Source organism: Micromonospora sp. DT48 (assembly GCF_049844495.1).
GTDB lineage: Bacteria > Actinomycetota > Actinomycetes > Mycobacteriales > Micromonosporaceae > Micromonospora.
This window is the reverse complement of sequence record NZ_JBNCLE010000018.1, coordinates 1-57,671: the sequence shown is the minus strand read 5'-3', so window position 1 is coordinate 57,671 and position 57,671 is coordinate 1. Positions and strand designations below refer to the sequence as shown.

Genomic DNA, 57,671 nt, shown 5'->3' with positions numbered 1-57,671 from the left:
TCCGTACCGGGCTGTCGGCGGTGGTGACCAGGTGCAACAGGTCGTCGTAGACCCGGGCCACCGCGACCACCGGCGGGTCCGGGCCCGGGTCGGCGCGCAGCACGTCGGCCTGGGTGAAGCCGAGTTCGGCCTGCCCGGTGTGGAGCAGTTGCACGTTCTCCGCGGAGGCCGCGGTGACCAGCACCTCTGCCCGCACGTCGGGTAACTCCCGGTTGAGGATGGCCGCCAGTGACACGCCGAAGGCGTGGTAGACGGCGGTGGGGCTGCCGGTGGCGATGCGGATGACGACCGGTTCACCCGGATCGTCGCGGCAGCCGCCGAGGCCGGGCAGGGCCAGCAGCAGGGTCAGCGCCAGCGTCACGCGGGCACCGCGCCACCGCGCTCGGGCGGGAAACCGGGTACGGCTCACGGGCAGCACTGTGCGCCGCCGGACCCCTGTGGCGCAACCCCAGGCGACGGCGGAGCGTGGCACGGCCGTGGTCGGCCGCCGGTCAGGCCACCGGGTACGGCATCGCCTCCTCCGCCGCATACCGCAGGATCCGGTCCCGGTCGGGGCCGTAGGCCACACTGACCAGGAAGCAGCCGGCGTTGGGGCGCAGCAGCGCCGGAACGTCGAGCAGGGCGGCCCCGCGCACCAGCACCGCGCCGAGTTCCCGGTCGGTGATCCGCACCCCGAGGATGTGCCGCCGGACATGCCGACCACCGGCCAGCAGCGCGGCCCGCCAGGCGGCGGCGGCCAGTCGGGTGCGCCACAGTCGCCGTGCCGTCGAGGCACCCGGCACCGGTCCGCCGAGCAGTTCCCGTCGGCCGCGCCGCCAGCCGTTCTCCACCATCGCCGCGTACGTCGGCCGGTGCTCCCGCCCGACGTGCAGCCGGTGCAGTTCGTACCGACGGCGTAGTCCGCCGACGACCACCTCGTGCCGGACCGGGATGTCGAGGCGGTCGAGCAGCCGTCGGGTCCGCCGCGCCGCCTCCTCCCGGTTGAACTCGATCGTCGTAGGCCGGACCGGCTGCTGGCCCGCCTGTCGGTTCCCGGGACTCGCCGGGGGCGGCATGCAGCGCAGCAGGCAGGCCGTCTCGAACGCGTCGGCCAGGGTCGTCCAGTCCAACGGTGGCGGTGCCGACGGGGGCCGCAGCGACGACGTGGCGCCGGCTGACGACGGACGTGACCGGTCGAGCAGGATCGGTTCGGCAGTCACCGGAGGGCCTCCTCGTCGCGTCGGGTCCTATTACGGTGACCCGCGACACCGACCGGTGGTACCGATCCGGCCCAGCCTTGAGGAAATCTTGCGTCTGCTTACAGCGCCGTAACGATCACGTCGACCTGACGCGGTCGGCCGGGCTCGGTGTTCTGCACGCAGACGGTGTACTTCAGGTCCCGCAACGTCGTCACCAACGCGTCGACGGTGCGCGGTCGGGCACCGGAGAGCAGCAGGTCCCGGACCAGCCGCCCCTTCGTGGCCTTGTTGAAGTGGCTGACCACCGAGCGCACCGGCACCCCGTCGACCTCACGCTCGTGCAGCACCCGCACCGTCACGGTGCGCTCGGCCAACTCGCCGCGCGGCGTCCAGACGGCGGCGTACGCCCCGGAACGTAGGTCCAGCACCGGGCCCCGACCGGCCGCCTCGGTCAGCGCGGCGCCGAGTTCCCGACGCCACAGCGCCGGCAGGGGACCGATGCCGGGCAGCCGGGCCCCGATCGGACACCGGTACGGCGGGATCCGGTCGGTCAGCCGTACCGCGCCCCACAGACCGGAGCTGACCAACACCTGCCGTCCGGCCGTCCGTTGGGCCGCCGCCGGAAGGCTGGCCAGGTCGAGGGCCTCGTAGAGCACCCCGGTGTAGATCCGGCCGGCGGGCGCGGTGGCGGCCTGCCGCAGCCGGGCGTTGCGCCGCACCTCGCCGACCTGTCCGGGGCCGAGACCGAGCGCGGCCAGCGCCGCCTCCGGCGGCCCGGCGCTGAGCGCGAGCAGGGCGGACAGCACCTCCTCCCGCACCGGGTTCAGGCCCGGCAGGGAGAGTCGGTCCAGATCCAGTCGACGGCCCGAGCCGGCTTCGGCCTTGCCCTCCGAGGGCGGCAGCAGGATGAGCATGGGTGACTCTAACGCCACGGTCGCAGCGGCTCCGGCGGGTGGTACACCCGGAATCCGCCGATCTCGGTGAGCAGCGCGGCACCGGACCGGTCGCCGAGCAACTCCCGCAGCCGCCGGTCCGCCGGAGCGTCGGCCGCCAGCACGTACCCGGGCCGCTGGGCCCGCTCCAACCGCCACCAGTACGCCGGATAGCGGTTCTGGCCGGGGCGCAGATCGTCGTCGAGCACCCCGCAGACCACCTGTTCGGCGGTGTTGAACACCAGTCGGTTACACGTCCAGTATTCCGCGTACACCTCGTGCAGCCCGGCCGCGCGTACCGTGTCGGCCAGCTGCCGGGCGTGTCGTTCCTCGGCGCGTCCGGCGGTGGTGCCGGAGGTGGCGAAGAGCACCGTCACCACCAGCGCGCTGGCCGCCAGCGCACCGAGCACGGCGGTGGACGCGGCACCGGCCACCCGGCCCGCCACGCCGACCGTGCCCCTCCGGGCGGCCACCGCCGCCACCCAGAGCGGCCACAGCACCGCCGGCAGCGACAGTTGCAGCACCGACAGGTAGCGGGCGTTGCCCAGCGGGTCCGTCGCGGCCAGCGGGCTGCGCACGTACGCCAGCAGGGTCAGCGCCGCGCCGCCGAGCAGGGCGAGGTGCACGACCGGCCCGACCCGCTCGGGCCGCCCGCGCGCCCGCCGGTACGCGAACCCGGCGAGCGTCGCCGCCACCACCAGCAGCACCGGATAGAGCAGGCCGAACCACGCCTGCCAGCGGGCGCAGCCGGTGACCGGGCAGAGCCCGGCGGCCAGCGGTACGCCGTCCAACAACCCGCCACCGAGCCGCTGCGGCCAGGACGGGACCGGCCCGTCCTCGCCGCTGATGCCCCGCAGCACCGACAGGGAGTCCTGCCCCGGCGGGGCCACCAGGTTGTCCCGGATCATCGGGGCGAGCCCGATGACGAAGCCGACGAGCAGCAGCAGACCCGCCCGGCCGAGCAGTTCCCGGCGCAGGGTCCACAGCAGCGCCAGCCCGGCCATCGTCAGGTAGGGCACGATCAGCCAGTCCGACCAGAGCGCCACCCCGGCGAGCAGCCCGAAACCGCCCACGGCCAGCCCTCGCCGACCCACCGTGTGCCGGGCCAGCGCCACCACGAGCAGCAGCATCGCCAGCACCGCCACCTTGACCTCCGGCCGCCCGCCGACGGTGGTCACCTGGTCCCGGACGACCCGTTCGGAGCCGAGTGCGAGCAGTCCGACGATCAGGGTGGCGAACCACGGCGAGCCGATCCGCCGGGTCAACCGGTGGATCAGCCAGAGGAACAGCGCGTAGAGCCCGAGCACCGGCAACCGCAGCGCCGGCCAGCTCGGCCCGGTCACCGCGAGCAGCGGCGCGGCCAGGTACGACTCCAGGGTGCCCATGTACCGCTGGCCGTAGAGGAAGATCGGCTGCTCGCGCCCGTCGGCGATGTGCAGTGCGGCCAACCCGAAGGTCGCCTCGTCGCTGTTGGAGACGGGCACGGTGGTCAGCACCAGCACCAGCCGGTAACCGACCCCGGCGATCCCGAACAGCAGGGCGACCAGCGCCGGCCGGTCGAGCCGTGGCCGCCACCGCTCGCGCCGCCGCCCTGGTCCCGCTGCCGCTCGTGGCACGACCTCGCCCCCGTCGCCGTTCCGACCGGAGTCTGTCACGGCGGTGACGTCGGGCGTGGTGGTTCGGCTCAGCTCGCGTGGTCGAGGTGGCAGCTCTGTGGCAGGGTTGCATCGTGTCACCCACTCCCGCCGGCCAGCTGGCCGTACCGAATCTGCACCGGGCCGCGCGGATCGAGGACGCCGTGCACGCCCTGGTCGAACGCCGGCTGCGGCGGACCGGTTGGCGGACCAACATCATCGCGTACACCGGCTACGGGGCGCCCGGTTGGGTGCGGGTGATGTGCCGGGTGCTGTTGGGGCGACCGGACACCCGGCAGCGGGGCCGGCTGGAGAAGGTCCGGGGCTGGCGCAGCTTCGCCACCCTGCCGGCCAAGCACGTCACCGTGACCATCGAGACCGGTGGGGTGGTCCACGAGGCGCAGGCCGACCGCAGCGGTTTCATCGACACGGTGGTCGAGGCGGGCCTGCCGCCCGGCTGGGGTTCGGTGCGGCTGAGCATGCCCGACGTCGAGCCGGTCGAGGCGCCGGTACGCATCCTCGACCCGGAGGTGCGCTTCGGGGTCCTCTCCGACATCGACGACACGGTCATGGTGACCGCGCTGCCCCGGCCACTGCTCGCCGCGTGGAACACCTTCGTCCTCGACGAACACGCCCGTGCGGCGGTGCCCGGCATGGCGGTGCTCTACGAACGGCTGGTCACCGCCCACCCCGGTGCCCCGGTGTTCTACCTGTCCACCGGCGCGTGGAACGTCGCCCCGACGTTGACCCGGTTCCTGTCCCGGCACCTCTACCCGGCCGGTCCGCTGCTGCTGACCGACTGGGGGCCGACGCACGACCGCTGGTTCCGCAGCGGCCGGGAGCACAAGCGGGCCACCCTGGCCCGGCTGGCCAAGGAGTTCCCCGACGTGCGCTGGCTGCTCGTCGGCGACGACGGTCAGCACGACCAGGAGATCTACCGCGAGTTCGCGGTCGCCCACCCGGACAACGTCGCCGGGGTGGCGATCCGCCGGTTGTCGCCCACCCAGTCGGTGCTCGCCGGTAGCCTGCCCGTGCCGCAGGACCACTCGAACGAGGGGCCGGTGGGGCAGAAGTGGCTCTCCGCCCCCGACGGCGCCGGTCTGTGGACCCTGCTGCGCGCCGCGAACCTGGTCTGAGCCGCGGACCCGGGCGCCTCGACGGCCGCCAGCGGGGGCCGGAGCGTACGAGATCAGGCGGGGCGGAGCCAGAGGGCGCCGAGCGGCGGCACCCGCAGCGCCACCGAGGCGGGTTGGCCGTGCCAGGGGACGTGTTCGGCGTGCACCGAGCCCAGGTTGCCGACCCCGGAGCCGCCGTAGTGGTGAGCGTCGGTGTTGAGCACCTCGGCCCAGGCACCGGCGGCCGGTAGGCCGACCCGGTAGTCCTCCAGCGGCAGCGCGGAGAAGTTGGCCACGCAGACCAGGGTCGCCCCGTCGGGTGCGATCCGGACGAACGAGATGGCGTTGTTGGTGACGTCGTCACCGGCGAGCCAACGGAAACCGGTGGGGGAGGTGTCCTGCGCCCACAGGGCCGGCGTGTCCCGGTAGACCCGGTTCAGGTCGCCCACCAGGCGTTGCACACCGGCCCGCGCCGGATCGTGCAGCAGATACCAGTCGAGGCCGCGCTGCTCGCTCCACTCCCGGTCGTCGGCCAGCTCGCAGCCCATGAACAACAACTGCTTGCCCGGGTGCGCCCACATGTACGCCAGCAGCACGCGTACGTTGGCCAGCCGTTGCCACGTGTCGCCGGGCATCTTGCCGACCAGGGAGCCCTTGCCGTGCACCACCTCGTCGTGGCTGATCGGCAGCACGTAGTTCTCGCTCCAGGCGTACGACAGGGAGAAGGTGAGCTGATGGTGGTGGTGCTGCCGGTAGATCGGGTCCTTCGAGGTGTAGAGCAGGGTGTCGTGCATCCAGCCCATGTTCCACTTGAAACCGAAACCGAGCCCGCCGTCACTGGTCGCCCGGGTCACCCCCGGCCAGGCGGTGGACTCCTCGGCGATCATCACCACCCCGGCGTGGTGTTTGTACACCGTCGCGTTGACCTCCTGCATGAACGCGATGGCCTCCAGGTTCTCCCGGCCACCGTGCACGTTCGGGGTCCACTGCCCGTCCTGCCGTGAGTAGTCCAGGTAGAGCATCGAGGCGACCGCGTCCACCCGCAGCCCGTCGACGTGGAACTCGTCGAGCCAGTAGAGCGCGTTGGCGACCAGGAAGTTGCGGACCTCCGGGCGGCCGAAGTCGAACACGTAGGTGCCCCAGTCGGGGTGCTCGCCCCGCTGCGGGTCGGGATGCTCGTAGAGCGGGGTGCCGTCGAAGCGCGCCAGCGCCCACTCGTCCTTGGGGAAGTGCGCCGGCACCCAGTCCAGGATCACCCCGATCCCGGCGGCGTGCAGCCGGTCCACCAGGTACCGGAAGTCGTCCGGGTCGCCGAACCGGGCCGTCGGCGCGTAGTAGCCGGTCACCTGGTAGCCCCACGAGCCGCCGAACGGGTGCTCCATCACCGGCAGGAACTCCACGTGGGTGAAGCCCAGCTCGACCACGTACGCGACCAACTGCTCGGCCAGTTCCCGGTATCCCAGGCCGGGCCGCCACGAGCCCAGGTGCACCTCGTACACGCTCATCGGCTCCTGGTGCGGCTGCCGCCGCGACCGCTCGCCCATCCAGTCCGCGTCCGACCATTCGTACGTCGACCGGTGCACCACCGACGCGGTGGCCGGTGGCACCTCCGCGTACGCGGCGAGGGGGTCGGCCTTGTCCCGCCAGCGCCCGTCCGCGCCCAGCACCCGGTACTTGTAGCGGGTGCCGCCGGTGGCGTCGGGGACGAAGATCTCCCACACGCCGGTCGAGCCGAGTGAACGCATCGGCCAGCCGTCGTCGGGTGCCCAGCCGGTGAGGTCGCCGACCAGGCGCACGCCTCGGGCGTTCGGCGCCCACACCGCGAACGCCACCCCACCGTCGACGACGCGGGCGCCGAGAGCCTCCCACAGCCGTTCGTGCCGCCCCTCACCGATCAGGTGCAGGTCCAGCTCACCAAGGGTCGGCGCGAAGCGGTACGGGTCGTCCTGGCGTACCCCGTCGACGTCGAGTCGGTAGTCGAGCACCTCGCCGGGGAGGGTGGCCTCGAAGATTCCGCCGTCGTGCACCCGCTTCATCGGGTGCCGCTCGTCGCCGACCAGCACGCTCACCTGGTCCGCGCCCCGCCGCAGGGCGCGGATCACCGTACGGCCGCCGGACGGGTGTGCCCCGAGCACGGCGTGCGGGTCGTGGATCTCCCCGGAGATCAGCTGGTCCATCGGGCGTCGTCCTTCTGGGCGGGAACGGTCGGCGCGGTGCCGCCGGACAGATCAGCCGGTACGTCCTGGGTGGTCAGGGTGGGCGGCTCGGTGCCGGTCTGGCCGGGCGACGCCGCGTCCGCCGGGCCGGTCGCGGCAGCCGCGACGGTCGGCCGGCTCAGGGTGAACACGTGCGCCGGTTGCAGGTACGGGTCGAGACGCACGGTGTTGCGCTGCCCCCAGTCGTAGCTGACCCCGGTCAGCTCGTCGTGCACGGTGAACCGGTCGTGCCAGTCCAGCCCCAGCGCCGGCATGTCCAGCGTGGTGTTGCCCCACTGCACGGTGTGCGAATCGAACGAGCAGACCACCAGCACCGTGTTGCCGGTCACCGGGTCACGTTTGGACCAGCACAGCAGGGCCGGGTTGTCGATGTCGTGGAAGACCAGGTTGCGCAGCCGGTGTAGGGCCGGGTTGTCGCGGCGTACCCGGTTGAGGGTGGCGATGAACGGGGCCAGCGACCGGCCGTGCGCCTCGGCACCGGCCCAGTCCCGGGGGCGCAGCTCGTACTTCTCGTTGTCCAGGTACTCCTCCGCGCCGGGGCGCGCCACGTGCTCGAACAGCTCGTAACCGGCGTAGATGCCCCAGGAGGGGGAGAGCAGCGCGGCCAGCACGGCACGGATCTTGAACATCGGCGGGCCGCCGTGCTGCAACGAGGCGTGCAGGATGTCCGGCGTGTTGGGCCAGAAGTTCGGCCGCATGTAGTCGGCCGCCGCCACCAGCTCCGTGCAGTACTCACGCATCTCGGCGGCCGAGGTCCGCCAGGTGAAGTACGTGTACGACTGGGTGAAGCCGATCTTGGCCAGCCCGTGCATCATCGCCGGTCGGGCGAACGCCTCGGCGAGGAAGAGCACGTCCGGGTCGACCCGCTTGACCTCCCAGATCAGCCAGTGCCAGAAGTCGACCGGCTTGGTGTGCGGGTTGTCCACCCGGAAGATCTTCACGCCCTCGTCGACCCAGTGCAGCACCACCCGCAACACCTCGGCCCGGATGCCCTCCGGGTCGTTGTCGAAGTTGAGCGGGTAGATGTCCTGGTACTTCTTCGGCGGGTTCTCCGCGTACGCGATGCTGCCGTCGGCGCGGGTGGTGAACCACTCCGGGTGTTCGGTCACCCACGGGTGATCCGGCGCGCACTGCAACGCCAGGTCCATCGCCACCTCCAGGCCCACCTCGGCGGCGGCGGCGAGGAAGTCCCGGAAGTCCTCCAGCGTGCCCAGATCGGGGTGGATGGCGTCGTGCCCGCCCTCGGCCGCGCCGATCGCCCACGGCGAACCCACGTCGTCCGGCCCGGCCACCAGGCTGTTGTTCGGACCCTTGCGGTTGACCCGGCCGATCGGGTGGATCGGCGGCAGGTAGAGCACGTCGAAGCCCATCGCCGCGACGCCCGGCAGCCGCTCGGCGGCGGTGGCGAAGGTGCCGGACCGGGCCGGCGCGTCGACGGTCGCCGGAATCGCCCCCTCCGAGCGGGGGAAGAACTCATACCACGCGGAGAACAGGGCCCGCTCCCGGTCCACCCAGATGCGGTACTCCTCGCCGGTGGTGACCAACTCCCGGACCGGGTGCTCCCACAGCAGGTCGGCCAGTTCCAGCGCCGGGTTCACCCGCTTCGGCAACGGCCGGTCGGCGTCACCCAGGGCCTGCACGGCCTTCTTGAGGCGGGCCCGCTCGGCCTTCGGCACCAGGTCGGCGGCGGCGGTCAGCACGCGTACGCCCTCGGCCAGGTCGTTGGCCAGCTCGGCCGCCCCCTGACCGGCGGCGATCTTCTTGGTGACCGCGGCGTGCCAGGTCAGGTAGGGGTCGCTGAACGCCTGCACGGTGAACTTCCACTCGCCGACGGCGTCCGGCACGATGGTGGCGTGCCACCGGTCCTGGCCGGGCTCACCCGGACGCATCCGGGTGAACGAGCGGGCCAGCCCGTCCGGGCCGAGCCACACCACGTTGCAGCCGAGCGCATCGTGCCCCTCGCGATAGGCACGCGCCGACACGGGCACCAACTCGCCGACCACCGCACGGGCCGGGTAGCGACCGCAGGAGACGACGGGGGAGACGTCTTCGATCGGGAACCGTCCGCTCACCCGATTCAACCTACTGCCCGAGATCGCTTCCCGCTCGGCTGACAACCCACCCTGCCCCGCACCGCGCGGGGTTGATCCACTGGTGGCTGCACTGTCCTGGTGATCAACCCCATCGTGTACGCCGAAGCGTCGGTGCGTTTCGACCGCATCGAGGACCTCGACGAGGCATTGCCGGCCGGTGACTTCCTGCGCGAGGAACTTCCGTATGCGGCCGGCTTCCTCGCGGGCAAGGCGTACGCGAGTTGCCGTGCGCAGGGCGACGCCAAGAGGTCGCCGATCGCCGCCTTCTACATCGGTGCGCATGCCGCTGTCTGCGGGTACCGTCTGCTCACCCGCGACGAGGCTCGCTGTCGAACGTACTTCCCGAAGCTGGAGTCGATCAGCCCGGCAGGTTGATCGCTGCGCACCTCGTGCCGGTGGTGACCGTGGTGAGAAGGGCACCCTTCTCTACCGGAGGCGTTAATAAGGTGCCCTTCCTTACCCGCGCAGCGCGCGGTAGAGCTGCAGGGTGCGGGCGGCGACGGCGTCCCAGGAGAAGTGTTCGACCGCGCGCCGCCGCCCGGCCCGGCCCAGCATCGCCGCGCGTTCCGGGGCGGCCAGCAGCTCATTGAGGCGCCCCGCCAGGTCGGCCTCGAAGCGGGCCGGGTCGACCGGCGTGCCGTCGGCGGTCTGCTCGATGGGCACCAGCAGGCCGGTGTCGCCGTCGGTGACCACCTCGGGGATGCCGCCGGTGGCGGTGGCCACCACCGCCGTCTCGCAGGCCATCGCCTCCAGGTTGACGATGCCCATCGGCTCGTACACCGACGGGCAGACGAAGATCGTGGCGTGGGTGAGCACCTGGATCACCTCGGACTTGGGCAGCATCTCGGCCACCCATACCACCCCGGAGCGGCTGGCCCGCAGTTCGGCGACCAGGCGCTCCACCTCGGCGGAGATCTCACGCGTGTCCGGTGCCCCGGCCAGCAGCACCAACTGGGTGTCCGGGGGCAACTCGCGGGCGGCGCGCAGCAGGTGCGGCAGCCCCTTCTGCCGGGTGATCCGCCCGACGTAGGCCACGCTGGGCCGGGCCGGGTCGATGCCGAGGCGCGTCAGCACGTCGGTGCCCGGGTCCGGGGCGTACTGGGCGGTGTCGATGCCGTTGTAGATCACGTGGACCCGGTCCGGGTCGACCGACGGGTATGCGGCCAGCACGTCCCGGCGCATGCCCGCGCTGACCGCCACGATCGCGTCGGCCGCCTCGTACGCGGTGCGCTCACACCACGAGGAGAGCGCGTAGCCGCCGCCGAGCTGCTCGACCTTCCACGGTCGCAGGGGTTCCAGGCTGTGCGCGGTGGCCACGTGCGGCACCCCGTACAGCAGCTTCGCGGTGTGCCCGGCCAGGTTCGCGTACCAGGTGTGGCTGTGCACCACGTCCGTGCCGGCGCACCCGGCGGCCATCTCCAGGTCCACCCCCATGGTCCGTAGCGCCGGGTTCGCGCCGTCCAGGCTCACCGGCTCGGCGTACGCCCGCACGCCCGGCTCGGTGCGGGGCGCGCCGAAGCAGTGCACCCGCACGTCGGCGAGTCGGCGCAGCTCGCGGGCCAGGTACTCGACGTGCACCCCGGCACCGCCGTAGACCTCCGGCGGGTACTCCCGGGTCAGCAGGTCCACGCGCAGCCGTGCGGAGTCCGTCATGCCCGGCACCCTAGTGCAGATTCCGACGCCGCACCGGGCAGCGGAACTGTGCCGTACGAGTGGTGAACCGGCACCGGTATGGATAGCGTCTGGTCATGGCTGCCAAGGTGCTCGCGATCGTTCTGGCCGGCGGAGAGGGCAAGCGCCTGATGCCGCTGACCACGGACCGGGCCAAGCCCGCCGTGCCGTTCGGCGGGATGTACCGCATGGTCGATTTCGTCCTCTCCAACCTGGCCAACGCCGGCTATCTGAAGATCGTCGTGCTGACCCAGTACAAGTCCCACTCTCTCGACCGGCACATCACCAAGACGTGGCGGATGTCGACGCTGCTCGGCAACTACGTCACGCCGGTGCCCGCGCAGCAGCGCCGTGGCCCCTGGTGGTTCGCCGGGTCGGCCGACGCGATCTACCAGAGCTTCAACCTGATCTACGACGAGCAGCCCGACTACGTGATCGTCTTCGGTGCCGACCACATCTACCGGATGGATCCCCGGCAGATGGTGGAGGACCACATCGCCTCGGGCGCCGCGGTCACCGTCGCCGGCATCCGGCAGCCGCTGTCGACGGCCGACCAGTTCGGCGTCATCGAGGTCGGCGCGGACGGGCGGCGGATCCAGGCGTTCCGGGAGAAGCCCACCGACGCCGTCGGCCTACCCGACGCGCCCGACCAGATCTACGCCTCGATGGGCAACTACGTCTTCACCACCCGGGCGCTGATCGAGGCGGTCGAACGCGACGCCGACGACAAGACCAGCAAGCACGACATGGGCGGCAGCATCATCCCGATGCTGGTCGAGCGCGGCGAGGCCAACGTCTACGACTTCCGTGACAACGAGGTGCCGGGCAGCACCGACCGGGACCGGGGCTACTGGCGGGACGTGGGAACCCTTGACTCGTTCTACGACGCGCACATGGATCTGATCAACGTCCACCCGGTGTTCAACCTCTACAACTTCGACTGGCCGATCTACACCGAGCAGCCGCCGTTCCCGCCGGCCAAGTTCGTGCACCAGTGGGGTGAGCGGGTCGGTCGGGCGGTCGCCTCGATGGTCTCGCCCGGTGCGGTGATCTCCGGCTCGCTGGTGGAGAACTCGATCGTCTCGCCGAAGGTGAAGGTGCACTCCTGGGCCCACGTGGACGGTTCGGTGCTGATGGAGGGGGTCGACATCGGCCGACACGCGGTGGTCCGCCGCGCCATCCTCGACAAGAACGTGCAGGTGCCCGAGGGCGCCGAGATCGGCGTGGACCTGGAGCGGGACCGGCAGCGCTACACGGTCTCCGACAATGGCATCGTGGTCATCGGCAAAGGACAGAAGGTGGAACCGTAAGCGCGAGGAGTGCAGCGCAGCGGAGCCCCGCAGTCGCGAACGAAAGGCCGATACAGCCTTGAGCAGTCATCCCCGGGCCGGCTACCCGGCCGAGTCCGCCGACCTGGTCGACGTACCACGGTTGGTGACCGCCTACTACAGCGAGCATCCCGACCCGGCCGACCCGGCGCAGCAGGTCTCCTTCGGCACGTCCGGGCACCGCGGGTCGAGCCTGCGTAACGCCTTCAACTCCGATCACATCGTCGCGGTCACCCAGGCGCTCTGCGACTACCGTCGGGAGCAGGGCATCGACGGGCCGCTGTTCCTCGGGCGGGACACCCACGCGCTGTCCACCCCCGCTGCCGTCGACGCCCTGGAGGTGCTCGCCGGCAACGACGTCACCGTGCTGTTGGACAGCCGCGACGGCTACACCCCCACCCCGGCGGTCTCGCACGCCATCCTCGGCCACAACCGGGGTCGCACCGCCGGTCTCGCCGACGGCATCGTGATCACCCCGTCGCACAACCCGCCGGACGACGGCGGGTTCAAGTACAACCCCACCCACGGCGGGCCGGCCGACTCCGACGCCACGACCTGGATCCAGGACCGCGCGAACGCGATCCTCGCCGCCGGGCTCAAGGAGGTGCGTCGCGTCCCGTACGCCCGAGCCCGCGCCGCCGACACCACCGGCACCTACGACTTCCTCGGCGCGTACGTCGACGACCTGCCCGCGGTGCTCGACCTCGACGCGATCCGCGCCGCCGGGGTCCGCATCGGCGCGGATCCGCTCGGCGGCGCCAGCGTCGACTACTGGGGTGAGATCGCCGACCGGCACCGGCTCGACCTGACCGTGGTCAACCCGACCGTCGACCCGACCTGGCGGTTCATGACCCTCGACGGCGACGGCAAGATCCGGATGGACTGTTCGTCGCCGAACGCGATGGCCTCGCTGATCGCCATGCGGGGCGACTACCACGTGGCCACCGGCAACGACGCCGACGCCGACCGGCACGGCATCGTCACCCCGGACGCCGGGCTGATGAACCCCAACCACTACCTGGCGGTGGCGATCGCCCACCTGTTCCGCACCCGTGAGCGGTGGGGACCGGACGCGGCGGTCGGCAAGACGTTGGTCTCCTCCTCGATGATCGACCGGGTCGCCGCCGATCTCGGTCGGCCACTGCTGGAGGTCCCGGTCGGCTTCAAGTGGTTCGTGCCCGGCCTGCTCGACGGTGCGGTCGGCTTCGGCGGCGAGGAGAGCGCCGGCGCGTCCTTCCTGCGCCGTGACGGCGGCACCTGGACCACGGACAAGGACGGCATCCTGCTCTGCCTGCTCGCTGCCGAGATCATCGGCAGCACGGGGCGTACCCCGAGCGAGCACTGGGGCGAGTTGGCCGCCCGCTTCGGCGCACCCGCGTACGCCCGCATCGACGCACCGGCCACCCGGGAACAGAAGGCGGTGCTCGGCAAGCTCTCCCCGGAACAGGTACGCGCCACCGAGCTGGCCGGTGAACCCATCACCGCCACGTTGACCACCGCCCCCGGCAACGGCGCGGCGATCGGCGGTCTGAAGGTCACCACCGAGTCGGGTTGGTTCGCCGCCCGCCCGTCCGGCACCGAGGACGTCTACAAGATCTACGCGGAGTCGTTCCAGGGGCCGGAGCACCTCACCCGCATCCAGCGGGAAGCCCAGGAGCTCGTTTCGGAGGTGCTGACGGCGGCCGGTTGACCCACTCCGCAGGCGTACCGGGTGGCCGGACGTCGGCGGCCCGGCCGAGGTGCGACGGCGGGCACCGGGTGTGGTGGCGGCATGCGACCACACCCGGCTATCACCGTCACGCGCTGGCGGGACCGATCAACGTGGGACGGAAGGTGTACTCGCGACCGCAGTAGTCCGGCGCGACGCTGGGCCGGTCGAACGAGGCCCGGCAGACCTGGATCACCACCCGGTCGATGCCGGCCGCCGAGGTGTTGGAGCCGAGCAGCAGGTCGAGCCGTACGGCTGAGTTGTCCGCCCGCTGGGCCGCCCGGTCAATCACGGTTTCGCCCGCGTACGCGACATAGGTGGCGATCGTGTAGCGCCGGTCGTCGCGGCAGGCGATCGGCTCGTTGGCGATCGGCCGGTCGACGACGACTCCGGTCAGCCGCACCGCGGCCGCTGGAGCGAAGGAGCGCCACTCCAGGACGCCCTCGGTGTAGCCGTAGGCGCAGCTGTCTCCGGAGGGAACCGAGAAGCGCTGGGGGATGGGGCTGGGGCTGGCGGTTGCGCTGCCGGCCATGACGGTGGTGGCGATCAGCGCGGCGGCGAGCGCGGTCGCCGCCCTCAGGAACGCACGAGTCATCTGCTTCCTTTCAGGCTGGCACGGTGCGGTGGTGACCGGGCGGTACGGTCAGGGCCGCAGGCCCGGCTGGACGGGCCACCGGCATCCGTGGCGGGATAGAGCGAAGTTTATCGATTTGAAGAAGCGAAGTCACCCACCGTGGAGCGGATCGTGACACCCATCCGTACGCCGCCGCGCAGCCGCCCGAGGGGCCCCGATGCCCGCGCCGCCGAGGCTCAGCTGGTGCTGGCGACGAGCACCAGGGCGCTGGCGAGGATTTCGATGAGGCCGACATGCTTCGGCGTGAGCCGGTGACGGGGTAGGACGACGGCCCGGACGAGGAGGAGCAGGAAGACCCCGAGCAGGGGAGGACCGAGCCAGGCGGCCAGGGCGACCGAGGCGACGTGGTAGCCGACCGAGGCGCGGTAGTAGCTGGTGCTGCCGCGTTCGCGGATCATCGTCTTGACGTAGAGGACGGTGCCGATGAAGTAGGCGGTGACGGCGAGGAAGGCGGTGACCACCGTCTCCGGAGGCTGGCCCGCGGCGGTGGCGCAGACGAACACCATGAGGCAGCTCTGGGCGACCGAGGCCAGGTCGTTGCCGAGGGCGCGTTCGGCGCGTCGCCGCGCGTAAGCGACGTTGACGCCCAGCAGGACGGCGTACGCCGGGGCGTACCAGAGCAGGTCCGGGCGCAGCAGGAGGACGAGTCCGCCGAGCAGCGCGGTGGGGACGCCGTAGGTCCACAGTTGGACGCGGAAGCGGCCGAAACGGCCGGTCTTGACGGCCTGCAACAGGTAGTAGCTGAGCAGGTAGCCGGTGAGCCAGGCACCGAGAAGGGGCAGGTGCGGCCAGCGCAGCCCGAGGGTGAGGACCGCGGCGAGCCATGGTACGAGCAGCATCGCCCAGGCGCCGTGCTGGGGCGGGATGAACTGTCGACGTTTGCGGGGCCGTGACCCGGTGGCGGGGGGCCGCCGCCGGACGGGCGGCGCGGTCGGGCGTGTCATCGCGGTCTCCCCGCCGCCGGGGCTGCCGCCGTCATCCGTACGACGCAGGCGGCGGGTGCGCCGAAGGGCTCCAACGTCACCGATCCCTCCGCCGCGCCGTCACGCTGGAGGGCGCCCCGCACCACACCGAGATGCAGCCCGCACATCGCGTCCGGATTCTGGCCGACCAGGTCCAGGAAGGGGCAGGTCAGCAGGTGCAACTCCGTCTCGGTGCCGACGTCAGCGGTCGGCTGGCGTCGCGGGCTGAAACCCAGTCCGTCCAGCACCGCCAGGACGGTGTTCACCGGGTCTTCGTCGCGGGGTGTCGCGGCGGCCAACTGCCGGCCCCAGTCCTGGCCCACCCGCGCGGCGGTGGCCCTGATATCACCGTCACCGCGGGACAGGTGCCCCAGGAGGGCGGCCGCCAGATCCCGGTAGGTGCCCGGGACCGGGTCGGCCGCCGCCGCCCGGTACCGCCAGGCCGGGCGGCCCGGCAGCCCACCGCTGGCGCGGGCCTTGACCAGGAGCCCGGCCTCGGTGAGTCGATCCAGGTGGGCGCGGGTGGTGGAGAGGTGCTGTCCGGTACGGGCGGCCACCTCGGCGGCGGTGACGCCGCCCTCGGCATCGCGCACCAGATGCAGAATCGTGACCCGGCTGGCAGAGCCCAGAGCGCGGTGACGGGGAGCGTCGATCGTCTCCCCGCGAGGACCCCTCCGCTGAGTTTCCATGTCACATGACGTTACAACGTCGATCGACGTCGAAAATCCTGGGGCAGGGTCCGTGTCACGCTCGGCCGCCCGAGCACCATGGGCACAGGTCCAACGGCCCTACTCGCCCACGATTCACCGGACCAGGCTGGGCGTGTCACCAGATGGGCGTCAGGAGGTCGACCATGTGCGACTACTGCGGCTGCCGGGAGTTTCCGTTGATCGGTCGACTGACCACCGAACACGAGGCGATCGCCAATGCCGCAGAGCGGCTGCGTACGGCGATCACCTCCGGTGCCGATGACGCCGTCACCCGCCTCGACGACCTGCTCGCGCTGCTGACGCCGCACACCGACACTGAGGAACGTGATCTCTTCGTCGAACTGCGGGCCGAGGGCAGTCTCACCGAAGCCGTGGATCGGCTGTGCGACGAACACGACGACATCCACGGTGTCCTCGGCGCCATCGACCGCACGTCGCCGGACTGGTCGGGAGTGCTGGCCGCGCTGGACCGGCTACGTCGACACATCGACAACGAGGAGCACGGATTGTTTCCGGCCGCGGTCATCGCCCTGCCGATCCCAGCCTGGGATCGCCTCACCAGCGGATAGCGCGGTCTCCGGTGGACCATGTACCGGGCGGCGGTGCGGCCCGCCCGGCGCACGGTCCAGCCATGTCGGGGACTTCGACCGGGCGGGCAACGCCGACAGCACGGTTGATGTCACGTGATCGCGTCTGGGGTTGCGGCAGCCCGTCGAAGGCATGAACGTGGTCAGCAAGGTCACAACCGAGGGAATGAGGCGCATGGCGAGCACCGGGGAGCAGGCGAGCCGAGCACTGATGGCGGTCGGAGGACTGGTACGGCGGGCGGAGGTGTCACCGGACGGCCGTGCGCTGTACCAGATCGGCGGTCGTGAGGCGGACGCGTTCTACCGCGACCGGTGGTCGTACGACAAGGTGGTGCGCTCCACCCACGGCGTCAACTGCACCGGCTCGTGTTCCTGGAAGGTGTACGTCAAGGACGGCATCATCACCTGGGAGCAACAGCAGGTCGATTACCCCAGCGTCGGGCCGGACCGGCCGGAGTACGAGCCGCGCGGCTGCCCGCGCGGCGCCGCGTTCTCCTGGTACACCTACTCGCCCACCCGGGTGCGCTACCCGTACGCCCGCGGTGTCCTGGTGGAGATGTACCGCGAGGCCAAGCAGCGCCTCGGTGACCCGGTCGCGGCGTGGGCCGACATCCAGAGTGACCCCGAGCGGCGTCGCCGATACCAGCGGGCCCGCGGCAAGGGTGGCCTGGTTCGGGTGACCTGGGACGAGGCCCAGGAGATGATCGCCGCCGCGCACGTGCACACGATCAAGCGGTACGGGCCGGACCGGGTCGCCGGATTCTCCCCGATCCCGGCGATGTCGATGGTGTCGCACGCGATCGGCGCGCGGTTCCTGTCGCTGCTCGGCGGTTCCATGCTCTCGTTCTACGACTGGTACGCCGACCTGCCGGTGGCCTCCCCGCAGGTGTTCGGCGACCAGACCGACGTACCCGAGTCCGGCGACTGGTGGGACGCCTCCTACCTCGTCATGTGGGGATCCAACGTCCCGGTCACCCGCACGCCGGACGCCCACTGGATGGCCGAGGCCCGCTACCGCGGCCAGAAGGTGATCGTGGTCAGCCCGGACTTCGCCGACAACGTCAAGTTCGCCGACGAGTGGATGCCCGCCCAGCCGGGCACCGACGGCGCTCTCGCCATGGCGATGGGCCACGTGATGCTCAAGGAGTTCTTTGTCGACCGGCGCACCCCCCGTTTCGTCGACTACGTCCGCACCTTCACCGACCTGCCGTTCCTCATCACTCTCGAGCAGGCCGCCGACGGGTCGTACCGGCCGGGGAAGTTCCTCACCGCGGCCGATCTCGGCGGGCAGGGCACGGAGGACGCGTTCAAGCCGGTGCTGTGGGATTCGGTAGGCGACGAGGTTGCGGTGCCGCGCGGTTCGCTGGGCCACCGCTGGCAGGAGCAGGCCGGTCAGTGGAACCTCGACCTGGGCGACCTGCAACCGGCGCTGACCTGTCTGGGGGCGGGCGACGCGGTGGAGGTCGGGTTGCCGCGGTTCGACACCGACACCCCGCAGGTGCTGCGTCGCGGCGTACCCACCCGCACCGTCGCCGGCAAGCTCGTCACCAGTGTCTTCGATCTTCTGTTGGCGCAGTACGGGGTGGCCCGTGACGGCCTGCCGGGGCAGTGGCCGGCCGGCTACGACGACGCCGAGGTGCCGTACACCCCGGCGTGGCAGGAGCCGATCACCGGCGTGCCGGCGGCGCAGGTGGCCCGGGTGGCGCGGGAGTTCGCCGACAACGCCGAGCGGTCCGGCGGCCGGTCGATGATCCTGCTCGGCGCGGGCACCAACCACTGGTTCCACTCGGACACCACCTACCGGGCGATCCTCGCGCTGGTGACGCTGACCGGCTGCCAGGGGGTCAACGGTGGCGGTTGGGCGCACTACGTGGGGCAGGAGAAGTGCCGACCGGTGACCGGTTGGGCGAACCTGGCGTTCGGGTTGGACTGGGTGCGCCCGCCACGGCAGATGATCGGCACCGCGTTCTGGTACGTCCACACCGACCAGTGGCGTTACGACACGTACTCCGCCGACGTGGTCTCCGCACCGACCGGCACCGGCCTGTTCGACGGCAAACACACCATGGACCTGCTGGCCCAGTCGGCGCGGCTGGGCTGGATGCCGTCGATGCCGACGTTCGACCGCAGCCCGCTCGATCTGGCCGACGAGGCGCTGGCCGCGCAACCGGACGACCCGGCCGGGTACGTCGCGACGTCCCTGCACGAGGGTCGGTTGCGGTTCGCCTGCACCGACCCGGACGCGCCCCAGAACTGGCCACGGGTGCTGACGGTGTGGCGGGCGAACCTGCTCGGTTCCTCAGCCAAGGGCAACGAGTACTTTCTTCGCCACCTGCTCGGCACCGACTCCAACCTGCGCGCCACCGAGGCCGAACCGGAGCTGCGGCCGAAGGACGTGGTCTGGCCGGACGAGGCCCCGGAGGGCAAACTCGACCTGCTGCTGAGCCTGGACTTCCGGATGACGTCCACGACGCTTTTCTCCGACGTGGTCCTGCCAGCCGCCACCTGGTACGAGAAGCACGACCTCAACAGCACCGACATGCACCCGTTCGTGCACGCGTTCACCCCGGCGATCAACCCGCCCTGGCAGACCCGCACCGATTTCGACGCCTTCCACGGCATCGCCCGCGCCTTCTCCGCCCTGGCCGGCCCGCACCTGGGAGTACGCAAGGACCTTGTCGCGGCGCCGCTGCTGCACGACACTCCGGACGCGATGGCCACCCCCCACGGGGTGGTGCGCGACTGGGCCCGCACCGGTGAGGTGCCGGTGCCGGGCCGGACCATGCCGAAGCTCGTCGTCGTCGAACGCGACTACGCCGCCGTCGCCGACAAGCTCGCCGCCCTCGGCCCGCTGCTGGACACGCTCGGCACCACCGGCAAGGGGGTGCACACCGACGTGACACCCGAGATCGAGTATTTGCGCCGCAAGAACGGCACGGTGCGCGGCGGCGTCGCCGACGGCCGTCCGTCGCTCGCCAAGGACGTGCACGCGTGCGAGGCGATCCTCGCCCTGTCCGGCACCACCAACGGCCGGGTGGCCACGGCGGGTTTCCACGATGTGGAGAAACGCACCGGCGTCAGGTTGGCCGATCTGGCCGCCGAGCACGAGGGCAAGCAGATCACCTTCGCCGACACCCAGTCCCGGCCGGTGCCGGTGATCACCAGCCCGGAGTGGTCCGGCAGTGAGCACGGCGGCCGGCGGTACTCGCCGTTCACCATCAACACGGAGCGGCGCAAGCCGTGGCACACGCTCACCGGCCGGCAGCACTTCTTCCTCGACCACGACTGGATGCACGAGGCCGGAGAGACGCTGCCGATCTTCCGGCCGCCACTGGACATGCACCGGTTGTTCGGCGAGCCGCGGCTCGGCCCGCACGGCGAACTGGAGATCACCCTGCGGTATCTCACCCCGCACTCGAAATGGTCGATCCACTCCGAGTACCAGGACAACCTGCTCATGCTCACGCTCTCCCGGGGCGGCCCGACGATGTGGATGAGCGAGGCCGACGCGGCGAAGATCGGGGTACGCGACAACGACTGGATCGAGGCGGTCAACCGCAACGGGGTGGTTGTCTGCCGGGCCGTGGTGACGCACAAGATGCCCGAGGGCACGGTGTACATGTACCACGCCCAGGAGCGGGTCATCGACGTGCCGAAGGCCGAGCGGACCGGCCGTCGCGGCGGCATCCACAACTCGTTGACCCGGCTGCTGGTCAAGCCCACCCATCTGATCGGTGGGTACGCGCAGTTGTCGTTCGCGTTCAACTATCTCGGCCCGACCGGAAACCAGCGCGACGAGGTCACCGTGATCCGCCGCCGTTCCCAGGAGGTGCAGTACTGATGCGCGTGATGGCGCAGATGGCGATGGTGATGAACCTCGACAAGTGCATCGGCTGTCACACCTGCTCGGTGACGTGCAAGCAGGCGTGGACCAACCGCTCCGGGGTGGAGTACGTCTGGTTCAACAACGTCGAGTCCCGGCCCGGTCAGGGCTATCCGCGCACCTACCAGGATCAGCAGACGTGGCAGGGTGGTTGGGTACGCACCCGCTCCGGCCGGCTCAAGCCCCGCTCCGGCGGACGGGTGAAGAAGCTGTTCAGCATCTTCGCCAACCCGAAGCTGCCGTCGATGCAGGACTACTACGAGCCCTGGACGTACGACTACGAGCACCTGCTGACCGCGCCGGCCGGCGACGACATCCCGGTGGCCCGACCGAAGTCGCTGCTGACCGGCGAGGACACGAAGATCACGTGGAGTGCGAACTGGGACGATTCCCTCGCGGGCGGCAACGAGATCGCCGCCGGTGACCCGGTGCTGCGGCAGGTCTCCGACCGGGTCCGTGAGGAGTACGAGAAGGCGTTCCTGTTCTTCCTGCCGCGCATCTGCGAGCACTGCCTCAACCCGTCCTGTGCCGCGACCTGCCCGTCCGGGGCGATCTACAAACGCAGTGAGGACGGCATCGTCCTGGTCGACCAGGACCGCTGCCGGGGCTGGCGGATGTGTGTCACCGGCTGCCCGTACAAGAAGGTGTACTTCAACCACCGCACCGGCAAGGCGGAGAAGTGCACGTTCTGCTTCCCGCGCATCGAGATCGGTCAGCCCACCATCTGCTCCGAGACCTGCGTCGGCCGGCTGCGCTACATCGGCCTGATGCTCTACGACGCCGATGCCGTGGCGGCTGCCGCGGCGGTCAAGGACGAGCACGACCTGTACGCCGCCCAGCGCTCGGTCTTCCTCGACCCGCACGATCCCGCCGTCGTGGCCGCCGCCCGGCGGGCCGACATCCCCGACGACTGGATCGAAGCGGCGCAACGGTCCCCGGTCTGGGACCTGATCATGCGTCACGAGGTCGCCCTGCCGCTGCACCCGGAGTACCGGACCATGCCGATGGTCTGGTACATCCCGCCGCTGTCCCCGGTCGTCGACGTGCTGCGCGACACCGGCCACGACGGTGAGGACATGCGCAACCTGTTCGGCGCCGTCGACGCGCTGCGCATCCCGCTGGAGTACCTGGCCGGGCTGTTCACCGCAGGCGACACCGCCCCGGTGCGGGCGGTGCTCAACCGGCTCGGCGCGATGCGCGCCTACCAGCGCCGGATCAACCTGGGGGAGCCGCGCGACGAGTCCATCGCCGCCGCCGTCGGCATGACCGGCGCGCAGATGGACGACATGTACCGGCTGCTGGCCATCGCCAAGTACGACGAACGCTACGTCATCCCGGCCGCTCACGCCGAGGACGCGCATCACCTGGAACAGCTCGGCACGGAGTGCAGCCTCGACTACGAGGGCGGCCCCGGCATGGGCGGCGGTGGACCGTACGGCCAGGGGCCCTTCGGGGAGTCGTCCGGCACCCCGGCGCCGATCCAGGTCGAGACCTTCCACATGCTGCGGGAGCGCCAGACCTCCGACAGCTTCACCGATCCGGGCGACGAGCCGCGCCGGGTCAACCTGCTCAACTGGGACGGCAAGGGCCGGCCCGCCGGTCTCTTCCCGCCCCGTCGCAACGCCACGGCCGGTGGCGCGGACACCGACGAGCCCGGCGTGATCGACACCGACGGGAGCGGACGATGACCACCACACCACTCTGGCGGGCCGCCGCGGCCCGGGCGGCCTCGCTGCTGCTGCGCTATCCCGACACCGACACGCTCGACGCGTTGCCGACGCTGCTCGCCGCCCTCGACGAACTGCCCGACCCCGTGGCCTCGCACCTGCGCCCGGTGGCGCTGCACCGCCGCGACGGGCACCCCACCCGACTCGCCGCCCAGTACGTGGAGCTGTTCGACTTCCGCCGCCGCTGCGCGCTGCACCTGACCTACTACAGCTGTGGCGACACCCGTAAGCGCGGCGAGGCACTTGTCGGCTTCACCGCCGCGTACAAGGCGGCGGGCGTCGAGGTGATCGGCGGCGAACTGCCCGACTACCTGCCGGCGGTGCTCGATCTGGCCGCCGTCGACGGCGAGGGCTGGCGTCTGCTGCGCGACAACCGCGTCGGCCTCGACCTGCTCACCGAGTCGCTGGCCCGGGAGAAGTCGGTCTACCGGCACGCGGTCGAGGCGGTGCAGGCGCTGCTGCCCCCCGCCCGGCCGGCCGAGGTGAGAGCCGCGGCCCGACTGGCCCGCACCGGACCACCCGTGGAGCAGGTGGGCCTCGAACCGTTCGGACTCGTCGACACCACCGGAGGCCGTCGGTGAACGTTCTGCTGTGGGTGGTCTACCCGTACCTCACCATCGCGATCCTGGTGGGTGGGTTGATCTGGCGCTACCGCTACGACAAATTCGGCTGGACCACCCGCTCCTCACAGCTCTACGAGTCGACCGTGCTGCGCTGGGGCAGCCCGATGTTCCACTTCGGCATCCTGATGGTCTTGATCGGGCACGTCGGTGGGCTGCTCATCCCCAAGTCGTGGACCGAGGCCGTCGGCATCACCGAACACACCTACCACCTGATGGCCGTCTTCATCGGCTCGGTCGCCGGCTTCTGTACGCTGATCGGCATGGCGGTCCTCATCGCCCGCCGCCGTCTCACCGGGCCGGTCTTCGCCGCCACCACCAGGAACGACAAGGCGATGTACGCGGTGCTCACCACCGTCATCGTGGTCGGCCTGTGGAGCACGCTGCGGGCCAACGTGGTGGGCGACGGCTACGACTACCGGGAGACCATCTCGCCCTGGTTCCGGTCGCTGTTCTACCTCAGCCCGGATCCCGAGATCATGGCCGGTGTCCCGGTCGGTTTCCAGATCCACATCGTCACCGCCTTCGCCCTGTTCGCGTTCTGGCCGTTCACCCGGCTCGTGCACGCCTTCAGCGCCCCGGTCGGTTACCTCACCCGCCCCTACGTGCCCTACCGCAGCCGCGACACCCGACCCGGCCTGCGTCCGTCGCGCCCCGGTTGGGAAGGGCCACCCCGGGCACCCCGAGCGCAGCGCAAGCCCGACCGAACCCGCCGCTGACGCGCTTCGCAGCCGCCGGCCAGCCCGCGACGAGGTACGAGATGACCACAACCGGCAATGCGCCGAGCACCGACCCGGCTGGCGTCACGCCACGTCCCGGCGCCACGCGCAACCTGGTGGTCGCCACCATCGGCTTCACCGTCAACTTCTGGGCGTGGGCGCTGCTCGGCCCGCTCGGTCCGGGCGTCAAGGAGCGCCTCGGGCTCAGCTTCGCCGCCCAGTCGCTGCTGGTCGCGGTTCCGGTGCTCGTCGGATCGCTGGGCCGGATCCCGGTCGGCGCGCTCACCGACCGGTACGGCGCGCGCATCATGTTCCCCCTGCTCAGCCTCGCCACCATCGTCCCGGTACTGACTCTGACGGTCGTCGACAGTTACCCGGCGTTGATCGTCACGGGGTTCTTCCTGGGACTGGGTGGCACGACCTTCGCCATCGGCGTACCGCTGATCTCCGGGTGGTACCCACCCGCCCGCAAGGGCTTCGCGCTCGGTGTGTTCGGCATCGGCATGGGCGGTACCGCCATCGCCAACTTCACCACCGTGCGGCTCGCCGAGACCTACGGCGAGAACACGCCCTTCCTGCTCGTGGCGGCTGTCCTCGCCGGCTACACCGTGCTGGCGTTCGCGCTGTTGCGTGACCCGCCGCGCCGCGCCGCGCCGGCCGGCTCCGCGCTCGCCCGCACCGTCGCGGTCAGTCGCCTGACGGTCACCTGGCAGCTGTGCTTCCTCTACGCGGTCGGCTTCGGCGGGTTCGTCGCCTTCAGCGTCTACCTGCCCGCCTACCTGCGCACCGCCTACGAGCTCAGCGCCAACGACGCCGCGCTGCGCACCGCCGGTTTCGTCGTCCTGGCCGTGGCCGCCCGCCCGACCGGCGGTTGGCTCTCCGACCGCCTCCACCCGGTTCCGGTGCTCGTCTGGTGCTTCACCGGCACCGCCGTGTTCGCCGTTGTGCAGGCGTTCCAGCCGCCCCTGATGCCGGTCGCCACCATCGCCTTCCTCGGCATGGCCGCCCTGCTCGGCGCCGCCAGCGGCGCCGTCTTCGCCCTCGTCGGCAGGGTCGCACCGGCCGACAAGGTCGGCACGGTCACCGGCGTGGTCGGCGCCGCGGGCGGCCTGGGCGGCTTCGTCCCACCACTGATCATGGGCTGGGTGTACGGCATCGAGGGCTCGTACGCCATAGGGTTGATGCTGTTGTCCGACGTCGCGCTCGCCGCCGCCGTCTACACGGCGGTCAAGATGAGCCGGATCGGCAAACCCGCCACCGCGGCAGCGGAGACACCCGCCGCTTCCGCGAGCATCAGTACCCGATCCGGTAACTGACGCCGACCAGAAGAGAGATCATGCAGAAGTCATCGCTGACCGACCTGACCGACCAGCTGCTCACCGCGGCTCGCGGCACGTCCAGCGGGCGCGGCGCCCAGACCGTGCACGGTGGGCACACCAAGACGCTGCGCCAAACCGTCATCGCCCTCGTCGCCGGCCAACGCCTCGACGAGCACGAGAACCCTGGCGAAGCCACCGTGCACGTGCTGCACGGCCTCGTCCGCCTCGCCACCGGCACGACCAGCTGCGACGGCGTCGCCGGGGATCTGCTGCTCGTACCGGACGCCCGGCACAGTCTTGAGGCGCTCCAGGACTCCGTGGTGCTGCTCACCGTCATCAAGAAGGTGTGACCCGACGATGAGGAGCTCAGTCCTTGTCGATCTCGGTGGCGACATCGCTCAGCGCGATCCGGTTCGGTAGCCCGGTCTTGACGATCAAGCTGGAGATGTGCCGCTCGACCGTACGCGGCGACAGGTGCAACCGCGCGGCGATCTCCCGGTTGCTGAGCCGACCGGCCAACAGCCGCAGCACCTCCAGCTCCCGGACCGTGACCCCCTTGGCCCGCAGCCCGGCCGGGATCTCGCCGGCACCCTGTCGGCGCTGCGCCACCCGGGCCCCCGCCTGACGCAGCATTGTCCGGCACGCGTGTGCGACCGGTTCGACGTTCGCCTGGTGGAAGTAGTCCTCCGCGGCACGCAGCCACGGCACCGGCGAACCCCACCCGTCGGCCAGCGCCGACTCGGCGACCAGCCGCAGCGCGAGATGCCGACCCATCGCGTACAGGGAGGCGACCTCCATCGCCTCGGCCACCGTGGCGGTGGCGGCCTCGTGCTGGCCGGCCCGACCCAGCAGCACCGCCCGGGTGAAGAGCGCGAACTGCCGGTCCCAGCGCAGCTGGCTGGCGGGCGCGCTGGTGAGTTCCTCGTACTCGGCCCAACTGATGTCGTCGGCCATCGCGCGCAGCAACGGCTGGAGGCCGAGCCGACCGCTCAGGTGGAACACGGTCGGGTTGGTCTCCTCCGCCCCCACCGCCAGGGACAACTCGGCCAGCGCCAGCGGGCGGTTCTCCTCCAGCAACGCGCAGAACGCACCGGCCAACCCGTGGACCCGCTGGGTGTGCAGGCTCTCGTCGCCGCCCCAGCTCCGGAACTCGGCCAACGCCTTCTGCATCTGCGGGCGTCGGCCCTGATGAGCGGCGAGCACCGCTTTGAGCAGCAGCACGTACTGGGTGGTCTCGGTGAACTTCGTACGGCTGGTGGCGGCGTGCACCTGGTCGATCAGCTCCTGCGCCGGGGCGTACGCCCCCCGCATGATCAGATGCAGTGCGATGCTCGCCTCCGCCTGCTGTCGGGCGGTCACCGCGCCGACCTGTCGCGCCTGCTCCCGGGCCTGTTCGAGCCGGTCCAGGGTGCCGTGCAGCAACGCGTCGTCGTTGCCGAGCCGGATCAGCGCGTGGACCTCCCAGATCGGCAGGTCGTGTTCGGCGGCGATGGAGCGGGCCTTCTCCAGGCAGCGGGTGGCCTCGGCCGGGTCGCGGTGCCGGACCAGCGCACCGAGCAACTGCCATGCCTGACAGGCCACCACGGGCAGCGGCACCGCGGCACCGACCGTGGCGGCCCGGCGGGTCAGGGCCTCGGCGACCTCCAACTGCTCCTTGCCGGGGGTGTCCAGGGCCAGGTGCGCGGCGACGATGTCGATCGGCGCCTCGTCCTGCGGTGCGGGGTCGGGGCCGAGCAGGTCGCGGGCGATCTCCACCTGCGCCGTCGCGTCGGTGAGCTGCCCGGCCACCATGGCGGTCCAGGCCAGCCGGGTGTGCAGGCTGGCCCGCCGACGAGGGTCCAGCTCGCCGACCTGGTCCGGACTGCTGACCAGGGCCAGGGCCCGACTCACCAGTCCCGCTTCGCCGAGGGCCTGGAGCAGCGCCTCCAGGGTGTCCGCCCGCACGTCGCCCGGGGAACCGGCCTGGAGTTCCCACGCCCGATCGAGCAGGGCCACGGCCGAGGTGGCGGCACCCTGGGCCAGCGCCCGTCGACCGGCCTCGGTGAAGAGACGCCCGGCGGTCAACGTGTCGCCGGCCTCGAGGCGGAGGGCGGCCGAGATCTGGCACCACTCGCCGGGCAGATCCGGGTGGACCTTCGCCACGGCGTCGGCCACGCTCTGGGCCAGCTCCCGCCGGTCGTACGGCTCGATCAGGGCGAGCAGCGACTCCTGGGTGACCCGGTGCCGGAAGGCGTACCAGTCGGACATCTGGTCGTCCGGTGTCACCATCTGGGCGACGAGTTCACCGTTGAGGTGGTTGAGCACGTCCCGGTCGCTCAGGCCGGTCGCCGCCTGCACCACGGTGACCGGGAACCGCTGCCCGATCAGCGCCCCGCAGGACAACAGCCGCCGGGCCGGTGGGGCCAGCTTCTCGATCCGGTGCCCCATGCTGCGGGCGAAGGCGGCCGGCAGCGCGGCGGGCGGCGGAGACGCGAGCTGCCAGCCACGGGCGTCGCGCAGCAGCAGCTGGTTCTCCACCATGGCGGTGAGGATCTCCTCGACGAGGAAGGGGTTGCCGCCGCTGCCGCCCCAGATCAGGTCGGTCGCAGCAGTCGGCAGCTCGTCGTCGGTCACGTCGAGACAGGCCCGGACCATCTCGCGCAGCTCATCCGGACCGAGTCGGTCCAGCGTCACGAGGGTGCACTTGCCTCGCCGGGCCGCCGCGTGCGCGACCGCCAGGGCCGGTGAGTCGTCGGCCCGGATGGTGCCGAGCAGCACGGTGGACTGCTGGTGAAGGTTGTCGATCAGGTACTCGACCACCATCAGCGTCTCGGCGTCGGCGTCCTGGAGGTCGTCGAGGACCATCAGGCACCCGGTGTCCTGACCGGCGAGACCGGTCAACCGGAGCACCGCCTCGGCGAGGATCACCACCGAGCCGTTCTCCTGCTGGGCCGGGGGCGTGCCCCAGTCGGGCACCAGCCGCCCGAGGACCGGACCGTACGGACCGAGCGCGTTGATGTCCACGGTGGACGAGCGCAGCAGGGAGAGCACCGCCTCGGTGATCGGCCGCAGCGGCACACCGGTGCACAGGGTGCTGCCCCGCCCCTGGAGCAGGGCCATCTCGGCGTGGTACGCCTGCTCGACGGTCGCCGCGGCCAGCCGCGACTTGCCGATGCCGGCCTCTCCGACGATGAAGACCGATCCGCCGTGCCCGTCGATGGCGGCGTCGAGAAGGCGGCGCAACACGGTGAGTTCCGCATCTCGGCCTATCATCGGGCGGGATCGCCGTTGCACGGGCGTAACGATAGCGAGGCGGCCCGTCATAGACCACTACGGACGGGTAGCGAACGTACCTACCCGAGCGACCGGACGGACCGCCACGCTGGGTCAGTCGTCGACCGACCTCACACGATGTAGGTGGGACAGCAGGTGGTGAGGGCCACCGTGTCGACGGGTTCCGGGCTGTCTCCGGAGACCAGACGCCCGACCAGCAGACCCACCGGGATGGCGAGACCGGCCAGCGCCGCCGTACGCAGCCCGAAGCTGACCACCGGGTTGACTCGCGGGTCACCCACCGGGTGGGTGTCGGTGACGTCCTCGGCGTACGCGGCGTTGGCGGCGAATTCGTCAGACATGTCGTCTCTCCTCTTGGGTTGGATCGGTTGGTGTCCGGCGACCGTCCGAGACGGCTGGTCTCCGTTCTGGTTCCAGCAGCAGCGCGGAGGGTATCCGCGCCGACAGGCCGATGCGTAGCAGGCTGTATCCGATGCCGGCGAGCCCGGTCAGCAGACCCGGGGTGAGCACCCCGTCGGGCGTACCGCAGTAACGCTCCTGCCACTGCAACGCGTTCAGGATCAGCGTGGCGCGCCGACGCAGGATGGCCGTCGCGTCGGGTCCTACCGGCCCCGGGGCGAGCGCGGTGAGGGCGTCGACGATGCCCGCCTCGCCGTGGCAGAGACTCAGATCGCGTGACGGCGGCTGGTCGGCCAGCCAGCGGACCAGCCGGGTCGACTCGGCCAGGCCCGGCGACCCGGACCCGCCCGCCTCGCCGCCGCCCCGATGGGCGAGCGCGAGCGCCAGGCCCGAGGCGCCGACGCACCACCCCGAGGAACTGGCCGCGGCTCGCGCCGCGTGCCGTGCGGCCGCCAACGCGGCGTCCGCGTGCCGGGTGGTGCCCGATCCCGTCTCGACGAACCGGTGCAGGGCGTACGCGATGCCGGCCGTGCCGTCCGCGAAGCCGGTCGGACCATCCGGGCGGTCGAGCGCCTCCACCGCGTCGGCCACCGCGTCGGCGCAGCTGCGGGCCAACGCCCCGGCCCGTTCGTGACCGAGGTCGGTGTGGATGGCGGACATCGCGGCCAGACAGCCCGCGCGGCCGGTCGCCCAGTCGTCGGTGGGGGAGCTGACCGTGGCGACGTAGGCGAGTTCGACAGCCGTGTCGACCCACCGGCCGATCTCCGGGTCGTCCAGCAGCATCCGCAGCCGGGTGAGGCCGTAGGCGATCCCGCCGAGGCCGTGCAGGCCGCCGCAACCGATCGCGGTGACCAGCTCCGGCCGGTCCGCGAGCAGGTCGAGCAGGCGGGGCGTCGCGACGATCGCCCGGCGGGCCACGTCCCGGTAGCGGGCCACGCCGCTGACCTCGGCGAGTTGACCGAGGAAGAGCGCCACTCCGAGGTAGCCGTTGGCCAGCCCCGCTCCCATCGGCAGCAGCAGCCACTGCCGGTCGTCGACCAGTTCCAGGCCGAGCCAGTTCACCCGCTCACGACCGGGCGCGCCGCGCGCGACGAGTTGGTCGGCGATCGCGCACGCCGCCGCGACCAGCCGCTCGGCGGGGGCCGCCGTGCCATGCTTCGAACTGGGCATCGGGGCGGCGTCGAGGTGCCCACCGACCGGTCGGCGGGTGGCCAGGCTGGCCAGGATGATCCACTCCTGGTCCTGCCGGTCGGCCTCGCCGAAGCGCGCGATCCGGTCCAGTGCGGCGTCCATGCCGCTGCGGCGCAACGGCATCGTGGTCGGTCGGCCGTCGACGCAGAGGGTCAGCGAGTCGGCGCGGGCGTGGTAGTAGGGGACGTCACCGCGCCACAGTGCGGCGATGTCGTGACGTGCGAAGGCCGTGTCGGCGGGGAACTGGGCCTGGTCGTAGAGCTGGGCGAGGAAACGGTCCCGGTCCAGGGCATCGCGGAGCAGGTTCGGGTGGGTGCTCTCGTCGAGCAGCATCCGGTACGCCCAGGTGGGCCGGGCGACGAGTCGTACGGTCATCGCCGCCGACTCCTCGACCAACCGGGCGAAGTCCTCGCGATGCGTCTCGATCGCGTCGTAACCGAGCCGGAAGCCGGCCATGATCGACTCTGCGTGATCCTCCGGATTGATCACCCGGTCGCCGAGCCGGGGTCGGTTCGAGGCACCGTCGAAGGTGCCCGCCCGGCGCACCAGGCGCATCCGGTCGGTGCCCGGGTCGGCCCAGTCGATCAGGCTGGCCGGGCTCTGCCGACCCTGGTCGCCACCGGAGCCGGACAGGTCCATGATGCCCTGCTCGCCGACGACCATCATGGGCAGCAACGCGGTCCGCTGCACCGACGCGGCGAGCAGTTCGGCCGCCGGGTCCACGGTGTCGTTCGGTTCCTGCCACACCGGGCGGAACAGCGTCTCGACATCGATCATCACGGGCTGGTCGCCGCTGGCGATCAGGTTCTCGTAGTGCAGGTCCGTGGTGTTGAGCGCGTGGGCGAGCGCGAGCAGCACCCCTTGACGGCGGTAGTAGAGGTGCCCGCCGTCCGGGTCGGTCAGCGGTGCGGACGCCACGAACTCGGTCCACCCGTACTCGGGACGGTGCAGACCGGCGACCTTACGCAGGCCGACGTCGGGAATCCGCAGGTTCAGCCAGTCGACGAAGGCGTCCAGCCGGGCGTCGTGGGCCAGGTCGCGGGGCTTGTAGACCAACCGTCGGCCGTCGGCGAACCGGACGACGCTGGTGGTCCGCCCGGCGCGATGCGGGTCGCCCTGGTTGTCCTCGACGGCCACCAGCGGACCCGGGTCGACGTCGCCGAACAGCTCCCGCACCAGGCAGGACCGGTCGGCGGCGTACCGGTTCACCAACTCCAGCCTGGCCTCGGTGGCGTACACGGTGGCCTGTCCGACCAGTCTGGCCAGCACCGGACGGTCGGTGAACAGGGTGGCGATCCCGGCCGGCTCGGTCAGCCGACGGACGAAGTCGACGAAGCGGGCGCGACTGTCGTCGCCGCGCAGCAGACCGGCCGCCCGCTGACGGTGCAGTTCGGCGACGAAGGTACGGGCGGCGAGGCTGGTCAGCCGGCGTTCCAGGGCGGCGCCCAGCGAGCCGGTCAGCGCGTGGAGGTCCACCTGCGCCTCGTCGGACATCAGACGGGTCCCGACCCGGAAGCGGGCCTTCGCGTACTCGACCAGCGGGCGGAACGGCAGAGCGAAGGCGGCGCGCCAGTCCGCCGGGACCGGGTCCGAGGCGGGCAGCGGTGTGGCGGCGCGTACGGCGGACTCGATCGGCTCCACCCAGGACGGTGCGTCCAGCCGGGCGGTGAGTTGCGTGTCCTCCTCCGCCAGGATGCCGAGCAGGTGGTCCTCGCTGACGGTCAGGCCGCGCAGGTACGCCTCCAGCACGCCGCTGTCCTCGGCCCGCCAACGCCGCAGCCGCTGTCGGGCCTGCGCCAGCCGGGCGCTGTCGACCGGTGCGGCGACATCGGCACGCACCCGCTCGTGCAACGCCACCCCGCACGCCCACCAGCCCCCGGGGAGCCGCTGCGGCTCCGTCGGGGCCAGGCTCGATGGGCCGTCGGCGGTCGAGGTGTTCACCGGAAAGAGGGTGCCAAGGCGTACCGACGAACTCATGCGTGGGATCCACCCAAATTCTCGTCATCGACGCTGGTCGTGCGAGGCATCCCCGGTTGACCTGCGGATTCACCGGGCGGGTGACGGACGGCCCGGAGAGGCGAGCGGGCCGGTCGGCCGGCCACGACCGTCGGTGTCGGTGTCGTACACCTGCGTGCTGGGGGGACGGAACTTGGGTGGCGTGCACACATGCGTGGAGGTGCCGTGGTGACCGAATCTCCGACCTATTCCGCTGGGTGGACCGATCGGAGCGACTGTGGAGTTTTGCGTACTCGGGCCGGTGAGCGCCTGGCAGGACGGCTCTGAGATTCCGCTGGATGGTGCGAAACAGCGCACCGTCCTGGCCGCGTTGCTGCTCGCCAGGGAGCGGATCGTCTCCGACGCCCAGCTCTGCCGACTGCTCTGGGACGAACACCTGCCGGCGACCTTCGCCGCTCAGCTGTACAACTACGTGTCCCGGCTACGCAGGTACCTCGGAGACGAGGTGGAGATCGTCCGGAAGTGCTCCGGGTACGCCCTGCGGCGCAAGGACAGCCGGCTCGACCTCGACGATTTCGAGCGGCTGGCCGGGCTGGGCCGTGCCGCGCTGCGCGAGGGCCGGTACGAGGAGGCGGGGCGCTGGTTGCACGAGGCCCTGGGCCTGTGGCGGGGTACGACCCTGTCCAACGTCACCGACCATCTGGTCGAGGCGGAGGCGCATCGGATGGCCGAGGCGCGGATGGCGGTCCTGGAGGACCGAATCAGGGCGGACCTGTTCCTGGGGCGGCAGGCCGAGCTGGTGCTTGAGCTGACCGACCTGGTGGCCCGCCAGCCCTTGCACGAGCAGCTCCGCAGCCTGTTGATGATCGCCCTGCTGGGGTGCGACCGGCAGGCCGACGCGCTGGCCGTCTACCACGAGGGCCGACGCGTCCTCGCCGACGAACTGGGGGTGGACCCGGGGGCGGCCCTGACCGAGGCGTACCAGGCGGTGTTGGCCCGGCCCACGGTCTCCGTCGCCGAGGCGGTGCCCCGGACCGCGCCCGGCTGGCGGGACGTACGCCCGGCGATGTTGCCGCCCGGGGCACACGACTTCCACGGCCGTGAGGAGCAACTACGCCTGCTCACCGGGTGGCTCGCCGCGTCGCCACGATCCGGGCCGCCACGGACCCTGCTGACCGGGATGGCGGGCGTCGGCAAGACCGCGCTGGCCCTGCGGGCGGCGCACCTGTCCCGGGACGACTTCCCGGACGGGCAGCTCTACGTCGACCTGGGCGGCACCCGGGGCAACGCGACCGACCCGGGTGACGTGCTGGGCTGGTTCCTGCGCAGCCTGGGCAACGCCGAGCAGGACATTCCGGGGCGGCTCGACGAGCGGGAGTGCCTGTACCGCAGCCAGCTGGCCGGTCGACGGATGCTGGTGGTGCTCGACAACGTCGCCAGCTACTCGCAGGTCCGTCCGCTGTTGCCGGGCGACCCGTCCTGTCGGGTCATCCTGACCTGCCGGGGGCGTCTGTCCGAACTGCCCGGCGTCACCCGGGTCGAGGTGGACGTCCTGGCACCGGCACAGGCGATCGAGCTGTTCGCCACGATCGTCGGCGAGCAGCGGGTGGTCGCCGAGCCGGCCGCCGCCCGTCAGATCGTCGAGCTGTGCGGTCGGCTGTCGATCGGCATCCGGGTGGCCGCGGCCCGGCTGATCGCGCGTCCGCACTGGTCACTGCGGTACCTCGCGCAGCGGCTGGCCGACGAGCGGTGCCGCCTCAACGAGCTGCGACTGGGGACGCTGGACGTGCGGGCCCGTATCGACGGCAGCTACCAGCAGTTGACCGCCGAGAGCCAGGTCGCGTTGCGTCGGCTGGCGCTGCTGGAGTCGGCCGACTTCCCGATCGGGGCCGCCGCCCGAGTGCTCGACGTGTCGTCCCGGGTGGGGGAGGAGGTGGCGGAGAGCCTGATCGACGCCCGGCTGTTGGAGATCGCCGGATCGGACGGCGCACGGCGGCAGCGGCACCGCTTCAACGGCCTGGTGCGGGTCTTCGCCCGGGAGAAGGCTGATCCGGCGGATCGTCGGATGATGGCCGGCCGGTTCCCGCTGTCCGTGTCGCCCCGGGTGCCTGCTGCCTGATCACGCAGCTCGACGGTATGGAGAAGATATAGCCGCCACCGGCACGGTCGGCAGGTGACCAGCAGAACCTCGCCCGAGTGCGCCACCACCGCCCGGATCGAGCTGACCCGTGCCAGCGACGACGAGATCGTCGCCCGGGTACGCCCGGATCGGGCCGATCCGGTCTTCGCCGGGCACTATCCCGGCTTCCCCCTGCTGCCCGGCGTGCACATCGTCGAGTACGTGCACCGCGCCGTGCTCGCGGCGGCGCCGACGGTGGTCCTCGCCGAGCTGGTGTACTGCCGGTTCCTCCGGGCCATCGACCTGGACGACGAGCTGGTCATCAAGGTCCGCCGCGACGGCGAGCTGTGCCACGGCACCGTCACCGTCTCCGACGCACCAGCCGCCGAGGTGGTGCTGCGTTACCGGAATGGAGGTGACTGATGCTCGACGGCGACGACATCCGGCGGCTCATCCCGCACCGACCGCCGATGCTGCTGGTCGACCGGGTCAGTGAACTGGTGCCCCGCCGACACCTGGTCGGCAGCTACACCGTCACCGGAAGCCATCCACTGCCCCCGGTGCTGCTGCTGGAGTCGTGGGGACAGGCCGCGCTGGTCCTGATCCGACACGACCGGCCGATGCCGGACGTGCTGACCGGTGGTGTGCCGGTCGCCGGTGTCTTTGAGGAGATCAGGTTCGGTCGGCCGGTGTGGCCCGGCGAGACGGTCGAGCACCGGGTGCGGCTGACCCGGCTGCTCGCCGACACCGGCTTCGTCGAGGGCGAGACCGTGATCGGTTCCGAGGTCGTCATGCGGGTCGGCCGCCTGGTCGGTGCGGTGCGTCCGGCCGCCACGTTGCGCCCCGCCGCCCTGGCCGGGGTATCCGACGGCAAGGAGTCGACATGAGTGAGGTCCGACGACCGGTTGCGCTGGTCAGCGGAGGGTCCCGGGGGATCGGCCGGGCGGTGGTCCGGCAGCTCGCCACGGACGGGTACGACGTGGCCTTCTGCTACCAGAGCAACGGGCAGGCCGCCGCGAAGGTGGCCGCCGAGGTGGAGGAGGTCGGCGCGCGGGTGCTGGCCCGCCAGGTGAACGTCGCCGACCCGGCCCGGGTACGCGAGTTCGTCGCCGAGGTGGAACGCGACCTGGGTGAGGTGGCCGCGCTGGTCACCGTGGCCGGCATCATCCGGGACCGGCCGGTGGCGATGATGGCCGCCGAGGACTGGCAGTCGGTGGTCGACGTCAACCTCGGCGGGGTCTACCAGGTCTGCCGGGCGGCGATCCGGCGCATGATGCGCCGTCGGGGCGGGGCCATCGTCACGCTCTCCTCGGTGGCCGGCATCACCGGCAGCCCCGGTCAGACCAACTACTCCGCGTCCAAGGCGGGCATCATCGGGTTCACCAAGGCGCTGGCGAAGGAGGTTGGCCCGTACGGGATCCGGGTCAACGCCGTGGCGCCCGGCTTCATCGAGACCGACATGCTCAGTGACCTGCCGGCCGGACTGACCGACGGGGTCGGGCAGCGGACCGCTCTCGGCCGACTCGGGCAGCCCGAGGAGATCGCCCCGGTGGTGACGTTCCTGCTGTCGGAGCGGGCCTCCTACCTGACCGGACAGGTCATCACGGTCGACGGTGGCCTGACGATCTGACCCGGTGCGCGGCGAGCCGGTCCCGCATGGCCGCCAGGCGGAGCCGGCTCGCCTCGGCGCGCGCCCGTCGCGCCCGCAGTCGCAGGTAGAGCGTGCCGAGCAGCCGGGAGGACAGGTCGACCCGACGGGCGTCCGCCCCGACGATGATTCTCATCTGGTTGCGGCGGATCCCCCGCAGGATGGCCCGGGCGGCCGCTTCGGCCGAGACGGCCGCCTCCTGGGCGAAGCGTTCCCGGATCCCGTCGTAGCCCAGGCCCCGCCCGGTGCGGGCACTGGTGAAGATGTCGGTGCGTACGTTGCCCGGGTAGACGCAGCTGACCGTCACCGGCACGCCGCCGACCTGCATCTCCTGCCACACCGCCTCGGTGAAGCCCCGGACGGCGAACTTCGCCGCGTTGTACGCAGTCTGGGCCGGAGCGGTGGTCAGGCCGTACATGCTGGAGATGTTCACCAGGTGCCCGCGCGCGGCGACGAGCAGCGGCAGGAACGCCCGGGTGCCGTGCACCACGCCCCAGAAGTTGACATCCAGCACCCAGCGGACGTCTTCGTACCTGGCCTCGATGACCGTGGCCAGCAGATTCACCCCGGCGTTGTTGACCACCAGGTCGGCGCCGCCGAAGTCGGCCCGGACCTGCGTCGCGTGCGCCTGCACCGCCGCCATGTCGGTGACGTCCAGCGGATAGCCGCGCACCTCGGCCCCCAACTCGGCACAGGCCGCCGTGGTGCGGTCCAGGCCGTCGGGGGCCACGTCGGAGAGAGCCAGCCGGGCACCCTGGGCGGCCAGCTCGATGGCCAGCGCCCGACCGATCCCCGAGCCGGCTCCGGTGATGACCACGACCTTGCCACGGAGATCCTTCATGCGCTTCCTTCCGACCGGGCGGGCCAGCGTGCGGCGGCACACTCCCCGCGTACGGTCGCCGGCCCGGCTATCTCTTTTCCATACCGCCGCGATGTAGAGAAGTTGTGAGATCGCCGTCGAACACTCCCTCCCGGACGGTGCCACCAGGACGCCGACCGGCGTGGTGTGGAGGGATTGATGGCCCAGATGACTGGTGCGGCGATTACCGGGCTCGGTGCCTACCGGCCGAGCAGACTGGTCACGAACGAGGAGATCGCCGACGAGGCTGGTGTGACCCCGGACTGGATCGAGGAGCGGACCGGCATCCGGTCGCGCTACTGGTCCGGACCGGAGGAGTCCGTGACGATGATGGCCGCCGAGGCCGGCGGGAAGGCGCTCGCCATGGCGAACGTCGACCCCGCCGACGTGGACCTGGTCATCCTCGCCTCGGCGACGAAGAAGGACCGCATCCCGGGCGGCGCGCCCGAGGTGGCCAGCCGGATCGGCATCGACGCCACCGGGGCGTTCGACCTGAACGCCGCCTGTGCCGGCTTCGCCTACTCGGTCGGGGTCGCGGCCAACGAGATCCGGGCGGGCAGCGCCCGCAACGTGCTGGTGGTCGGGGCGGAGCAACTGAGTCGCTTCATCGACCCGGAGGATCCGGCCACATACGTCATCTTCGGTGACGGCGCGGGTGCGGCGGTGGTCTCCGCCGCGCAGACCGACGGCATCAGCCCGGTGGTGTGGGGCAGCGACGGCCGACGCGCCAACATCCTCGGCACCAGGTGGGACGCCAACGGCCGCGAGTTCGCCAAGATGGACGGTCCGCTGGTCTACCGGTGGTCCACCAAGAACGTGCCGAGGGTGGCCCGCAGGGTGTGCGACCTCGCCGGTATCGAGCTGGCGGACATCGACTGGTTCGTGCCCCACCAGGCGAACCTGCGCATCATCGACCAACTGGCCGAGATCCTCGAGATCCCCGCCGAGAAGGTTGCCAAGGACGTCGTCGAAACCGGCAACACGTCGGCCGCGTCGGTTCCGCTGGCGCTCAGCCGGCTGTACGAGAGCGGCCAGACCAGCCCCGGTGACCGGGTGCTGCTGCTCGGCTTCGGCGCCGGCCTCGCCTACGCCGGTCAACTCATCCGGATGCCCTGACCAGTCCCCTCTGTCGAAAGGACCATGACCATGACCATCGCTGTTGACCAGGTGTTCCCGGACGTCGTGCGGCTCACCCGCAAACTGATGACCGAGAACGTCGACCGGCAGATCAACCCGGGGGACGCCTTCGTCGACCTCGGCCTGGACAGCCTCAAACTGGTCGACCTGCTCGCCGCCGTGGAGAACCACTTCGACATCGAGGTGCCCGACGAGGAGGTCGGCAACTTCGCGAAGGTCCAGGACATCACGGACTTCGTCCTCGCCGCCAGGTCCTCGATGTGACCGAGGACGTCCGGCAGTTGTCGGTCGGGCAGCGCGCGCTGTGGCTGGTCCAGCGGCTCGCGCCGGATAGCGCGGCCAGCAACGTGGTGCACGGTCTGTACGTCGAGCCGGCACTCGATCCCGATCTGGTGCGCCGGGCGTTGACCGTGGTGCGGTCCCGCCACGACCTGCTCCGATCCCGGTTCGTGCAGACGGACCACGGGCCGGTGCGGGTCGTGGACCGCGACCCACCCACCGAGGTCGAGGTGCACGACGTGCCCGACCTGGACGACGACGGGCTGCTGCGCCGGTGCAAGAAACTCGGCGACCAGCCGCTGCGGCTGGGCGACGACGGCCCGCTGCGGGCGGCGCTGCTGCGGCGGCGGACCGACTGCGTCCTGGTGGTGGTCGTCCACCACATCGCCACCGACTTCCACTCGCAGCGCATCGTCTGGCAGGAGCTGGCCGAGGTGTACGCCGCGTTGCGGGCCGGACGGCCGGTGGAGTTGCCGCCGGTCGGCGGCACCTACGACGACTTCCTGGCCCGGCAGCAGGCGGCGCTCTCCGGCGAGCGTGGCGAGCGGCTACGGGCGTACTGGGACCGGGTCTGCGACGGTGCCACGGCGGTGACCCTGCCGACCGACCGCCCCCGCCCGCCGGTGCGCTCGTTCCGGGGCGGCGCGTTCAGCCAGCCGCTGCCGGACGACCTCGTCGTCGGGTTGCGGCAGGCCGCCGCCACGGCCGGAGTCACGCCGTACAGCGTGGTGCTCGCCGCGTTCCAGGCCACGATGTACCGCTACAGCGGGCTGGGCGAGTTCACCGTCGGGTGTCCCGCCACGCTGCGTCGGGGGCGGGCGCTGCGTGGGGTGGTCGGACTGTTGGTCAACACGATCGCGTTGCGCGGCTCGTTCGACACGGGCACCACCTTCGCCGAGGCGATCGCCGCCGCGAGTCGGCAACTGACCGACGGGGTGGCGCACGCGGCCTACCCGTTCCCGCTGGTCCAGGCGAGCCGACGCAGCCAGGGGCCGGTGGTACGGGTGACCGTCACGCTGCTCGCGCACCAGCACGACGACGACTTCACCTACGAGCGCCACCCGTTCGTCGGGCACCGGGTCCGGCTCCTGGACATCCCGTACGACGAGGGTCAGTTCGACCTCTCGGCGACCCTCACGCAGTACAACGACGGCCGGATCGAGGCCGAGTTCGGCTACGACGTCGACCTGTTCGACGAGTCGACCGTGCGGCGGTTGGCCCGGCACTTCCTCCAGATGCTGCGGGTGGCCTGCACGGCACCGCAGACCGTGGTGTCCCGCGCGCCGATGGTCGACGAGACGGAACTGCGCGACCTGCTGGCGCTGGGCGCGCGATAGACCCGGTGGTGAGCGGTCCGGCCAGCCGGGTCGGGCCGTCGCCACTCGGGCCGGAGCCGGTCGGTGCACCCCCGTCACCGGCCGGCTCCGGAACCGCGTGAGCGGCGAGGCACCGGTATAGGGCCCGTATAGCCCTGATTGACAACGTCATGGCACTGGAAAGGCCACTTGTGGAGGGAGGAACGGTGCGTGAGGGCATCCTCTCGACGATCGGGAACACGCCGCTGGTCCAGTTGGTCCGGCTGTTCCCGGACTCTCCCTCTCGGATATTCGTGAAGCTGGAGCGCTTCAACCCCGGCGGCAGCATCAAGGACCGCACCGCGCTGAGCATGCTGCGCGGCAAGATCGAGTCGGGTGAGCTGGTGCCCGGCCGGTCGGTGGTGATCGAGTCCAGCTCGGGCAACCTGGCCATCGGCCTCGCCCAGGTGTGCGCGTACTACGCGATCCGGTTCATCTGCGTGGTCGACCCGAAGACCACCCGTCAGAACCTCGCCATCCTGCACGCGTACCGCGCGGAGATCGAGATGGTCGAACACCCCGACCCGGTGACCGGGGAATATCTGCCCGTCCGGCAGAACCGGGTCCGCGAGCTGTGCGAACGGATTCCGGACGCGTACCGCCCCGACCAGTACGCCAACCCGCTCAACGCCGCGGCGCAACGGCGCACCATAGCCGAGATCGTCACCGCGCTCGACGGGCAGGTCGACTACCTGTACTGCACCACCGGCACCTGCGGGACGCTGGTCGGCTGCGTCGGCTACCTGCGCGAGCAGGGACTGTCCACCCGGGTGGTGGCGGTGGACGCGGTGGGCAGCGCGATCTTCGGTGGTCAACCGGAGCCACGGCTGATCCCCGGTCACGGTGCGTCGATCACGCCGCCCCTGGCGGCCGACGCGGCGCCGGACGAGGTGGTGCACGTCTCGGACCTGGACTGCGTGGTCGGGTGCCGGCTGCTGCTCAACCGGGAGGCCATCCTCGCCGGTGGCTCCTCCGGTGCCACCGTCGCCGCGCTGCACCGCCGGATCGCGCAGATCCCGGCGGGGGCCACCGCCGTGCTGATCCTGCCGGACAACGGTGATCGCTATCTCGACACGATCTATTCCGATCAATGGGTGGTACGACACTTCGGAGAGATCACCCATCTGTGGAAGGACGAGTCATGCTGATCATCGGTCAGGCCGTGGTACGCGACATCCTCGACGGCGACGACGCCCGGGTCGTGGACCTGGTCCGTCAGGCGTACCTGCTGCACGAGCAGGGGCGCAGCAGTGTGCCGCACTCGGTCTTCCTGCGCTTCCCCGATCGGCCCCGCGACCGGGTCATCGGGCTGCCCGCCCACCTCGACACCGACCCGCCGGTCGCCGGCATCAAGTGGATCTCGTCCTTCCCCGGCAACCTCGCCCAGGGCCTGGAACGGGCCAGCGCGGCCATCGTGCTGAACTCGATGCGTACCGGGCATCCGGTGGCGCTGGTCGAAGGGTCGGTCGTCTCCGCCCGACGTACCGCGGCGAGCGCGGCGCTGGCGGCCGACCTGCTCACCACGCACCGTCGCCCGGACGGTCTGGCCCTGATCGGCTGCGGTCTGATCAACCAGCAGGTGCTGCGGTTCGTCGCCGGCACCGTCGCCCCGCCACCGGCGCTCACCCTGTTCGACACGGACCCGGCGCGGGCGGCGGCGTTCGCCGAGGCGGCCCGCGCGTTGCTGCCGGAGGTGCCCACGACGCTGGCCCGCACCGCCGAGGAGGCGCTGGCCGCGCACCGGTTGGTCGCCATCGCCACCACCGCCACCGCCCCCCACCTCGACCTGGACGCCTGCCGTCCGGGCACGGTGCTGCTGCACCTGTCCCTGCGTGACCTGCGGCCCGAGGCGGTGCTGGCGGCCCGCAACGTGGTCGACGACGCCGACCACGTCTGCCGCGAGCACACCTCACTGCACCTGGCCGAACAGCTCACCGGCGGGCGGGACTTCGTCCACGCCACGATCGGCGGGCTGGCCGGCGGCCAGGTCCGGCTGCCCGACGACGACAGGCCGGTGGTGGTGTCCCCGTTCGGCCTCGGGGTGCTGGACCTCGCCGTGGCCGAGCACGTGCGGGCCACCGCTGACCGGCGGGGCCTCGGCGTACGCGTCGACGACTTCCTACCTGTGCCGGACGCCATCGGGGCGTCCGCCGGATCACCGAAGGAGTGGCAATGAGCGACGACCGCAGCTACCGAGTGGTGCTCAACGACGAGGAGCAGTACTCGGTCTGGTGGACCGACCGGGAGCCGCCGGCCGGCTGGCGGGCGGAGGGCACCGAGGGCACGCGCGAGGAGTGCCTGGCCCGGATCGGCGAACTCTGGACCGACATGCGACCGCTGAGCCTGCGCCAGCGCATGGAGTCCCAGAGCACCGCCTGAAGCCCACGAACCAACCCGACGCCCCGCCCGGTCCCCGAGGAGGAGTACCGATGAGCATCGTTCCGCTGGCGATGCCAGCAGCCATCACTCCGGGAACGAGCACGCTCTCCGAGCTGGTCGCCCGGCAGGCCGCGCTGACCCCCGCCGCCACGGCGGTGGACGGCGACACCGGGCAGCTGGACTACGCCGAGCTGGACCGGCGCGCCAACCAGCTCGGGCGGTACCTGGCCGGGCTGGGCGTCGGGCCGGAGACCCTGGTGGCGGTCAACCTCGATCGCGGCGTCGACCTGGTGGTCGCACTGCTGGGGATCTGGCGGGCCGGCGCGGCCTACCTGCCGCTGGACCCGAACCACCCGGCGCAGCGCCGACGGTGGATCCTCGACGACAGCGGTGCCGAGGTGCTGCTCACCCTGAGCACGCTCCGCGACGAGGCGGCACCCGCCCGGGTGGTGTGCCTGGACACCGAGCGGAGCCGGATCTCCGCCGCCGATACCACCGCCCCGGTACCGCTACCGGACCCGGAGTCGGTCGCCTACGCCATCTACACCTCCGGCTCCACCGGCCGCCCCAAGGGGGTGCTGATCACCCACCGGGGCATCGCGAACCGGGTGACCTGGACGATCCGGGAACACGGCCTCGGCCCCGCCGACCGGGTGTTGCAGAAGACCTCGGTCAGTTTCGACGCGGCGGGATGGGAGTTCTTCGCCCCGCTGGCCAGCGGCGGCACCGTGGTGCTGGCGCCCCCCGACGCGCACCGCGATCCGGGCGCCCTCGTCGCCGCCGTCGCCCGGCACCGGATCACCGTCCTACAGGGCGTGCCGACGGTGTACGGGCGGCTGGTCGACGAGCCCGGCTGGGCCGACTGCACCAGCCTGCGGCTGATCTTCTCGGCGGGTGAACCGCTGCACGCCGAACTGTGCCGACGGCTCGCGGTCACCCCCCAGGTGCAGATCTGGAACACCTACGGCCCGACCGAGTGCGCGATCGACGTGACGGCCCACCTGGTCGATCCGGAGCAGCTGACCGGGCCGGTGCCGATCGGCCGTCCGCTGCCCGACATCCGGCTCCAGGTGCTCGACGCCGACCGGCGACCCGTGCCGGTGGGCGTGGTCGGCGAGCTGTACGTCGGTGGGGCCAACCTGGGTCGCGGCTACCTCCACCGGCCGGAGCTGACCGCCGACCAGTTCGTCCCCGACGAGTACGGCCCGCCCGGTGCCCGCCTCTACCGCACCGGCGACCAGGTCCGCTGGCGCTCCGACCGGAACCTGGAGTTCGTCGGCCGGGTCGACCACCAACTCAAGGTCAACGGCGTCCGGATCGAACCGGCCGAGGTGGAGGCGGTGCTCGCCGGGCATCCGGACGTCCGCGCGTCGGTGGTGGTGGGCCACACCGACCCGGCGGGTCGTCGGCAGCTCGCCGCGTACGTCGTCGGGCGACCGGCACCCACCCCGGCGCAGCTGCGCGCCTTCTGCGTGGGCCGCCTGCCCGAGGCGCTGGTACCCGTGGTGTTCCAACCGCTCGCGGACCTTCCCCGCACCCCCAGCGGCAAGGTCGACCGGTCGGCGTTGCCGCCCATCGAGCCGGTCGACCGGGCGGCACTGCGACCACCGACGACCCGTGCGGAACGGACCGTCGCCGCCGTCTGGCGGGACCTGCTCGGCGTCGACGAGATCGGGGTCGACGACGACTTCTACCAGCTCGGCGGCTCCTCGCTGGAGACGCTGGCACTGGAAAGCCGGCTCAGCGCGGCGGCGGGCGGCACCGTGGCGCTGCGGGACCTGCTCACCGCGACCACCGTGGCCGCCCAGGCCCGGCTGCTGGACGCCGCCGCACCGGCCGTGCCCGTGCTGCCGGTGGGGCGTGAGCGACCCCTGCCGCTCTCCGCCGCGCAGCAACGACTCTGGATGCTCGACAAGCTCGACCCGGGCAGCCGGGAGTGGGTCGTCCCGATCTACGTGCGGCTGCCCGCCACCGTCCACCCGGACCACGTGGTCGCCGCCCTGTCCGCCCTGGAGGCGCGACACGAGCCGCTGCGCACCCGCTACCTGGTCGTCGACGGGGTGCCCCGGCAGCAGGTCGTGCCGCCGGCACCGGCCGCCGTCGAGGTGCGCGACGTCAGCCAGGGCGGGCTGGCCGAGTTGGTCTCGGCGCAGCTCGGCGAAGGCTTCGACCTGGGTGCCGGACGGCTGTGGCGGGCCGCGCTGGCCACCGCGTCCGGTCAGGACCACCTGCTGGTGATGGCCGTGCACCACATCGCCTCCGACGCCGGTACCGCCCTGATCCTCGAACGGGATCTGCGGGAACTGTGCCTGGCCACGGCCGCCGGACGCCCCGCCGAGTTGCCGCAGCTGCCGGTGCAGTACGCCGACTACGCCGTCTGGCAGCACCAGCAGCTCACCGACCAGGTGGTCGAGCGGGAGCTGACGTACTGGCGGGACACCCTCGCCGGGCTGCCCGAGTTGCCGCTGCCGCTGGACCGCCCGCGACCCGCCGAACGGGACGCGCGCGGCGAGATGCTCGCTTTCACGGTGCCGGCGGAGGTCGCCGACGCCCTCACCGACCTGGCGCGCCGCTGCGCGGTCACCCCGTTCGTCGCGCTGCTCACCGGCTTCGCCACCCTGCTGGCCCGGTACGGCGGGCAGTGGGACGTGCCGGTCGGCGTGCCCACCTCCGGGCATCGGCCGCCCGAGGCCGACCAGATCGCCGGGATCTTCCTCAACCCGGTGGTGCTGCGCTGCACGCTCGATCCGGCTGCTGACGTGGTGCGGGCGCTGCGGCGGGTCGCCGATGTGGTCGGTGCCGCCCTGGCGCACCAGGACCTGCCCTTCGACCGGGTGGTGGACGACCTGCTCGGCCGGCGGGATCTCTCCCGCACCCCGCTCTACCAGGTGATGCTCAACTACCAGGAGGGTGGCATCACCGGCTCGGTCGCCGAGGACCCGGTCGCGGTCGACGCGCTGCGGCGGGCCTCCACGGTGGCCAAGACGGACCTGACCGTGCACCTCTGGCCGCAGCCCGACGGCTCGCTCGCCGGGGCGGTGGAGTACGCCACCGCGTTGTTCGACGAGTCCACCGTACGACGGCTGGCCGACCATCTCGTCCGGCTGTGGCAGGACGCCGCCACCCGTCCCGACGTACGCCTCGACGAACTCGACCCGTTCACCGCCGAGGAGCGACACCGGCTGCTGCACGAGTGGAACGGGCCGACGGTGCCCCGTCCGGCCACCACCGTGGTCGACCTGTTCGAGGCACGGCTGGCCGCGTCACCGCAGGCCGTGGCGCTGCGCCAGGGCGAGGCGGTGACCACCTACGCCGAACTGGACGGCCGGGCCAACCAGTTCGCCCATCACCTGCGCCGCTCCGGCGTGGCGCCGGGCGCGGTCGTCGCGGTGCTGCTGGATCGTGGTCCGGACCTGGTCGCCGCGATCCTGGGTTGTTGGAAGGCGGGCACCACGTGTCTTCCGCTCGACCCCTCGTATCCCGCCGAACGGATCGGCTACCTGCTCGCCACCGCCGACGTCGGTCTCGCCGTCACCGACGCACGGTACGCCGAGCGGTTCGAGGTGCCGACGCTCCAGGTGGACACCCATCGGCTCTTGATCAGCGCCGAGTCGACCGACCCGCCGCCCCGTGACCTCGATCCGGCGCAGTCGGCGTACGTGCTGTTCACCTCCGGGTCGACCGGTCGACCCAAGGGAGTGTTGCTCTCCCACACCGCGATCACGAACTTCCTCGCCTGCGCGACGGAGACCGAGGCGCTCGGCGACCGGGGTGGACGCCCGACCGGTGGCGGCGCGCCACTCTTCTCCACCATCGCCTTCGACCTGTCGATCTCCAACCTCTGGGGTCCGCTGGTGGCCGGTCGGCCGGTGACCCTGCTTCCCCAGGAGTTCGACCTCACCGACCTCGGCCGACTGCTGCTGGCCTCCGGGCCGTACGACCGGTTCATCATGACGCCCCCGCACCTGGAACTCCTCGCCGGCCAGATCGACCGGGAGCAGGCGCAGCGGTTGGCCGGCCAGCTCTGGGTGGCCGGTGGGGTGCTCAGCAAGTCGGTGGCGAACCGGTGGTGGCGACTGCTCGGCCCCGGTGGCCTGATCAACTCGTACGGTCCGACCGAGACCACGGTGATCATGTCGGCCTATCCGGTGGAGACCGAGCAGCATACCGAGATCGTGTCGATCGGCCGGCCGATGGCGAACACCGTGGTGCGGATCCTGGACGACGAGATGCGGCTGCTGCCGGTCGGCGCGGTAGGTGAGCTGTACATCGGCGGTGCCTGCCTGGCCACCGGCTACGTGGGTCAGCCGGAGTTGACCGCCGACCGTTTCGTGCCGGACCCCTTCGGACCGCCGGGCGCGCGCCTCTACCGCAGCGGCGACCTGGGGCGTTGGCAGCCCGACGGCACGATGGCCTTCGTCGGCCGGGTGGACGACCAGGTCAAGGTCCGCGGCTACCGGATCGAACCCGGCGAGGTGGGCGCCGTCCTGCTCGAGCATCCGGGCGTACGCGAGTGTGTGGTCCTCGCCCACCAGGACCGCCTGGTCGCCTTCTACACCGGCGATGCCGCCGACCTGCCCGCGCACTGCGCCCGCCAGCTGCCCGACTTCATGGTGCCGAGCCTGTTCGTGCCGGTGGAACGGATACCGCTCAACGCCAACGGCAAGGTCGACCGGGAGGCCCTGCGCCGCCGGCTCGACGCGGCCCTCGCCGACGGCACCGCGGACACCACCGAGTTCGTCGACCCCGAGAGCACGCTGGAGAAACGGATCGCCGCCGTGTGGTCGCAGCTGCTGGACGCGCGGATCGGTGTCACGCACAACTTCTTCCTCCTGGGCGGGCACTCGGTTCTCGCCGCCCGGCTGATCGGCGAGTTGCAGGACGAGTTCGACCTCGACCTGCCGATCCGCCTGGTGTTCGAGCACCCCACGGTGCGCGCCCAGGCGATCGCCATCGAAGACCTGATCCGAGCCGAGGTCGACGCCCTGGACGACGCCGCCCTGGACGACGCCGCCGCTCTCGACCTGACGCGACCCGGGCACTGAGCGGCGTAGCCGCCTCGTCCGCCCTGCCGCAGACCAGACCAGACCTGCCCGCAGACCAGCTCTGCCCGCCCCCTTTGCACTAGTTCCGCCTTCTTCGCCCGCTCACCGGCGGGTTATTCACGGAGGGAATCCGATGACCAGCACCGCCAACGAGCCGAACCTGCGTGAAGAACTCGTCCAGCGTCGGCTGGCCGGCCGTCGTACCGCCCGCCGCAGCCGGATTCCGGCCGTGGACCGCTCGGGTCTGCTGCCGCTGTCCCACGGGCAGCAGCAGATGTGGTTCCTCAACCGGATGGACCCGACCAGCGCGGAGTACCTGGTCTCCTGTGCGCTGCGGCTGCGCGGCGACCTCGACGTCACCGCGCTGGGAGGCGCCCTGGACGCCCTCGTCGCCCGGCACGAGATCCTGCGCACCCGCTACGCGCTCGCCGGTGACGCACCGGTGCAGGTGATCGACCCGGCGGCCCACCTCGAGCTGTCCGAGGTGGACCTGACCGCCCACCCGGCCGCCGAGCGGGCGGTAGCGCTCACCGAGGTCCTCGCCGAGGCCGCCTCGGTCGGATTCGACCTCGCCCAGGAGTGGCCGGTCCGGGCGCTGCTGGTCCGGCTGGCCGCCGACGAGCACGTGCTGGCGCTGGTGCTGCACCACATCGCCTGCGACGCCCCGTCGGTGGCGGTGCTCACCAACGAGCTGGCCGAGCTGTACGCCGCCCTCAGCGGCGGCACCGAGCCTCGGCTGCCGGCCCTCGCCGTACAGTTCGCCGACTTCGCCTCCTGGCAGCGGGGTCGGCTGCACGACAAGGCCGTCACCCGGTCCCTCGACTACTGGCGGAACCAACTCGCCGGGCTGACTCCGGTGGAACTGCCGGCCGACCGTACCCGCCCGAAGCGGCGCGACTGGCGTGGCTCGTCGGTTCCCTTCACGCTGACCGCCGAGGTCGGCGACGCGCTGCGTGCGGCGGCCCGCGACGCCGGTACCACCGTCTTCGTCTCGCTGCTCAGCGGATTCCAGGTGCTGTTGTCCCGCTACACCGGACGGACCGACCTCGCCGTCGGCACGGTGTCGTCGGCGCGTAGCCGCTCAGAACTGCGCGACCTGGTCGGTTACGGCATCGACAACCTGGTGCTGCGGGGACGGTGGGAGGGCGACCCGACGTTCGCCGCCCTGTTGGAGCAGAACCGGACCACGGTGCTGGACGCGTTCGACCACGCGGACGCGCCGTTCGCCGTGCTGGTCGACGAGCTGGAACCGGAGCGCGACCTCTCCCGTACCCCCCTCTACCAGGTCGCGTTCACCCTCCAGAGCGACCCGCCGAGCACCACCTGGCCCGGCGGTCTGAGCGTGGAACCGGTGGAGTTGCCGCTGCACTCGGCCAAGGTGGACCTCACCCTGCACGTGGTCGAGGGCGTCGACGGCGGACTGCGCGGCCGGTTGGAGTACGCCACCGCCCTGTTCGACACCGCCACCGTCGAGCGGATGGCCGAGCACCTGGTGCGACTGTACGAGCAGGTGGCGGCGGAGCCGACCGCCCGCCTGTCCGACCTGAGCCTGCTCGGCGAGGCCGAGCAGGCCATGGTGACCCGGGGCCCGCTCACCGCCGACCCGGTCACCGGGACCGTGCACGGGCGGTTCGAACAACTCGTGGCCGCCCGACCCGACGCCGTGGCGCTGACGGTCGGCGACACCACCCGTACCTACGCCGAGCTGAACGCCGCCGCCAACCGGCTCGCGCACTGGCTGGTCGCCCAGGGCGCCGGCCCGGAGCGGCTGGTCGGTGTCCACCTCGACCACGACGTCGAGTTGGTGCCAGCCCTGCTCGGCGTGCTCAAGTCCGGCGCGGCGTACCTGCCGCTGGACCCGACCTCACCGGACGACCGGCTCGACTTCATGATCAACGACGCGGGTGCGGAGATCGTGCTGACCACCGTCGGCGCGCGGGACCGGTTCGCCGACTTCGACGGCACCGTGGTGCTGCTGGACGACCCCGCGTTCGTCGCCGAGCTGACCGCCCAGCCGACCAGCGACCCTGCCGTGCCGATGGACGTGGACAACCTCTGCTACGTCATCTACACCTCGGGTTCCACCGGCCGCCCGAAGGGCGTCGCGGTGGCGCACCGGCAGGTGCTGCGCCTGTTCACGGTGACCGCCGAGGACTACCGGTTCGGTCCGGACGACGTGTTCGTGCTGCTGCACTCGTACGCCTTCGACTTCTCCGTCTGGGAGATCTGGGGCTGCCTGTTGCACGGTGGTCGGCTGCTGGTGCTGCCGCGTGCGGTGATCCGGTCGCCGGAGGAACTGCTCGACCAGCTGGTCGAGCACCGGGTCACGGTGCTCAGTCAGACGCCCTCGGCGTTCCGCGCCCTGGTCTGCCTGGCGGCCGACGGCGACCCCCGGGTGGACCGGCTCGACCTGCGGGTGGTGACCTTCGGCGGCGAGCAGCTGGACTACGCCGAACTGACGCCCTGGGTGGCCCGCCGTGGGCTGGACGCACCCCAGCTGATCAACATGTACGGGATCACCGAGACCACCGTGCACACCACCCACCACCGCGTCGTCGACGCCGAGGTGGGCGGCACGGCCAACCCGATCGGCGCGCCGCTGTCCGACCTCTGCGTATACCTGCTCGACGCGCAGGGCCAGCCGGTTCCGATCGGGGTGCCGGGCGAGATCTACGTGGGTGGACCCGGGGTGGCGCGTGGCTATCTCGGCCGCCCCGAGCTGACCGCGCAGCGGTTCGTCCCGGACCCGTGGGGTGCGCCCGGATCCCGGCTGTACCGCAGTGGCGACCTCGCCCGGCGCAACGCGGACGGCGGGCTGGAGTTCCTCGGCCGGATCGACCACCAGGTCAAGATCCGTGGTTACCGGGTCGAGCTGGGTGAGATCGAGGCGGCGCTGACCGCGCTGCCGGGTGTCCGGGACGCGGTGGTGGTGCTGCACGAGCAGGGGCCGGGCGACCAGCGTCTGATCGCGTACCTGGTGGCCGGTGAGGACCCGGCGCTCCTGCGTCCCTCGCAGGTTCGGGCGGCGCTGGGCCGGACCCTGCCCGACTACATGATCCCCACCGCGTTCGTGCCGCTGGTCCGGATCCCGCTGACCAACAACGGCAAGCTCGACCGCGCCGCGCTGCCCTCCCCGGACCGGACGGTGGCTCCCGTCGAGCGGCCGTACGTGGCCCCGCGCACCATCGTGGAGCAGCAGCTCGCCGACGTCTGGGCCACCACCCTCGGGCTGGACCGGGTCGGTGTGCACGACGGCTTCTTCGACCTCGGCGGCGACTCCATCCGCGCGGTGGCGCTGGCCGGCGCGCTGCGCGACGCGCACCTCGACGTGGAGGTCCGGGACATCTTCGAGCGGCGTACCGTCGCCGAGCTGGCCGAACTGATCACCGCGCGCCCGGCCGCCGAGCCGGAGCCGACCGTCGCCCCGTTCGAGCTGATCAGCGCCGCCGACCGGGCCGCGTTGCCCGCCGACCTCGTGGACGCCTACCCGTGCACCCAGGGGCAGCTCGGCATGCTCGTCGAACTGCTCGCCGACACCGAGCAGAACCACTACCACAACGTGACCAGCTACCGGGTGCGCGATGCGGGAGAGTTCTCCCTGGAGGCGCTGCGCGCCGCCGCGGCGCTGTTGGTGCAACGCCACGAGGTGCTGCGGACCTCCTTCGACCTGACCAGCTACTCGGTGCCGATGCAGCTGGTGCACGCCACCGCCGAGCTGACCGTCACCCATGACCACAGCCACGCCGTCGACCAGGCCGAACTGGACCGGGAACTGCGCGACTTCATTGCCGTGGAGCGCACCCGTCTGTTCGACCTGGACCGGCCGTCGCTGCTGCGGCTGCACGCCCGGACCTGCTCCGACGGTAGCTGGTGGCTCACCCTGACCGAGTGCCACCCGATCCTGGACGGGTGGAGCTACCACTCCCTGATCATGGAGCTGGTCCGCGAGTACCACCGGATCCGCGCCGGCGAGCAGCCCACGCCGCAGCCGGTCCCGTCGGTCCGGTTCGCCGACGCCGTGGCCGCCGAACAGCGGTCGGTCACCGGTGACCTGGACCGCGAGTTCTGGCGTCGCGCCCTGGTCGGGCGGACCCGGCACGAGCTGCCGGTCGGCTGGGCCGATCCGGCAGCCCCGGAGGGGGCCAAGCACGAGCACTGGGTGCCGCTCCAGGACCTCGAATCGGCGCTGCGCGACCTCGCCCGGCGTCTCGGCGTGCCCTACAAGTCGGTCATGTTGGCGGCGCACCTGAAGGTGATGAGCCAGCTCACCGAGGCCGGCCGCTTCTACACCGGTCTGGTCTGCAACATCCGGCCCGAGGTGGCCGGTGCCGACCGGGTGTACGGCATGCACCTCAACACCGTTCCGATCGGTTACGACGGCGCACCCGCCACCTGGGAGGAGCTGATCCGGCGGACCTTCGAGGCCGAGGTGGAGCTGTGGCCGCACCGCCGCTACCCGCTGTCCACCCTGCAACGTGAGATCGGGCAGGACGCCCGGCTGCTCGACGTGCGGTTCAGCTACCACGACTTCCACCAGATCGACACCGCAGACATCGACTACGCCGAATCCATCGACGACAGCCCGACCGAGTTCCCGCTGGGTGTGTTCAGCCGGCTCGGTTTCCTGACCCTCCAGGCCAGCCGACGTCACGTCAGCCACGACGCCCTGCTCCGGTTGGGGGGGATGTATCGGGTGGTGTTGGAGGCGATGGTGGCGGATCCGGGTGGGGATGCGCGGGTGGTGTGTTTGCCGGCGGGTGAGGTGTCGGTGGTGTTGGGGGATGTGGGTGTGGGGGAGTTGGTGTCGTGGTCGGTGTTGGAGGGGTTTGAGCGTCAGGTTGTGGCGGTGCCGTCGGGTGAGGCGGTTAATGGGGTTGGGTTTGCGGAGTTGGATTCGCGGGCGGTGGGTTTTGCTCGTGGGTTGGTGTCGCGGGGTGTGGGTCGTGGCGCTGTGGTGGGGGTGTTGCTGGATCGGGGTGTTGATCTGGTGGCGGCGATGGTGGGGGTGTGGAAGGCGGGGGCGGCGTTTGTGCCGTTGGATCCGGCGTTTCCGGTGGGTCGGGTCGAGTCGATGTTGGCGGATGCGGGTGTGTCGTGTGTGGTGACGTCGGCTCGGTATGTGGATCGGTTTGCTGCTGCTGGGGTTGGGGTTCTGGCGGTGGAGGAGGTGGCCGGTTCGGATCCGGTGGGTTCGGTGGTGTTGCCGGGTGTGGTGGATCTTGATGATGTGGCTTATGTGATTTTCACGTCGGGTTCGACGGGTCGGCCGAAGGGTGTGCAGGTCACGCATCGGGGTTTGGCGAATCATGTGGCGTGGGCTGCGGGTGAGTTGGCTGGTCGTGGTTCGGCTGGTTGTGCTGTTTTCTCGTCGGTGGCTTTTGATTTGCAGGTGCCGAATGTGTGGGCGCCGTTGGTGGTGGGCCAGCGTGTGTTCATGGTGGATCAGGATGTGGATCTGGCGGAGTTGGGGGCTGTGCTGGATGGGGCTGGTCCGTTTAGTTTCTTGAAGTTGACGCCGGGTCATTTGGAGATTTTGGGTCGGCAGTTGTCGGATGACCGGTTGGCGGGTTTGGCGCCGGTGGTGGTGGTTGCTGGTGAGGGTTTGCCGGCGGCGGTGGCGAATCGTTGGCTGGGTTTGTTGGGGCCGGGGAATCTGATTAATGAGTACGGGCCGACGGAGGCGTCGGTGGGTACGTGTGTTTTTCCGGTTCGGGTTGAGCAGACGTTGCCGGTGGTGCCGATCGGTCGGGCGTTGCCGGGTGTGCGGATGTATGTGTTGGACGCGTGGATGCAGCCGGTGCCGGTGGGGGTGACCGGTGAGTTGTATGTGGGTGGTGTCGGTGTCGCGCGGGGGTATGCGGGTCAGCCGGGGTTGACGGCGGATCGGTTTGTGCCGGATCCGTTCGGTGAGCCGGGGTCGAGGTTGTATCGGACGGGGGATCTGACGCGTCGGTTGCCCGATGGTGTGGTGGAGTTCGTGGGTCGGGTGGACCACCAGGTGAAGGTGCGTGGTTACCGGATCGAGTTGGGTGAGATCGAGTCGGTGTTGACCGCGGTGGCCGGGGTGCGTGACGCGGTGGCGGTGGTGCATTCCGGTGTGGTGGGTGAGGCGCGGCTGGTCGGTTTCTATGTTCCGGAGGGTCCGGACGTGGGGCTGGTGCAGCGGGTGCGTCAGGAGTGTGCGGATCGGTTGCCGGAGTACATGATTCCGGCTGATCTGGTCGCGGTGGAGTCGATTCCGTTGAACGCGAACGGGAAGGTCGATCGGGCCGCGTTGCTGGAATCGGTGACCGTCACCGAGCGGGTGCACGTCGCTCCGCGTACGGATCTGGAAGCGCAACTGGCCGATATCTGGGCCCGGGTACTCAAACTCGACACCGTCAGCGTCCTGGACAACTTCTTCGACCTCGGCGGTCACTCGATCAGCGCCATCGCGCTGGTCGGCGCACTACGCACCGCCGGCTTCCCCGCGTCGGTCCGGGACGTCTTCGTGCACCGCACCGTGGCCGCGCTCGCCACGCACATCCAGGCGACGCAGGCCGCCGTCGAACCGCGATTCGAGCCGGTGGCTCCGTTCACGCAGCTCGACGAGGCAGACCGGGCCGCCCTGCCGACCGGCCTCGACGACGCCTACCCGATCGGCCAGGTGCAACTCGGCATGCTGGTGCAGATGCTGGCCGACACCGACCGGCACACCTACCACAACGTGTCGGCCTTCCCGATCCACGACGACCAGCCCTTCGTCCCCGACGCGCTGCGCCGTGCGGTGCAGACCGTCGTGGACCGGCACGAGATCCTGCGCACCTCCTTCGCCCTGGACGGCTACTCGGTGCCCCTGCAACTCGTGCACTCCGAGGTCCCGATCGAGGTGGCCGTGCTCGACCTGCGGGGCACGGACGCCGAGGAGGGACTCCGCGCCTACATGGCCGCCGAACGGGCCGCCCCGTTCGCGCCGGAGGAGTTCCCCCAGATCCGGGTCGCCGGCGCGATCGGCGAGGGCAACGCCTGGTGGTTCGTGCTGACCATGTCGCACGGCATCCTCGAAGGCTGGAGCCACCACTCCCTGCTGATGGAGATTCTGGACAACTACCGGCGGCTGCGGGACACCGGTTCACCCGTGCCCTTCGACGCGCTGCCGGTCCGCTACGCCGACTTCGTCGCCGCCGAACTGGCCTCCCTCGCCTCCGCCGAGGACGAGGCGTACTGGCGTGGCGTGGTCGAGTACCCGCGCTTCACCCTGCCGAGCGGCTGGGGAGCGCCGGAGAGCGACCCCGAGTTCCAGTGCGGCACCCGGGTGCCGCTGCACGACCTGCTCGACGGGCTCAAGAACCTGGCCAGCCGTACCGGCACGTCGCTGAAGAGCGTGCTGCTGGCGGCGCACCTGAAGGTGATGAGCCAGCTCACCGACCAGGACGTCTTCACCAGCGGCCTGGTGTGTCACGGCCGGCCCGAGGTGGCCGGCGCCGACCGGGTGTACGGCATGCACCTGAACACGCTGCCGTTCGTGCACCGGGGTTCCGCCGCCACCTGGGAGGAGTTGATCCGGCAGACCTTCGAGGCCGAGTTGGAGTTGTGGCCGCACCGGCACTACCCGCTGCCGGCGGTGCAGCGGTTCACCAATGGCGAGCGGCCCATCGAGATCCTGTTCAACTTCCTCGACTTCGCCCAGGTCGACACCGACCGGGTCGGCTTCGACGACGCCATCTACGAGGCGTCCAGCGAGTTCGACCTGCACGTCTCCACCCTCGACGGAACGCTGAGCATCCTCAGCCGTCCGCACGTCGTCAGCTACTCCAACGTCCTGCGGTTGGGGGGGATGTATCGGGTGGTGTTGGAGGCGATGGTGGCGGATCCGGGTGGGGATGCGCGGGTGGTGTGTTTGCCGGCGGGTGAGGTGTCGGTGGTGTTGGGGGATGTGGGTGTGGGGGAGTTGGTGTCGTGGTCGGTGTTGGAGGGGTTTGAGCGTCAGGTTGTGGCGGTGCCGTCGGGTGAGGCGGTTAATGGGGTTGGGTTTGCGGAGTTGGATTCGCGGGCGGTGGGTTTTGCTCGTGGGTTGGTGTCGCGGGGTGTGGGTCGTGGCGCTGTGGTGGGGGTGTTGCTGGATCGGGGTGTTGATCTGGTGGCGGCGATGGTGGGGGTGTGGAAGGCGGGGGCGGCGTTTGTGCCGTTGGATCCGGCGTTTCCGGTGGGTCGGGTCGAGTCGATGTTGGCGGATGCGGGTGTGTCGTGTGTGGTGACGTCGGCTCGGTATGTGGATCGGTTTGCTGCTGCTGGGGTTGGGGTTCTGGCGGTGGAGGAGGTGGCCGGTTCGGATCCGGTGGGTTCGGTGGTGTTGCCGGGTGTGGTGGATCTTGATGATGTGGCTTATGTGATTTTCACGTCGGGTTCGACGGGTCGGCCGAAGGGTGTGCAGGTCACGCATCGGGGTTTGGCGAATCATGTGGCGTGGGCTGCGGGTGAGTTGGCTGGTCGTGGTTCGGCTGGTTGTGCTGTTTTCTCGTCGGTGGCTTTTGATTTGCAGGTGCCGAATGTGTGGGCGCCGTTGGTGGTGGGCCAGCGTGTGTTCATGGTGGATCAGGATGTGGATCTGGCGGAGTTGGGGGCTGTGCTGGATGGGGCTGGTCCGTTTAGTTTCTTGAAGTTGACGCCGGGTCATTTGGAGATTTTGGGTCGGCAGTTGTCGGATGACCGGTTGGCGGGTTTGGCGCCGGTGGTGGTGGTTGCTGGTGAGGGTTTGCCGGCGGCGGTGGCGAATCGTTGGCTGGGTTTGTTGGGGCCGGGGAATCTGATTAATGAGTACGGGCCGACGGAGGCGTCGGTGGGTACGTGTGTTTTTCCGGTTCGGGTTGAGCAGACGTTGCCGGTGGTGCCGATCGGTCGGGCGTTGCCGGGTGTGCGGATGTATGTGTTGGACGCGTGGATGCAGCCGGTGCCGGTGGGGGTGACCGGTGAGTTGTATGTGGGTGGTGTCGGTGTCGCGCGGGGGTATGCGGGTCAGCCGGGGTTGACGGCGGATCGGTTTGTGCCGGATCCGTTCGGTGAGCCGGGGTCGAGGTTGTATCGGACGGGGGATCTGACGCGTCGGTTGCCCGATGGTGTGGTGGAGTTCGTGGGTCGGGTGGACCACCAGGTGAAGGTGCGTGGTTACCGGATCGAGTTGGGTGAGATCGAGTCGGTGTTGACCGCGGTGGCCGGGGTGCGTGACGCGGTGGCGGTGGTGCATTCCGGTGTGGTGGGTGAGGCGCGGCTGGTCGGTTTCTATGTTCCGGAGGGTCCGGACGTGGGGCTGGTGCAGCGGGTGCGTCAGGAGTGTGCGGATCGGTTGCCGGAGTACATGATTCCGGCTGATCTGGTCGCGGTGGAGTCGATTCCGTTGAACGCGAACGGGAAGGTCGATCGGGCCGCGTTGCTGGAATCGGTGACCGTCACCGAGCGGGTGCACGTCGCTCCGCGTACGGATCTGGAAGCGCAACTGGCCGATATCTGGGCCCGGGTACTCAAACTCGACACCGTCAGCGTCCTGGACAACTTCTTCGACCTCGGCGGCGATTCACTACGGGCGGTGGCGCTGGTCGGCGCGCTGCGGACGGCCGGGTTCGGCGTCGGCGTACGCGACGTCTTCGTGCACCGCACCGTCGCGGCGCTCGCCGGGCATCTCGAGGCCAAGCAGACGGCGACCCCCGAGCCGCAGTTCCAGCCGGTGGCCCGCTTCGCGCAACTCGACGAGGCAGACCGGGCCGCCCTGCCGACCGGCCTCGACGACGCCTACCCGATCGCCCAGGTGCAACTCGGCATGCTGGTGCAGATGCAGAAGGAGTCGCAGCGGTCCCTCTACCACATCGTCCGGTGCTTCCGGGTGCACAGCCGCCAGCCCTTCGCCGCAGACGCCCTGACCGCGGCGGTGCGGGACATCGTCGCCCGGCACGAGACCCTGCGCACCTCCTTCGCCCTGGACGGCTACTCGGTGCCCCTGCAACTCGTGCACTCCGAGGTCCCGGTCGACGTCCGGGTCCTGCGGCTGGACCCGGAGCGGGCCGAGGCGCAACTGCGTGAGCACGTCGAGGCCGAGCGCGCGCGGCCGTTCGACCCCGAGCACCCCGCTCCGCTGCTGCGGATCAGCGCCCACGTCGACACGGACGGTGGTTGGTGGCTCACTCTGGCGATCAGCCACCTGGTGACCGGTGGCTGGGACCTGAACGCGCTCCTGGCCGAGCTGCGCAGCTGCTATGAGCGGCGCTGCGTCGGCATGGCACCTGAGGCGTCGGAGCCGATCGCGGTCCGCTACGCCGACTTCGTCGCCGGTGAGCGTGCGGCGGTGGACTCCGACGCCGATCAGGCGTACTGGCGCAAAATCACTTCCGAGTACGTGAAGTTCACCCCGCCGTCCGGTTGGGGAGAGCCGGACGCGGCGCACGGCGCGGTCCTTCGACACCGGATCAGCTACCAGGACCTCGACCCGCGCATCCGGGCCCTCGCCTCGGCCTGCGAGGTGTCGCCGAAGGCGGTCCTGCACGCGGCGCACCTGAAGGTGATGAGCCAGCTCACCGACGAGCGGCGATTCCACACCGGGCTGGTGTGTGACGCGCGGCCGGAGGTGCGTGGTGCCGAGCGGGTGCACGGCATGTACATCAACATCCTGCCGTTCGGCTACGAGCGGGGTGCGCGTACCTGGCGGGAACTGGTGCGCGCGGTCTTCGACCGCGAGGCGGAGCTGTGGCCGCACCGCCGCTACCCGCTGCCCGCGGTGCACCGGCTGACCGGTGAGGACCAGCACCCGATCGACGTCGTCTTCGACTACACCGAGTTCCGGCGCGCCAACACCGACAGTGAGGAGCAGGTCGGCTTCGAGGCCGTCGCCGGTGAGGGCGGCACCGAGTTCCTCCTCCAGGTCACCGCGGCCAGCGGCTTCCTCGACCTCGTCGCGGATGCGCGGGTGTTTGGTGGTGGTGGGTTGTCGCGGTTGGCGGGGATGTTCCGGTTGGTGTTGGAGGCGAT

Annotated in this window: 37 protein-coding genes (1 of these 37 running past the window's edge); 23 read left to right on the top strand and 14 right to left on the bottom strand. The window is 71.1% G+C overall.

Annotated features, from left to right (window positions below; genetic code table 11):
• From ACLQ2S_RS21250 to ACLQ2S_RS21235, 4 genes are all read right to left on the bottom strand, one after another.
• On the bottom strand, positions 1-409 hold the beginning of the coding sequence (locus ACLQ2S_RS21250; protein WP_309223787.1) for a TAXI family TRAP transporter solute-binding subunit. It extends 554 nt beyond the left edge of the window; the window shows 409 of its 963 coding nt (coding positions 1-409); it begins with the start codon at positions 407-409; its stop codon lies beyond the left edge, outside the window.
• A gap of 82 nt (positions 410-491) precedes the next feature.
• Positions 492-1,199 carry a hypothetical protein gene (locus ACLQ2S_RS21245; RefSeq protein ID WP_375335376.1) on the bottom strand — a complete coding sequence of 236 codons (708 nt, stop codon included), beginning with the start codon at positions 1,197-1,199 and terminating at the stop codon, positions 492-494.
• Between the two features lie 98 nt (positions 1,200-1,297).
• On the bottom strand, positions 1,298-2,092 hold the full coding sequence (yaaA, locus tag ACLQ2S_RS21240; protein ID WP_155221592.1) for a peroxide stress protein YaaA: 795 nt from the start codon (positions 2,090-2,092) through the stop codon (positions 1,298-1,300).
• A gap of 8 nt (positions 2,093-2,100) precedes the next feature.
• A complete protein-coding gene (locus ACLQ2S_RS21235; protein ID WP_425702434.1) occupies positions 2,101-3,726 on the bottom strand; it encodes a hypothetical protein in 1,626 nt (541 codons plus the stop codon).
• A 113-nt stretch (positions 3,727-3,839) separates the two neighbouring features.
• Between ACLQ2S_RS21235 and ACLQ2S_RS21230 the strand changes: the two genes are divergently transcribed.
• The gene (locus ACLQ2S_RS21230; protein ID WP_309223786.1) at positions 3,840-4,880 is read left to right on the top strand and encodes an App1 family protein; all 1,041 of its coding nucleotides are present in this window, start codon (positions 3,840-3,842) and stop codon (positions 4,878-4,880) included.
• 53 nt (positions 4,881-4,933) lie between these two features.
• Here ACLQ2S_RS21230 and glgB read toward each other — a convergent pair whose 3' ends face one another.
• Positions 4,934-7,036, bottom strand: a complete 2,103-nt coding sequence (gene glgB / locus ACLQ2S_RS21225; RefSeq protein ID WP_155221591.1) for a 1,4-alpha-glucan branching protein GlgB — start codon at positions 7,034-7,036, stop codon at positions 4,934-4,936.
• The gene (locus ACLQ2S_RS21220) at positions 7,024-9,147 is read right to left on the bottom strand and encodes an alpha-1,4-glucan--maltose-1-phosphate maltosyltransferase (RefSeq protein WP_309223785.1); all 2,124 of its coding nucleotides are present in this window, start codon (positions 9,145-9,147) and stop codon (positions 7,024-7,026) included. The genes glgB and ACLQ2S_RS21220 overlap by 13 nt, the downstream gene beginning before the upstream one ends.
• Before the next feature lie 99 nt (positions 9,148-9,246).
• Here ACLQ2S_RS21220 and ACLQ2S_RS21215 point away from each other — a divergent pair, with 99 nt between their 5' ends.
• Entirely contained in the window at positions 9,247-9,543 is a 297-nt protein-coding gene (locus ACLQ2S_RS21215) for a type II toxin-antitoxin system VapC family toxin (protein WP_230462864.1), read from the top strand.
• Between the two features lie 81 nt (positions 9,544-9,624).
• Here ACLQ2S_RS21215 and glgA read toward each other — a convergent pair whose 3' ends face one another.
• Positions 9,625-10,821, bottom strand: a complete 1,197-nt coding sequence (gene glgA, locus ACLQ2S_RS21210) for a glycogen synthase (protein WP_425702430.1) — start codon at positions 10,819-10,821, stop codon at positions 9,625-9,627.
• A 95-nt stretch (positions 10,822-10,916) separates the two neighbouring features.
• Here glgA and glgC point away from each other — a divergent pair, with 95 nt between their 5' ends.
• Positions 10,917-12,149 (top strand): glucose-1-phosphate adenylyltransferase, encoded by a 1,233-nt coding sequence (gene glgC, locus ACLQ2S_RS21205; protein ID WP_155221588.1) that lies wholly within the window; start codon positions 10,917-10,919, stop codon positions 12,147-12,149.
• A gap of 58 nt (positions 12,150-12,207) precedes the next feature.
• Positions 12,208-13,857 carry a phosphoglucomutase (alpha-D-glucose-1,6-bisphosphate-dependent) gene (gene pgm / locus ACLQ2S_RS21200; protein ID WP_425702428.1) on the top strand — a complete coding sequence of 550 codons (1,650 nt, stop codon included), beginning with the start codon at positions 12,208-12,210 and terminating at the stop codon, positions 13,855-13,857.
• Between the two features lie 106 nt (positions 13,858-13,963).
• Here the strand turns inward: pgm and ACLQ2S_RS21195 are convergent, their stop codons facing one another.
• The 3 genes from ACLQ2S_RS21195 to ACLQ2S_RS21185 form a co-directional block, all read right to left on the bottom strand.
• Positions 13,964-14,470 (bottom strand): hypothetical protein, encoded by a 507-nt coding sequence (locus ACLQ2S_RS21195; RefSeq protein WP_425702426.1) that lies wholly within the window; start codon positions 14,468-14,470, stop codon positions 13,964-13,966.
• 215 nt (positions 14,471-14,685) lie between these two features.
• Positions 14,686-15,453: a YwiC-like family protein gene (locus ACLQ2S_RS21190; protein ID WP_155221585.1), complete on the bottom strand. Its 768-nt coding sequence runs from the start codon at positions 15,451-15,453 to the stop codon at positions 14,686-14,688.
• Positions 15,450-16,160, bottom strand: coding sequence for a helix-turn-helix transcriptional regulator (locus tag ACLQ2S_RS21185; RefSeq protein ID WP_155221584.1), 711 nt, complete (start codon positions 16,158-16,160; stop codon positions 15,450-15,452). The genes ACLQ2S_RS21190 and ACLQ2S_RS21185 overlap by 4 nt, the downstream gene beginning before the upstream one ends.
• A 164-nt stretch (positions 16,161-16,324) precedes the next feature.
• On the opposite strand from ACLQ2S_RS21185, the gene ACLQ2S_RS21180 reads away from it, so the two are divergent.
• The 7 genes from ACLQ2S_RS21180 (at position 16,325) to ACLQ2S_RS21150 (ending at position 25,386) form a co-directional block, all read left to right on the top strand.
• The gene (locus ACLQ2S_RS21180) at positions 16,325-16,750 is read left to right on the top strand and encodes a hemerythrin domain-containing protein (RefSeq protein WP_155221583.1); all 426 of its coding nucleotides are present in this window, start codon (positions 16,325-16,327) and stop codon (positions 16,748-16,750) included.
• A 193-nt stretch (positions 16,751-16,943) separates the two neighbouring features.
• Entirely contained in the window at positions 16,944-20,609 is a 3,666-nt protein-coding gene (locus ACLQ2S_RS21175; RefSeq protein ID WP_155221582.1) for a nitrate reductase subunit alpha, read from the top strand.
• Positions 20,609-22,339 (top strand): nitrate reductase subunit beta, encoded by a 1,731-nt coding sequence (gene narH, locus ACLQ2S_RS21170; protein WP_155221581.1) that lies wholly within the window; start codon positions 20,609-20,611, stop codon positions 22,337-22,339. Before ACLQ2S_RS21175 ends, narH begins: the two co-directional genes overlap by 1 nt.
• On the top strand, positions 22,336-22,959 hold the full coding sequence (gene narJ / locus ACLQ2S_RS21165; RefSeq protein WP_155221580.1) for a nitrate reductase molybdenum cofactor assembly chaperone: 624 nt from the start codon (positions 22,336-22,338) through the stop codon (positions 22,957-22,959). Before narH ends, narJ begins: the two co-directional genes overlap by 4 nt.
• Entirely contained in the window at positions 22,956-23,717 is a 762-nt protein-coding gene (narI, locus tag ACLQ2S_RS21160) for a respiratory nitrate reductase subunit gamma (protein WP_309223784.1), read from the top strand. The genes narJ and narI overlap by 4 nt, the downstream gene beginning before the upstream one ends.
• A 41-nt stretch (positions 23,718-23,758) precedes the next feature.
• The gene (locus ACLQ2S_RS21155; protein WP_155221579.1) at positions 23,759-25,033 is read left to right on the top strand and encodes an MFS transporter; all 1,275 of its coding nucleotides are present in this window, start codon (positions 23,759-23,761) and stop codon (positions 25,031-25,033) included.
• 20 nt (positions 25,034-25,053) lie between these two features.
• Positions 25,054-25,386, top strand: coding sequence for a cupin domain-containing protein (locus ACLQ2S_RS21150; protein WP_155221578.1), 333 nt, complete (start codon positions 25,054-25,056; stop codon positions 25,384-25,386).
• 16 nt (positions 25,387-25,402) lie between these two features.
• Here ACLQ2S_RS21150 and ACLQ2S_RS21145 read toward each other — a convergent pair whose 3' ends face one another.
• From ACLQ2S_RS21145 to ACLQ2S_RS21135, 3 genes are all read right to left on the bottom strand, one after another.
• On the bottom strand, positions 25,403-28,288 hold the full coding sequence (locus ACLQ2S_RS21145; RefSeq protein ID WP_425702421.1) for a helix-turn-helix transcriptional regulator: 2,886 nt from the start codon (positions 28,286-28,288) through the stop codon (positions 25,403-25,405).
• Between the two features lie 131 nt (positions 28,289-28,419).
• Positions 28,420-28,650: a hypothetical protein gene (locus tag ACLQ2S_RS21140; RefSeq protein WP_155221576.1), complete on the bottom strand. Its 231-nt coding sequence runs from the start codon at positions 28,648-28,650 to the stop codon at positions 28,420-28,422.
• Positions 28,643-31,840 (bottom strand): type 2 lanthipeptide synthetase LanM family protein, encoded by a 3,198-nt coding sequence (locus ACLQ2S_RS21135; RefSeq protein WP_196222615.1) that lies wholly within the window; start codon positions 31,838-31,840, stop codon positions 28,643-28,645. The genes ACLQ2S_RS21140 and ACLQ2S_RS21135 overlap by 8 nt, the downstream gene beginning before the upstream one ends.
• A 316-nt stretch (positions 31,841-32,156) precedes the next feature.
• Here ACLQ2S_RS21135 and ACLQ2S_RS21130 point away from each other — a divergent pair, with 316 nt between their 5' ends.
• Genes ACLQ2S_RS21130 through fabG form a run of 4 tightly spaced genes read left to right on the top strand, consistent with a single transcriptional unit; the run spans position 32,157 to position 35,604 of the window.
• On the top strand, positions 32,157-33,974 hold the full coding sequence (locus tag ACLQ2S_RS21130) for an AfsR/SARP family transcriptional regulator (protein WP_155221574.1): 1,818 nt from the start codon (positions 32,157-32,159) through the stop codon (positions 33,972-33,974).
• 54 nt (positions 33,975-34,028) lie between these two features.
• Entirely contained in the window at positions 34,029-34,397 is a 369-nt protein-coding gene (locus ACLQ2S_RS21125) for a hypothetical protein (protein ID WP_155221573.1), read from the top strand.
• Complete coding sequence (locus tag ACLQ2S_RS21120) at positions 34,397-34,861, top strand: 3-hydroxyacyl-ACP dehydratase FabZ family protein (RefSeq protein ID WP_155221572.1); 465 nt, start codon at positions 34,397-34,399, stop codon at positions 34,859-34,861. The genes ACLQ2S_RS21125 and ACLQ2S_RS21120 overlap by 1 nt, the downstream gene beginning before the upstream one ends.
• Positions 34,858-35,604 (top strand): 3-oxoacyl-ACP reductase FabG, encoded by a 747-nt coding sequence (fabG, locus tag ACLQ2S_RS21115; protein ID WP_155221571.1) that lies wholly within the window; start codon positions 34,858-34,860, stop codon positions 35,602-35,604. Before ACLQ2S_RS21120 ends, fabG begins: the two co-directional genes overlap by 4 nt.
• Here fabG and ACLQ2S_RS21110 read toward each other — a convergent pair.
• Complete coding sequence (locus ACLQ2S_RS21110) at positions 35,576-36,463, bottom strand: SDR family oxidoreductase (protein WP_155221570.1); 888 nt, start codon at positions 36,461-36,463, stop codon at positions 35,576-35,578. The genes fabG and ACLQ2S_RS21110 overlap by 29 nt on opposite strands.
• A 186-nt stretch (positions 36,464-36,649) precedes the next feature.
• Between ACLQ2S_RS21110 and ACLQ2S_RS21105 the strand changes: the two genes are divergently transcribed.
• The 8 genes from ACLQ2S_RS21105 to ACLQ2S_RS21070 form a co-directional block, all read left to right on the top strand.
• The gene (locus ACLQ2S_RS21105) at positions 36,650-37,597 is read left to right on the top strand and encodes a beta-ketoacyl-ACP synthase III (RefSeq protein ID WP_230462866.1); all 948 of its coding nucleotides are present in this window, start codon (positions 36,650-36,652) and stop codon (positions 37,595-37,597) included.
• Positions 37,598-37,627: 30 nt separating this feature from the next.
• Positions 37,628-37,882, top strand: coding sequence for an acyl carrier protein (locus tag ACLQ2S_RS21100; RefSeq protein ID WP_375335374.1), 255 nt, complete (start codon positions 37,628-37,630; stop codon positions 37,880-37,882).
• Positions 37,879-39,234: a condensation domain-containing protein gene (locus tag ACLQ2S_RS21095; RefSeq protein WP_425702416.1), complete on the top strand. Its 1,356-nt coding sequence runs from the start codon at positions 37,879-37,881 to the stop codon at positions 39,232-39,234. Before ACLQ2S_RS21100 ends, ACLQ2S_RS21095 begins: the two co-directional genes overlap by 4 nt.
• Positions 39,235-39,383: 149 nt before the next feature.
• On the top strand, positions 39,384-40,400 hold the full coding sequence (sbnA, locus tag ACLQ2S_RS21090; protein ID WP_425702414.1) for a 2,3-diaminopropionate biosynthesis protein SbnA: 1,017 nt from the start codon (positions 39,384-39,386) through the stop codon (positions 40,398-40,400).
• Positions 40,394-41,428 carry a 2,3-diaminopropionate biosynthesis protein SbnB gene (gene sbnB / locus ACLQ2S_RS21085; RefSeq protein WP_155221567.1) on the top strand — a complete coding sequence of 345 codons (1,035 nt, stop codon included), beginning with the start codon at positions 40,394-40,396 and terminating at the stop codon, positions 41,426-41,428. Before sbnA ends, sbnB begins: the two co-directional genes overlap by 7 nt.
• Complete coding sequence (locus ACLQ2S_RS21080; protein WP_155221566.1) at positions 41,425-41,631, top strand: MbtH family protein; 207 nt, start codon at positions 41,425-41,427, stop codon at positions 41,629-41,631. Before sbnB ends, ACLQ2S_RS21080 begins: the two co-directional genes overlap by 4 nt.
• Before the next feature lie 50 nt (positions 41,632-41,681).
• Entirely contained in the window at positions 41,682-46,676 is a 4,995-nt protein-coding gene (locus ACLQ2S_RS21075; RefSeq protein WP_425702412.1) for an amino acid adenylation domain-containing protein, read from the top strand.
• 133 nt (positions 46,677-46,809) lie between these two features.
• Positions 46,810-57,671: amino acid adenylation domain-containing protein (locus ACLQ2S_RS21070; protein WP_425702410.1), on the top strand; the 10,862-nt coding region annotated here is incomplete at its 3' end.

What these genes read in the sequence shown, in the direction of transcription:
- yaaA (WP_155221592.1), bottom strand. Translation starts at nt 2,092, where the DNA reads ATGCTCATCCTGCTGCCGCCCTCGGAGGGCAAGGCCGAAGCCGGCTCG.
- glgB (WP_155221591.1), bottom strand. Translation starts at nt 7,036, where the DNA reads ATGGACCAGCTGATCTCCGGGGAGATCCACGACCCGCACGCCGTGCTC.
- glgA (WP_425702430.1), bottom strand. Translation starts at nt 10,821, where the DNA reads ATGACGGACTCCGCACGGCTGCGCGTGGACCTGCTGACCCGGGAGTAC.
- glgC (WP_155221588.1), top strand. Translation starts at nt 10,917, where the DNA reads ATGGCTGCCAAGGTGCTCGCGATCGTTCTGGCCGGCGGAGAGGGCAAG.
- ACLQ2S_RS21195 (WP_425702426.1), bottom strand. Translation starts at nt 14,470, where the DNA reads ATGACTCGTGCGTTCCTGAGGGCGGCGACCGCGCTCGCCGCCGCGCTG.
- ACLQ2S_RS21190 (WP_155221585.1), bottom strand. Translation starts at nt 15,453, where the DNA reads ATGACACGCCCGACCGCGCCGCCCGTCCGGCGGCGGCCCCCCGCCACC.
- ACLQ2S_RS21185 (WP_155221584.1), bottom strand. Translation starts at nt 16,160, where the DNA reads ATGGAAACTCAGCGGAGGGGTCCTCGCGGGGAGACGATCGACGCTCCC.
- ACLQ2S_RS21180 (WP_155221583.1), top strand. Translation starts at nt 16,325, where the DNA reads ATGTGCGACTACTGCGGCTGCCGGGAGTTTCCGTTGATCGGTCGACTG.
- ACLQ2S_RS21175 (WP_155221582.1), top strand. Translation starts at nt 16,944, where the DNA reads ATGGCGAGCACCGGGGAGCAGGCGAGCCGAGCACTGATGGCGGTCGGA.
- narH (WP_155221581.1), top strand. Translation starts at nt 20,609, where the DNA reads ATGCGCGTGATGGCGCAGATGGCGATGGTGATGAACCTCGACAAGTGC.
- narJ (WP_155221580.1), top strand. Translation starts at nt 22,336, where the DNA reads ATGACCACCACACCACTCTGGCGGGCCGCCGCGGCCCGGGCGGCCTCG.
- ACLQ2S_RS21155 (WP_155221579.1), top strand. Translation starts at nt 23,759, where the DNA reads ATGACCACAACCGGCAATGCGCCGAGCACCGACCCGGCTGGCGTCACG.
- ACLQ2S_RS21150 (WP_155221578.1), top strand. Translation starts at nt 25,054, where the DNA reads ATGCAGAAGTCATCGCTGACCGACCTGACCGACCAGCTGCTCACCGCG.
- ACLQ2S_RS21145 (WP_425702421.1), bottom strand. Translation starts at nt 28,288, where the DNA reads ATGATAGGCCGAGATGCGGAACTCACCGTGTTGCGCCGCCTTCTCGAC.
- ACLQ2S_RS21140 (WP_155221576.1), bottom strand. Translation starts at nt 28,650, where the DNA reads ATGTCTGACGAATTCGCCGCCAACGCCGCGTACGCCGAGGACGTCACC.
- ACLQ2S_RS21120 (WP_155221572.1), top strand. Translation starts at nt 34,397, where the DNA reads ATGCTCGACGGCGACGACATCCGGCGGCTCATCCCGCACCGACCGCCG.
- fabG (WP_155221571.1), top strand. Translation starts at nt 34,858, where the DNA reads ATGAGTGAGGTCCGACGACCGGTTGCGCTGGTCAGCGGAGGGTCCCGG.
- ACLQ2S_RS21110 (WP_155221570.1), bottom strand. Translation starts at nt 36,463, where the DNA reads ATGAAGGATCTCCGTGGCAAGGTCGTGGTCATCACCGGAGCCGGCTCG.
- ACLQ2S_RS21105 (WP_230462866.1), top strand. Translation starts at nt 36,650, where the DNA reads ATGACTGGTGCGGCGATTACCGGGCTCGGTGCCTACCGGCCGAGCAGA.
- ACLQ2S_RS21100 (WP_375335374.1), top strand. Translation starts at nt 37,628, where the DNA reads ATGACCATCGCTGTTGACCAGGTGTTCCCGGACGTCGTGCGGCTCACC.
- sbnA (WP_425702414.1), top strand. Translation starts at nt 39,384, where the DNA reads ATGGCACTGGAAAGGCCACTTGTGGAGGGAGGAACGGTGCGTGAGGGC.
- sbnB (WP_155221567.1), top strand. Translation starts at nt 40,394, where the DNA reads ATGCTGATCATCGGTCAGGCCGTGGTACGCGACATCCTCGACGGCGAC.
- ACLQ2S_RS21080 (WP_155221566.1), top strand. Translation starts at nt 41,425, where the DNA reads ATGAGCGACGACCGCAGCTACCGAGTGGTGCTCAACGACGAGGAGCAG.
- ACLQ2S_RS21075 (WP_425702412.1), top strand. Translation starts at nt 41,682, where the DNA reads ATGAGCATCGTTCCGCTGGCGATGCCAGCAGCCATCACTCCGGGAACG.